This window comes from Enterobacter cloacae complex sp. IR5418 (assembly GCF_049238105.1).
GTDB classification, from domain to species: Bacteria; Pseudomonadota; Gammaproteobacteria; order Enterobacterales; family Enterobacteriaceae; genus Enterobacter; species Enterobacter hormaechei.
In genome coordinates this window covers 1-57,056 of the sequence record NZ_JBMKHS010000010.1, presented here as the reverse complement: position 1 = coordinate 57,056, position 57,056 = coordinate 1, and the positions used below count along the sequence as shown (strand labels likewise).

Sequence of the window (57,056 nt, the reverse complement as noted above, 5' to 3'; positions counted from 1 at the left end):
GCACGAAGCTATCGCTGCTAACAGGTGCGAGTGTCGCCACGCTTTTTTTGCTGTTCACTTTCCTGTTGAGCCATAACGCCAGCCAGCAGCTTGAAGATCTTGCGGTTGAAGACCTGCATAATCAGTCCACCGGCATGGTGGATATGGTGCAAATGTTCAACACCAGCCTGAGCGAAGAGGTTGAAAGCTATACCCGTCTGTTCACCACCTTTTTGCCACAGCCGCTGACCCGCGACAGCAGCCAGAGCCGGACCATAAACGGGCTTACCGTTCCTCTGCTGAAAGGCGGCGAAACGGTGTTGCATGAAAACAATACGCTTTCTGATGACTTCCTGAGCCGTACGGGGGCCATCTCGACGCTGTTTGTCCGTAGCGGTAACGATTTTATCCGCGTGGCTACATCACTGCGTAAAGAGAATGGCGACCGCGCCATCGGAACCGTTCTTGATACCACCAGCCCGGCATTTGCGGCTGTCACCAGAGGAGAGGTCTATCGTGGCCTCGCGCTGCTGTTCGGCAAGCGTTATATCACGCAGTACCAGCCTGTTAAGAATGCGGAAGGTCAGGTTATCGGGATTATCTTTGTCGGCGTGGACATCACCCATTCGTGGAACGTCATGCGCGAGAAAATCCTTAACCGTCGTCTGGGCGAGAGCGGCCACTTCTTCGTGCTGGACCGCAGCAACGGCAAAACGCGCGGACAGTATCTGTTCCATGCCAGCGAAGAGGGCAAACTGCCCAACTGGGACACGGCGACACAGCAGCAGCTACTGAGTGATACGGCTGGCACGCTGGAACGCGTGAGCGCGGATGGCCGTACGCTCAAGGTTGCCTACACGCCGCTGCCGGGCTGGAACTGGACCATCGTGGGTGAAGTGGATAAAGCCGTACTGCTTTCAAGCGTCACCACGCTGCGCGATCGCTTCCTGATGGCAGGCGTGGTGTTATCCGCGCTCTTCGCAGGCCTGTTCGTGATCCTCATTCGCCGGATGCTAACCCGTCCGCTGCGCGCGGTGATCGCACTTGCCCGGCAGTATGCCGCAGGCGATCTGCGCGCCAGCCTGCCGGTAACCCGCCTGGATGAAGTCGGCCAGCTGATTGACGCCATCAACGGGATCGGGGGCGGCCTGCAAAAAATTGTGTTGCAGGTCCGCGAGGCCGCAAGCGAGATCCATCTGGGAACTAACGCACTGGCTTCAGACACCGGGGAGATCTCTGAGCAGATCAACAAGCAGGCCAGCAGCGTTGAGGAGACCTCCGCCAGCATGGAGCAATTAGCCGCTACCGTGCAGCAAAATGCCGCCAACATGGAACAAACGCAGCAGCTGGTGGGTGAAACCTCGCGCGCGGTGCATCAGGGTGGAGAGACGGTGACTCACGCTGTCTCTACCATGGATGATATTCGCGACGCATCGAAACGCATTGAAGACATCACCCGCGTGATTGAGTCCATCGCCTTCCAGACCAACATTCTGGCGCTCAATGCGGCGGTTGAAGCGGCGCGAGCGGGCGAGCACGGCAAAGGCTTCGCAGTGGTGGCGCAAGAGGTGCGCGCCCTGGCGGCACGCAGCGCCAACGCGGTAAAAGAGATTGAACAGCTGATTGGCGACACGCTGAACAAGGTGAGCGAAGGCCATGCGCTGTCTGAGCAGACGCGTCTGGCGATGGATGCCATCATTGTTCATATCGATAACATCAGCCAGCTTGTCACCGGGATCAACCACGCCTCCCGCGAGCAGTCTGCGGGGATTGGCCAGGTGAATCTGGCGATGACGCACATCGGTGAGGCATCGCACATCAATGCCGATCGCATCTCACGCAGCGAGCAGACGGCACAGACGCTGCGCGAGAAGGGGTCACATCTCACCCGTCTGGTGAGCCTGTTCCAGCTGAAAGCTTAACCGACCCGGCCCATGGCGCGCAGCAGCAGGTCGTTTTGCACCTGCTCGCTCATCAGCGTACCGCCGCGGGTATCCAGCATCATGCGGCACCACGCCTGCGCCACGGGCGGCGATGCGTGCCGCAGCATCTGGCTTCCGGCCCCCAGTAAAAAGAGCTGCTGCGCAATCTCCCTGCCCTGTGCTTCCTGCGGTTTACGCAGCTTCTGCTGTAGCTGCCGCCAGCTGCGATCGAAGTGTCTGTCCTGGCCTTTTACCTGCGCAAAATCCTCGGTGAGCAGGTCGAGAATGCCCGACTGCTTCGCCAGCACGCGCAGAACATCCAGGCACATAATATTGCCGGAGCCTTCCCAGATGCTGTTGACGGGCATTTCACGGTACAACCGCGGAAGCTCACTCTCTTCGCAATAGCCTGCACCGCCCAGCACCTCCATCGCCTCTGCCACAAACGGTATGCCCGCTTTGCAGACGCTGTATTTTGCCGTCGGGGTGAACAGCCGCGCCCATGCAGCTTCCTGCGGATCGGTGCGGTTGTCCCACGCCCGGGCGAGTCGGAACAGCAGTGCCGTATGCCCCTCCAGCATCAGCGCCATACGGCTTAGTACCTCGCGCATTAACGGCTGGTCGATCAGATTTTTGCCGAAGGTCTGCCGCTGATGGGCATGATAAAGCGCCACCGAGAGCGCACGCCGCATCAGTCCGTGGCTGCCAAGCGCGCAGTCAAAGCGCGTCAGCCCGCCCATCTTCAGAATTTGCCGGACGCCTTCCCCCTCTTCGCCCAGCAGCCAGCCGGACGCATCAAGGAACTCCGCCTCACTGCTGGCATTTGAGCGGTTGCCGAGCTTGTCCTTCAGACGTTCAAGACGCACGGCGTTACGTTGCCCGTCGGGTAAGAAACGCGGGACAAAAAAGCAGGACAGCCCACCTTTCGCCTGCGCCAGCACCAGATGCGCATCGCTTTGCGGTACGGAGAAAAACCATTTGTGGCCCACCAGCCGGTAGTGGCCATCGCTGCATTTCTCTGCTTTGGTGGTATTGCTGAGCACGTCTGAACCGCCCTGCTTTTCCGTCATCCCCATGCCGATCAGCAGTCCGCGCTTTTGCGCCCCCGGCGCGAGATGGGGATCGTAGCGATCGCTCATCAGCGGCGTTAACCAGTCATGGAACGGTTTGGGCAGCGATTGTTGTAACAGCGGCGTGGCGGCGAAGGTCATGGTCACCGGGCAGAGCGTTCCCGCCTCTACCTGGGCATGAAGCACAAAACGTGCGGCCCTGGCGACGAACGCGCCTTTCCGCGCTTCCTCCTCCCACGCCAGGTTGTGTACCCGGTTAGCGCAAAGCCCCTGCATCAGAAGATGCCATGCCGGATGAAACCGGACGTCATCCAGCCGCTCTCCCGTGGCGTCATAACGCAGCAGTTCCGGCGGGTTAACGTTCGCCAGCCTGCCCAGCTCCAGCGACTCTGCCGTACCCAACTGTTGTCCGATACTGGCAAGAAGATCCATATCCCACTCAGCCCCTTCGCGCACCACCGCATCACGCAGGGCGCAATCCGAGAGAAAAAGGTTGCTGTTCGATAGCGGTGCAGGTTGATTAAAAACGGTATGTGTCTGCCAGTGCATGCTGTCTCCCTCCTTTCATTGGCAATAAAGGTAAGTATGGACAGAGGGCATGTACGCTGCATGGGAGGGGGGTCACACGATGACGATCGTGTTGATATCATTCGTGAAATAGCTCACAGAACATAAGAATAAACTATTTCATTACTTCACTAATGCTGAATAATTTATTCTTACCCCCGTTTTTGTGAGGATCGTTATGCAACAGGATGCGCACAAGCGTGCATTAATTGCAGGCTCCATCGGTAATTTTATCGAGTGGTATGAATTTGCGGTCTACGGTTTTCTGGCAACGGTAATTGCCAGAAATTTCTTCCAGCTTGAGGGGGAAGCGGAGCTTACCAGCCTGATCCTCACCTGGGCCTCGTTCGCCATCGCTTTCTTCTTCCGCCCGCTGGGTGCAGTGGTCTTTGGCCGCATTGGCGACAGGATTGGCCGCAAACCGACGCTGATTATTGTGCTGGTATTGATGACGCTCGCCACCGCTGCCATCGGCATTGTACCAGTCTACGCCAGTATCGGGATTGCCGCGCCGCTGATCGTGACGCTCCTGCGTATTCTGCAAGGACTGTTCGCAGGCGGTGAGTATGGCGGTGCGGTTTCGCTGATGACGGAGTTCGCCCCGCGCGGCAAGCGCGGTCTTTACGGGGCATGGCAGTCCTTCACCGTGGCGCTCGGGCTGTTAGCGGGCGCAGGCATTGTCGCGTTGCTCTCTGTTCTTCTTTCCCCTGAAGCCCTGCACGACTGGGGCTGGCGTATTCCGTTCTTTCTGGCGCTGCCGATGGGGGCGGTCGCGCTATGGCTGCGGGTAAGCATGGAAGAAACGCCGAGCTTTGTTAAGCAACAGGAAAAACCGGTTGTGACTCAGGCCAGCACCGCCGCCACGTTCAAAACCATCCTGATGGGCATTGGCCGCGTGATGGTCTGGTCTGCGGCGGGTTACACCTATCTGGTGATTATGCCGACCTATCTGCAATCTGCGCTGCATACCGGTTTTAACCAGGCGCTGCTGATTGCGGTGATTTCAAACATTGGATTTGCGCTCACGATCATTCCGTCGGGCATGCTGAGCGACAGGATCGGGCGGCGAACGGTGATGATTATCGCCACCGTGCTCCTGCTGATCCTCGCCCTGCCGCTGCTGAAAATTTTGCAGGCGGAGTCCAGCACGCTGGCGGTCAAAGCGATTGTGGTGCTGATTGCGGGCGGTCTGGTGGGAATGCTGGCAGGGCCGGGGCCAGCCATGCTGTCTGAGATGTTCCCGACGCGCGTGCGTTATACCGGGCTGGGGCTGGCCTATTCTCTGTCGAATGCGATCTTCTCCGGCTGTGCGGGGCTGATTATTACCGGGCTGATTAAAGAGACGGGCAACCTCGATATTCCGGCGTACTACGTGATGGCAACGGCGGTGGTGAGTATTTTCGCGCTGATGACGCTGAGGAAGGATGACCATTTGCGGTCACTGGAGGAGTGAAGTTAATGCCCGGTGGCGCTACGCTTACCGGGCCTACGGTACCGTGCCTTTGTAGGCCGGGTAAGGCGAAGCCGCCACCCGGCACCACAATCTACCCCCGCTGACGCACCGCTTCAAACAGGCAGATACCCGTCGCAACAGAAACGTTCAGGGACGATACGCTGCCCGCCATCGGGATGCTGATCAGCTCATCGCAGTGCTCGCGCGTCAGACGACGCATGCCTTCACCTTCCGCACCCATCACCAGCGCCATACGGCCGGTCATTTTGCTCTGGTACAGGGTGTGATCCGCTTCACCGGCTGTTCCCACGATCCAGATATTCTCTTCCTGCAACAGACGCATGGTGCGCGCCAGGTTGGTCACGCGGATCAAAGGAACGTTTTCCGCCGCGCCGCAGGCCACTTTTTTAGCGGTAGCGTTCAGCTGCGCGGAGCGATCTTTCGGCACAATCACCGCATGCACGCCTGCTGCATCGGCGCTACGCAGGCACGCGCCGAGGTTGTGCGGGTCGGTTACGCCATCGAGGATCAGGAAGAACGGGTTATCCAGCTCAGCGATCAGATCGGGCAGATCGTTCTCCTGATACTGACGGCCCGGCTTCACGCGCGCGATAATGCCCTGGTGTACAGCACCTTCGCTTTTCTCATCCAGATACTGGCGGTTCGCCAGCTGGATCACTACGCCCTGCGCTTCCAGCGCGTGGATCAGCGGCATCAGACGTTTGTCTTCACGCCCTTTCAGAATAAAAACTTCCTGAAAACGCTCCGGCGCGCGCTCCAGCAGGGCCTGCACCGCGTGGATGCCGTAAATCATTTCACTCATTGATGGTTCTCATAATAAATATTTTCCCTCTCCCGTTGGGGAGAGGGTCAGGGTGAGGGGAAATTACTCCGCCTGCTGTTTCTTCGCCGCACGCTTCGCTTTGGTCGCGGCCGCTATTTTTTGAGTCTTAGTCGACGGCTTTTTCGCTTTTCGGGCGTCTTTTTTCGCCGCCTTGGGCTTTTGCTTCTTCTCGCCACGGAAGGCGCTGTCTGGCTCAAAGTTTACTCTTTTACCTGCCTGACGTCGCTTGCCGCCCGCTTTAGCGTTGCCGCCTTTTTTCGCTTTCTCACGCTCGGTTTTCCCGACGTTACGCGGAGCACGCTCGCTTGAGATGAGGCTGAAGTCGATTTTACGGTCGTCCATATTCACGGCTTCAACCTTCACTTCCACCCGATCGCCCAGACGGTAGGTCTGGCCGCCGGATTCGCCGATCAGACGTTGTCCGACCTGGTCGAAGCGGTAGTAATCGTTATCGAGGCTGGAAACGTGCACCAGACCGTCGATAAACAGCTCATCCAGACGAACGAAGAAACCAAAGCCGGTGACGCTGGCAATCACGCCTTTAAAGACGTTACCTACCTGATCCAGCATAAAGTCACACTTCAGCCAGTCCGCCACGTCGCGCGTCGCTTCATCCGCACGACGCTCGGTCATGGAACAGTGCTGGCCCAGTTGCAGCATCTCTTCCATGGAGTAGTGATACCCCCCGGTTTCGGTCGTGTTGCCTTTGTGACCCTGCTCGTGCGCCAGCAGATACTTGATAGCACGGTGCAGGGACAGATCCGGATAACGGCGGATCGGCGAGGTAAAGTGCGCGTAAGACTGCAACGCCAGACCAAAGTGGCCCCGGTTTTCCGGATCGTAAATCGCCTGCTTCATGGAGCGCAGCAGCATGGTTTGCAGCATTTCCGCGTCAGGACGATCGCTGATCGATACCAGCAGCTCGGCGTAATCGCGTGGTTCAGGCTTATTACCGCCAGGCAGCTCCAGACCGAGTTCAGCCAGCACGGAGCGGAACGAGGTCACGGCTTCCGTGGTTGGCTTGTCGTGAATACGGAACAGCGCAGGCTCTTTGGCTTTCTCAACGAAACGTGCCGCCGAGATGTTCGCCAGGATCATACACTCTTCAATCAGCTTGTGCGCATCGTTACGCTGGGTCTGTTCAATGCGCTCGATACGACGCTCAGCGTTGAAGATGAACTTCGCCTCTTCACTCTCAAACGAGATCCCACCGCGCTCTTCGCGCGCCTGATCCAGCGTTTTATAGAGGTTGTGCAGTTCTTCGATGTGTTTGACCAGCGGCGCGTACTGTTCGCGCAGATCCTGGTCGCCCTGCAACATATGCCAGACCTTGGTGTAGGTCAGGCGCGCATGGGAACTCATTACCGCTTCGTAGAACTTATAACCCGTCAGACGTCCCTTGCTGGAGATGGTCATTTCGCAGACCATACACAGGCGGTCCACCTGTGGGTTGAGGGAACAGAGGCCGTTAGAGAGCACTTCTGGCAGCATCGGTACAACCTGCGACGGGAAGTAGACCGACGTACCGCGGCTGCGCGCTTCGTTATCCAGCGGCGTGTGCGGACGCACGTAATAGCTCACATCAGCGATGGCCACCCACAGACGCCAGCCGCCACCGCGTTTTTTCTCGCAGTACACGGCATCATCAAAGTCGCGGGCGTCTTCACCATCAATGGTAACCAGCGGCAAATCGCGCAGATCCACGCGTCCTGCTTTGGACTCTTCAGGCACTTCTTCGCGCAGGTTTTCAATCTGATCTTCCACCGCTTTCGGCCAGACGTATGGAATTTCATGAGTACGCAGCGCCATATCGACGGCCATACCGGTGCCCATGTTATCGCCCAGCACTTCGACGATTTTACCTACCGCTTTGGTGCGACGGGTTGGGCGCTGGGTGAGTTCGACCACCACCACAAAGCCCATGCGCGCGCCCATCACCTCTTCAGGCGGGATCAGGATATCGAAGCTCAGACGGCTGTCGTCCGGCACCACAAAGCCTACGCCCGCATCAGTAAAGTAACGGCCCACAATCTGGCTGGTTTTTGGCACCAGCACGCGGACCACGCGCGCTTCGCGGCGGCCTTTACGGTCTGCACCCAGCGGTTGCGCCAGGATCTGGTCGCCGTGGATACACATCTTCATCTGTTCGGATGAGAGGTACAGGTCGTCCTTACGGCCTTCCACGCGCAGGAAACCAAAACCATCACGGTGACCAATAACGGTACCTTTCAGCAGGTCGAGGCGTTCTGGCAGCGCGTAGCACTGGCGGCGGGTAAAGACCAGCTGCCCGTCGCGCTCCATGGCGCGCAGGCGGCGGCGAAGGGCTTCAATTTGCTCTTCACCTTCAATGTTTAATTCAACGGCAAGTTCTTCACGATTGGCGGGTTTTTCGCGTTTTGTTAAGTGTTCAATGATGAACTCGCGGCTGGGGATAGGATTCGCGTATTTTTCGGCTTCGCGTTCCTGGAAAGGATCGTGTGACATGTCGGTTCCTCCGTTGTCAGCTCCGGTGGAAATTTTCTTCATTCCACCAGCAATAATTTATAAAGCGGTTGATTCTCTTCAACCAAATCGGCCAGCGTGTAGTTATCCAGTTCCTTGAGAAAACTTTGCACGGCCGTTGAAAGCGCCTGTTTCAGGCGGCATGCGGGCGTAATGTGGCAGAACGCGCTGCTACAGTTCACCAGAGAGAGAGGCTCCAGTTCACGTACCACATCGCCAATACGGATACTCTGTGCCGGTTTACCGAGACGGATCCCTCCATTCTTCCCGCGGACGGCAGCAACGTATCCGGCACGACTAAGTTGATTGATTATTTTGACCATATGATTACGGGACACACCGTACACCTCTGTGACTTCAGAGATGCTGGTCATCTTCCCATCGGGTAACGACGCCATGTAAATCAGCGCGCGTAAGCCGTAATCGGTGAAACTTGTTAACTGCACATCAACCTCAGGAAAAAAGGGAAAACGCGGTCAAACCGCAGAGATATTCATTAATGATGATAAACCAGCCAGATAGTTAGCGGCTAATTTATTTGACAGACGGGGCGAAAAAGCGGAGATCCAGGAGCGGTCGCCGGATGGCGCTACGCTTATCCGGCCTACGGATCTCCCCGCAGGCCAGCAGTCACGAAGATTATGCGTCGAACGGGTCGCGCAGGATCATCGTTTCAGTACGATCCGGGCCGGTAGAAATAATATCGATCGGCACTTCGGTCAGTTCTTCAATGCGCTTGATGTAATCCAGCGCCGCCTGCGGCAGGCCACTACGCTCTTTCACACCGAAGGTGGTCTCAGACCAGCCCGGCATGGTTTCGTAGATTGGCTCAATGCCTTCCCAGTCGTCAGCTGCCAGCGGAGTGGTGGTCACTTCGCGGCCATCTGGCATACGGTAGCCTACGCAGATTTTCACTTCTTTCAGACCGTCCAGCACGTCCAGCTTGGTCAGGCAGAAACCAGACAGGGAGTTGATCTGTACTGCGCGACGCACGGCAACGGCGTCCAGCCAGCCGGTACGACGACGACGACCGGTGGTCGCGCCAAACTCGTTACCCTGCTTGCAAAGGAACTCGCCGGTTTCATCAAACAGCTCGGTCGGGAATGGGCCTGCACCCACGCGAGTGGAGTACGCTTTGATGATGCCCAGAACGTAATCGACATAACGCGGGCCCAGGCCGGAGCCGGTTGCCACGCCACCTGCGGTGGTGTTAGAAGAGGTTACGTACGGATAGGTACCGTGGTCGATGTCCAGCAACGTACCCTGCGCGCCTTCGAACATGACGAAATCGCCACGCTTGCGCGCCTGGTCCAGCAGATCGGACACATCAACAACCATACCGGTCAGAATGTCGGCAATCGCCATTACGTCATCCAGCACTTTCTGGTAGTCAACGGCTTCGGCTTTGTAGAAATTCACCAGCTGGAAGTTATGATATTCCATCACTTCCTTCAGTTTTTCAGCAAAGGTCGCTTTGTCGAAGAGATCGCCCACGCGCAGACCGCGACGTGCAACTTTATCTTCGTAAGCCGGGCCGATACCACGACCGGTGGTGCCGATCGCTTTCGCGCCACGCGCTTTTTCACGCGCCACGTCCAGCGCCACATGATAATCCAGGATCAGCGGGCAGGCTTCGGAGAGCAGCAGACGCTCACGAACAGGGATACCACGGTCTTCCAGACCTTTCATCTCTTTCATCAGCGCAGCAGGAGACAGCACAACGCCGTTACCGATGATGCTGGTGACGTTTTCGCGAAGAATGCCTGATGGAATAAGATGGAGGACGGTTTTTTCACCGTTGATTACGAGAGTATGGCCTGCGTTGTGACCGCCCTGGTAGCGTACAACATATTTAGCCCGTTCAGTCAGAAGATCAACAATCTTCCCTTTACCTTCGTCACCCCATTGGGTGCCCAGTACGACGACGTTGTTACCCATTTTTTTCAAAATCACCGTTTGCTTAAAAATGGATTCTACCATCGCTTTTTCAGATATACAGCACTTTTTGACCCTAAAATATGCCGATTGCGGTTAGTTTTTGATCAGCCAATCGTTTTCCTCAACATGTAGTAGATAACGATACCCGCAACCACAAGACCACCGCCAAAACGACGCAAAATATTATCCGGCAGTTGGCTCATCGTGGCGATCATTCGACGCCATGCGCGGGGATAGAGCATCGGGCCGAGGCCTTCCAGCACCAGAACGAGGGCCAGCGCAAGCCAGATCGTGGAATTCATTTTTCATCCTTATAAAAGAAAACCACCGCTCCGTGGGGAGCGGTGGTTTGAATACTCAAACGAGCCTGAGTTTATCGCGTTGCGTTAGTCGGCGTCTTCATATAACGGAAGAAATCGCTGTCCGGGCTGAGCACCATCACATCCTGGTTGCTCTGGAAGCTATTCTCGTAAGCGCGCAGGCTACGGATAAAGGCGTAGAAGTCTGGATCCTGGCTGAACGCATCGGCGAACAGCTTCGCGGCTTCCGCATCACCTTCACCGCGCAGGATACGGCCCTGACGCTCAGACTCTGCAAGCGTCTTGGTGACTTCGTAGTCCGCTGCGGCACGCAGTTTTTCCGCTTCTTCCTGACCCTGTGAACGGTGACGACGGGCTACCGCTTCACGCTCGGCGCGCATACGGTTGTAGATCGCCTCGGACACTTCCGCTGGCAGGTTGATCTGCTTGATACGCACGTCAACCACTTCGATACCCAGTGCCGCCATACTGTTCGGGTTGATCACCGGCACTTTACCGTTAGTTTCAGCCTGAACACGTTCAGCCGCTTTGGCAATCGCATCGTCTGCCGCCGGGGTTTCAACTTCATCCTCGGTGCCCGCAGAACCGGAGTTCAGCGCATCACGCACTTCCAGCGTCAAACGACCGCGGGAATCGGTCACGATGTCTTTCACATCCAGACGACCAATTTCAGAACGCAGACGGTCAGAGAACTTACGTTTCAGCAGCACTTCTGCCTGAGAAACGTCGCCACCCCCGGTTGCCAGGAAGTAGCGGCTGAAATCGCTGATGCGCCATTTGATGTAGGAATCAACGATCAGGTCTTTCTTCTCTTTGGTCACGAAACGATCGGCCTGGTTATCCATGGTCTGGATACGCGCATCAAGCGTTTTCACTGACTGAATGAACGGGATCTTGAAGTGCAGACCCGGCTCATAAATCACCGGACGCTTGTCGCCGTCACGCACGACGCTGCTGAACTGGAACTTGATCCCACGCTCGCCCTCTTTCACCACAAAGATGGAGGTGTAGAGCACGACCAGTGCGATGATGATGATCGCAATAACTGACTTACGCATCCTTATTCCCCCTGACGCTGGTAGTCGTTACGCTGCGCGTTAGCACGGCGTTGGTCCATAATGTCACCATCGTTCGAAGAAGGCGTTGTGTTCGCGCTGGCGCTGCCAGACGAGGCCGGTGGCAGACGCAGCAGGTTGTTCGCACCGCTGTTGTCTTTTGCTGCCGGTGCAGAACCGCCTTTCAGCATCTGATCCAGCGGCAGAACCATCAGGTTTCCGCCTTTGTTATCATTAACCAGCACTTTACGCGTATGGCTCAGCACTTTTTCCATGGTCTCGATATAGAGACGCTCACGGGTAATTTCCGGCGCGGCTTTATATTCCGGCAGGATCTTCGCGAAGCGAGCCACTTCACCCTGTGCTTCCAGGATGGTCTGGGTCTTATACGCACGCGCTTCTTCCAGAATACGTTGCGCCTGACCGTTAGCACGCGGCTGAACTTCGTTGGTGTACGCTTCCGCTTCACGGATGTACTGCTGTTCGTTTTCACGCGCGGCAATCGCATCGTCAAACGCGGCTTTCACCTCTTCCGGCGGACGTGCAGCCTGGAAGTTGACGTCCAGCAGGGTGATACCCATGTTGTACGGACGGATAGTCTCTTCCAGCTCACGCTGGGTATCGCTACGAATAACGGTACGACCTTCGGTCAGGATACGGTCCATGGTGTATTTGCCGATCACGCCACGCAGGGCGCTGTCGGTCGCCTGACGCAGGCTGTCATCGGCACTGGTCACGCTAAACAGATAACGCTCCGGATCGGTCACGCGGTACTGCACGTTCATCTCAACGCGCACCACGTTCTCGTCAGAGGTCAGCATTACGCCAGAGGCGGCCAGTTCACGGACGGACTCCACGTTAACCGCGGTCACGTCATCAATGAAGGTCGGCTTCCAGTTCAGGCCCGGCTCAACCAGATGGCTGAACTTACCGAAACGGGTGACCACGCCGCGTTCTGCTTCTTTAATGGTGTAGAACCCGCTGGCTGCCCAGATGATTACCACCGCAGCGGCGACAATGCCCACCACGCGGCCACCCATTGGCGGGCGCGGACTCTGAGTGGCGTTGCCACCCGAGCCAGAACCTTTTCCTCCGCCAAGGCCACCAAGCTTTTTGCTCAGTTTGCGGAAGATATCATCCAGATCCGGCGGCCCCTGCTCGCGACCACCTTTGTTGCCATTTCCCCCAGAGTTGCCGCCTTGATTATTGCTGCTTCCCCACGGGTCGCGGTCTTGTCCGTTATTACCGGGCTGATTCCACGCCATGTATATGCTCCATATTTGTTATGCAAGGGCGAATTTTTCAGGCTTCCCCTTTCTGATCAGACGATATAGTCCGCCAGCGCAGGTTCTTGTTTACAGAGGCGACGCCAGTCAACGATCGGCATACGCACCTGCATCCCCACGCTGCCGTCATCCTCCATCCACTCTTTTTCTATCGCCTGAAGCTGATAAAACCGGCTGCGCAGCCTGCCTTCCTGTGGCGGCAGTCGCAGCGTGTGCTGAGCTACCTCACCGGAAAGACGTTCTGTCAAAGCCTGGAAAAGCAGTGGCACACCAATCCCGGCCTGAGCAGACAGCCAGACCCGAATCGGTTTGTTCTCTTCATCTCGGTCGATACGCGGTTCGAAATCGTCCAGCATATCGATCTTGTTCATCACCAACAGCGTTGGGATTTCGTGGGCGTCGATCTCTTCGAGCACCACGTTCACCGCGTCGATGTTCTCCTGCACGCGTACGTCAGCCGCATCAATGACGTGCAGCAGGAGAGTCGCCTGCCGCGTCTCCTGCAACGTCGCTTTAAACGCTGCCACCAGATCGTGCGGCAGATGACGGATAAACCCGACGGTATCCGCCAGCACCGTTTCACCGACGTCTGCGACGTCAATACGGCGCAAGGTTGGGTCCAGGGTCGCAAACAGCTGGTCTGCGGCATACACCTGGGCCTCGGTTATCTGGTTAAACAGGGTGGATTTACCGGCGTTGGTATAGCCCACCAGCGACACCGTTGGGATGTCGGCTTTCGTTCGCGCCCGACGCCCCTGCTCGCGCTGTTTCTCAACACGTTCCAGACGTGAAAGGATCTGGGTTATACGACCACGCAGCAAACGGCGGTCGGTTTCGAGCTGGGTTTCACCCGGGCCGCGCAAACCAATCCCGCCTTTTTGTCTTTCAAGGTGTGTCCAGCCACGCACCAGACGCGTCGCCAGATGGCGCAACTGCGCCAGCTCAACCTGCAATTTACCCTCGTGGGTACGCGCACGCTGAGCAAAAATATCTAAGATCAACCCCGTGCGATCGATAACACGGCATTCGCAGAGAGCTTCCAGGTTACGTTCCTGAGCCGGAGACAGCGCATGATCAAACAGCACAACAGATGCGCCGGTTGCTTTTACGGCATCCGCAATTTCAACTGCTTTACCTTCACCAACAAAGTACTTCGGGTGCGGCGCTTTACGGCTACCGGTAATCACCTGCATTGCTTCGACACCGGCGGAAGAGACCAGAGATTCAAACTCCTGGAGGTCTTCCATATCTTTGTCTTGCGAAAAATAGATGTGTACCAGCACCGCCTGCTCACCGGCGTCATAACGGTCAAACAAGCGTAAACCTCTCTAAAAAGATCAGCGGGGAACGCAGGATCCCTGGCTCCCCGTGTGGATAACAGCCCAAAACCTTATTCGGTTTCTTCGCTGTCCTGCGCAGGTGCAGATGAACCCTGCGCGTTGCTGCCGTGATGGTAGTTACTGCCAGTGCCGCCGCCAGCGTTATTGCTGTGATGAGATACCGGACGGGACGGAACAACAGTAGAAATCGCGTGCTTATAGACCATCTGGCTGACCGTGTTTTTCAACAGGATCACGAACTGATCGAAAGACTCAATCTGACCTTGCAGCTTAATACCATTCACCAAATAAATAGAAACTGGAACACGCTCCCGACGCAATGCGTTCAGGAACGGATCTTGTAAAGATTGCCCCTTAGCCATTCTATCTTTTCCTTATATGCTTGTTTTGTACTTAGAACCTTGCGATTCTGAAAAATTGCGCACGATACGGCTTAATTGTACACATTCAGTCAGCGATATCACCAACAACCTCAATCACTTCGTTTAACGCCTGTTGTGGTTTTTCACTGTCTAACCAGTGAACCCCCTCCCAACCGCGCAACCAGGTGATCTGGCGCTTCGCTAACTGTCTCGTGGCGCAAACACCTCGATAAACCATTTCATCGTATGAAATCTCACCTTCAAGATACGACCACATCTGGCGGTATCCCACACAACGAATGGAAGGCATGTCCGTATGCAAATCTCCACGGGCAAAAAGCGCCCGCACTTCTGCTTCAAAATCTGAAGCCAACATCTGATGAAAACGCTGCTCAATTCGTTGATGGAGCAGTTCACGGCTCGCCGGGGCGATGGCGAACTGATGCACCTGATACGGCAGAGCGTCTCCTGACGTTTGCGTCAGTTCCGTTAAAGTTTTACCCGAAATGAAAAAAACTTCCAGTGCCCGGGAAAGCCTTTGCGGATCGTTTGGGTGGATCCGCGCTGCGGCAACCGGGTCAATCTCCTCCAGTTGCCTGTGCAAAACGTCCCACCCCTGCTCTGCCGCCTGCTGCTCAATCTTCGCTCTTACTTCCGGATCGGCCGATGGCAGAGGCGATAACCCCTCCAGCAGCGCCTTGAAGTAGAGCATGGTTCCGCCAACCAGTAGCGGTATGCGTCCCGCGGCGGTAATCTCGGCCATCTCGGCTAAGGCATCGCGGCGAAAATCTGCTGCGGAGTAAGCCTGTGCCGGGTCGAGAATATCCAGCAAACGGTGCGGCGCTGCACGCAGTTCGTCTGCGTTGGGCTTCGCCGTGCCGATGTCCATCCCTCGATAAATGAGGGCAGAATCTACGCTAATCAACTCTACTGGCAAAACTTTACGTAACTCAATGGCTAACGCTGTTTTGCCAGAGGCCGTTGGGCCCATTAAAAAAATTGCCTTTGGCAGGCTCGCCTTACTTACATCAGTCATGTTTCAGGGCGGTCATCGCCGTTTGTAAATCAACAGGTTGTAACAAGCCACCTGGTGGTGCTTTCACCAGCTGCGGACAGAGGCGTTCCACCTCCGCCAGCACGGTGATCGCCTGCGCCATACTCCACGGTGCATGTTCGCTGGCCAGATGGCGGGCGATCCACTGCGCGGTATCGGCGGCATCAAACGTCGTTTGCTGCGCCAGGTAGCCTATCAGTTCAGGAATCAAGTTTTGTAAATTTTGTTGGCGTAAGGGTAAAGGCACTGCGCGAATTGTCACATGCTGCGCGTCCAGTACGATTTCAATCCCCATTTCGGCCAGTTGCGTCTGCACCCGTCGCAAAACCCCTATTTCTTCAGGGGATATTTTCAGGCGAACGGGAATCAACAGCGGCTGCGCGCAGGCGGCATTCACCCCCGGGGTTAATTGCGCCTGTTTGAGCCAGCGCTCCGCTACGGAAAGGGCCAGCAACAGCAGTTTACCTTCGCGTTCGAGCAACGCCATGTCGGGAGCAACAATGGTCAGCACCCGACCAAAACTCTGGCTATGACCATCCAGAGAGGGGGTTGAAACCGTGATGTGCTCTTTATGCTCTACCGCCGGGGTATCCAGCAGTTTACGGTACAGCGCTCCCTGCTGTTTTTGATAGCCCGGCTGAGCGTTGGGATAGTTAGCGCCGGTTGGTCGCGGTGCGTTGCCCGCCGGGGATAAACGTGGGGCAGCTGGCTCGCGTGCTACCGCCGGTTCAGCAAAATGGTTACGCCCGGCCGCCACGCGGTTTTCCGGCAGTGGGCGCGGCGCCGGTTCTTCTTTTGCCAGCGGCAACTCTGGCTCTGCCTGCTGCTGCAATACAGCGGCAACGCCCTGATAGATAAAATCATGCACCAGGCGCGACTGGTGGAAGCGCACCTCATGCTTGGCGGGGTGAACGTTAACGTCAACCTGATGCGGGTCGATCTCCAGATAAAGAACAAAGGCGGGCTGTTGATCGGCGCCGAGCTTATCTTCGCAGGCCTGGCGAATGGCGTGATTAATCAGGCGGTCACGCATCATGCGGCCATTCACATAGCAGTACTGAATTTCAGCGAACGCGGCGCTGCTGGCGTTCGGATCGGCAACCCAGCCGCGCAGGGCCAGATCGCCATGCTGCCACTCAATGGCCAGCGCTTTTTCCAGAAACGGTGTGCCGCAGATGGCCCCCAGCCGACGCTCCTTTTGCCCGCCTTCCGCTACCGCACGGTACTGGCGCATCACCTTACCGTTATGGCTGAGGTTAAGGGTGACATCAAAACGCGCCAGCGCAATGCGGCGGATGATCTCGTCGATATGTCCGAATTCGGTCTTCTCGGTTCGCATAAACTTGCGGCGAGCGGGGGTGTTGTAGAACAGATCCAGCACTTCAAGGGTAGTGCCGACCGGGTGCGCCGCCGGTTTCACCGTGACGTCCATATCGCGCCCTTCAGCGTAGGCCTGCCAGGCTTCCTGCTGGTCGGCCGTGCGGGAGGTCAACGTTAAGCGGGAAACGGAGCTGATACTGGCCAGCGCTTCGCCGCGAAAACCCAGGCTGATAATCGCTTCCAGATCGTCGAGTGACGCAATTTTACTGGTGGCATGACGCGCCAGCGCCAGCGCCAGTTCGTCCTTTTTGATGCCACAGCCGTTGTCACGAATGCGGATGAGCTTTGCGCCTCCGCGTTCGATATCGATATCGATGCGGGTCGCCCCCGCATCGAGGCTGTTTTCCACCAGCTCTTTCACTACCGATGCAGGGCGTTCCACCACCTCACCGGCGGCGATTTGGTTCGCGAGCTGCGGCGGTAGAACCTGAATCGGCATGAACTCTCCTTAATTAGTCGCGGTCATTTCACCCGGCAGCGCGGCGCTTGCCGTCTGGGCTGCCCCGCCCTGCGGCGCAGACTGAAGCGGATGCGCGTCAAAGTATTTACGCAGACCGTTGTAAATCGCTTCGGCAATTTGCTGCTGATAGCTGTCGCTTCCCAGTAAACGCTCTTCGCCGTGATTACTGATAAAGCCCGTCTCCACCAGAATCGACGGAATATCCGGCGAACGCAGGACACCGAGGCTCGCATGCTCCGGACGACGCTTATGCAGCGATCCAATGCTTTGCAGCTGGTTCAGTACGTTAGTGGCGACATCATACCCGACACGCTGAGAATGACCGAATTGTAAATCCAGCACTGCCTGGCTGAGATACGGATCCGCCTGACTGTTTGCCAGCACATCCCCTGCCCCGCCTAACAGTTCAGACTGCTTCTCGTGCTCTTCAAGCCAGTTCGCCATTTCACTGTTGGCGCGACGGTTCGACAGCACCCATACCGACGCACCGGTGGCGTTACGGTTTGGCGCAGCATCCGCGTGAATCGACACCAGGAAGTTGGCGTTTTGCTTACGCGCTACATCCGAGCGACCCATCACCGAAATAAAATAATCTCCGTCGCGGGTCATGACCCCTTTAAACATCGGATCGTCATTCAGAAGCGTACGCAGCTTACGGGCAATGGCGATAGTGACGTTTTTCTCCCGCGTGCCGCCCGGGCCAATCGCGCCAGGATCTTGCCCGCCGTGTCCGGCGTCAATGGCGATAATCACCTTGTCGCCACTGACCGGCGTACGCCGCGCGCTGACCGCCGGACGCGTCACCGTGTTGCTGCTGGTCACGGCGGTAAGTCGGTCATTTTGTGATTTAAACGGATTACGGGCTGGCTCTGACGGACGCGGGGTATAAACCGGCGCTTCCACGCGTTTTGCCACAACCGGTGCAGGCGGTGGTGGTGGCGGCACATCAGCATTGATGGTGAAGACCACCGTATAGTTCGCGCCGTTTTGCTGCTTAACCGCCTTCGTTTTGCCTTTTTCGGTGAGATCGACCACCAGACGCAGAGACTGCGCATCCTTCGGCGTCCCCGAACGGATGCTTTTCACCAGATTATTACCGCTGAACTGGAGCGGCAGCCCCTGGATCACCCCGGTCTGTTTAATATCGAGCGCCACGCTACGGCTGTCGATTTGTGAGAAAGCATATTCAGGATCGCCCATAAAGCTGAACGTAATACGGGCCTGGCTATCGCCATTCGACACCTGAATATCCGAGAGGCTGGCCGCCCCGGCCTGCGCGCACAGCAGGACCGTGGCAGCCAACACCCAACCTTTAACGCGATTAATCATCCCGTTATCCCTACGCTCAACCGGCTAAACGCGCCAGTAAGGAACAGCCTGATGAGGAAACCGCACTGATGCGCGCCTCACGCCCTTGTGCCTGGTAATCTAAGTGAATTTCGACATCCGGGTCAGGCAGCACACCCGCACCTTGTTGCGGCCACTCTACCAGGCAGATGGCGTCGTTGGCAAAGTAATCGCGGATCCCCATAAATTCCAGCTCCTCAGGATCCGCAAGACGATATAAATCAAAGTGGTACACCATGATATTTTCAAATGTGTACGGTTCTACCAGCGTATAGGTCGGGCTTTTTACGTTCCCGTTATGGCCTAACGCCTGCAAAAAGCCACGGCTGAAGGTTGTTTTACCCGCGCCTAAATCGCCATACAGATAAATGACGGTCGCCCCCTGACAGGCCTGCGCCACGCGCTTGCCGAGATCTAAAGTGGCTTGTTCATCAGGTAAAGGAATCGCTCGATTAGTCATTTTCTACGTCAATCACATCCGGGTTAACAACACGCCGCAGCGTGCAAAAAAGATCGGTGGCCAGCATACCGCGCGTTCCATAGCGGGCAGCCAGCCTGTCAGCCGCCGCACCGTGGGCCACACAGCCAGCACAGGCTGCATCATAAAGGGGAAGTTTCTGTCCGAGCAATGCGCCGATAATGCCAGAGAGCACATCGCCCATACCGCCGCTCGCCATGCCTGCATTACCGGCATCAATAATGCCTGTCGCATCATCGCTGGCAATGACCGTCCCCGCCCCTTTCAAAACAGCAACACCTCCGTAACGTTTTACCAGACGTTGGGCAGAAAGTAAGCGATCGCTTTCAATTTCTGCCACGCTACAGTTAAGCAGCCGTGCGGCTTCGCCGGGGTGCGGCGTCAGAATGCGATTGTGACGCTTATCCGGGTTTATTGCCAGAAGGTTAAGCGCGTCGGCATCCCACAGCATCGGTTTACGAAAATTCTCGACCTTTTGCAGGGCCGCTTTACCCCAACTCTGCTGACCAAGCCCCGGACCGATCACCACCACATCGGCCCATTCAAGGCTCTCTTCGAGCGTCTCAGGGGTAAGTTCATGGACCATTAATTCCGGACGCGCGGTAATTATCGGCGGAATATTTTCACTGCGGGTCAGCACGCGTACCAACCCGGCGCCGCAACGCAACGCGGCCTCTCCTGTCATACGAATCGCACCTGCCGTTCCGTGATCGCCACCAATAATGACCAGCCGGCCATGGTCGCCCTTATGGGACGTTGGCCGACGCGGCGGCAGCCACTGCGTAAGCCGGGAGGCGTCAACGCGGGTGAGGTGAGTATCCTGTCCGGCCAGCCAGTTTTCCAGCCCCAGGGCGGTATGGTGTAACGTGCCCACGACATCCCGTGCCTTACCGGTAAGCAGGCCCGGTTTCAGGGCGATAAAGGTCACAGTGTGCGCAGCCTCGATTGCTTCGCCCGGCGTCGCGCCGGTTTGGGCCATCAGGCCGGAGGGAATATCCAGCGCCACCACCGGGGCGGGGTGCGCATTAGCGCGCGTAATCAGCGCGGCGACATTATCGCGAGGCGCACGCATCAGCCCCGTCCCCAGCAGACCATCAACAATCACGTCAACATCATCGGGGCAGACGATATCAGGCGCATGAATGATGCCCCCCGCATTCAGCCAGGCCTCTCTGGCCAGGCCCGCTTCTTCTGGTAGCGGCTTGTCGCTCTCCAGCGCCAGCAGGGTGACGCGTAGCCCCGCCGCCACGGCAAGACGAGCCACCACATAGCCATCACCACCGTTATTGCCGTGCCCGCACAGTATCAGGTAGTGCGAGGCATCCGGATAAGCCATGCGCGCCACGTTAAATGCCGCCTCGCCAGCACGCTGCATCAGTTCGTAAAGGGTAATGCCCAGGCTGTCTGCGGCCTCTTTCTCGGCCCGACGAAGGTCATCCGCATGCCAGATGGAATGTGGTATACTTGCGGGGTTTTTCTTCACAGTATGGTCCGTCATGTCACAGCCCCTCGATCTCAATGAATTAGCGCAAAAAATAAAACAGTGGGGTGCTGAACTGGGCTTCCAGAAGGTCGGTATTACTGACACCGATCTCTCTGCCAGTGAGCCTAAGCTACAGGCATGGCTGGATAAACAATACCACGGCGAGATGGAGTGGATGGCGCGTCACGGTATGATGCGTGCCCGCCCCCACGAACTGTTGCCGGGTACGTTGCGCGTCATTAGCGTACGCATGAACTATTTGCCCGCTAACGCGGCCTTTGCGCGCACGCTAAAAAATCCTTCACTGGGTTACGTCAGCCGATACGCTCTGGGCCGTGACTACCACAAACTTCTGCGCAACCGTCTAAAAAAGCTCGGGGAAACCATTCAGCAGCACTGTGTTTCGCTGAATTTTAGACCCTTTGTCGATTCTGCGCCTATTCTTGAGCGCCCGATCGCTGAAAAAGCGGGGCTTGGCTGGACAGGTAAGCACTCACTTATCTTAAGCCGCGATGCGGGTTCGTTCTTTTTCCTGGGTGAACTGCTGATTGATTTACCCCTGCCGATAGACGGTCCGGTGGAAGAAGGCTGTGGCCGTTGTGTGGCATGTATGACCATCTGCCCAACAGGCGCTATTGTTGAACCGTATACCGTTGATGCGCGCCGCTGTATTTCCTATCTCACCATCGAACTGGAAGGCGCCATTCCAGAGGAATTTCGCCCGCTAATCGGCAACCGCATCTACGGCTGTGATGACTGCCAGCTGATTTGCCCGTGGAACCGTTATTCACAGTTGACGGACGAAGAAGACTTCAGTCCGCGCAAGGCGTTACATGCCCCGCAGCTAATCGAACTGTTCGCCTGGAGCGAAGCCTGGTTCCTGAAGGTAACGGAAGGTTCCGCCATACGTCGCATCGGCCACGTGCGCTGGCTGCGTAATGTGGCCGTTGCGCTGGGGAATGCCCCATGGGATGAAGCAAATCTTCAGGCACTCGAAAGCCGGAGAGGTGAGCACCCACTTCTTGATGAGCACATAGAATGGGCGATTGCGCAGCAAATTGAAAAGCGAAATGCGGGCGTGGTAGAAGTGCAGTTACCGAAGAAACAGCGCCTGGTCAGGGTGATTGAAAAAGGGCTGCCACGCGATGTGTGATATATTCACAGGCTGTGAATAAAAATAAGAATGCAGGCGCCATCAGCGCTGGCAAACAGGTCAAGTGATCTCAATAACATTTTGAAATCAAAATTTCTTGATTAATTTCATCGAGTTACGAATATATTATTCACCCTGCTAACATTTTGTACAGGCTGGTTTTATCGCGTTTTCTGTGGATAACTCTGTTCACAAGAGTATTTCAAATACAATAGAAAACGTCCCCAACGAAGCATTTCGCTGTGGATAATTTTGAGAAGAAGAAGAATTTGGAGCGGGAAACGAGACTCGAACTCGCGACCCCGACCTTGGCAAGGTCGTGCTCTACCAACTGAGCTATTCCCGCTTGGGTGTTCTGGTGCTATGCGTATCTTGCGATACTTTCAAATTTTGGAGCGGGAAACGAGACTCGAACTCGCGACCCCGACCTTGGCAAGGTCGTGCTCTACCAACTGAGCTATTCCCGCTTGGGTGTTCTGGTGCTATGCGTATCTTGCGATACTTTCAAATTTTGGAGCGGGAAACGAGACTCGAACTCGCGACCCCGACCTTGGCAAGGTCGTGCTCTACCAACTGAGCTATTCCCGCTTGGGTGTTCTGGTGCTATGCGTATCTTGCGATACTTTCAAATTTTGGAGCGGGAAACGAGACTCGAACTCGCGACCCCGACCTTGGCAAGGTCGTGCTCTACCAACTGAGCTATTCCCGCAAATCTGTACTGCTTTTGTTGCTGTCGTAACGTGTAATTCTCTGTCGTTACGGGAGGCGCATTATACGAGAAATCCGTTTAGCTGCAACCCCCCTCAAAGCGATTTTTTTGAAATTCAGTTCAAGTGCTTATTTAATCGGCAAGCTGAACAATTTAACGTCAAAAACCAGGCTGCGCAACGCGCCGGATCGCAAAATCAGAGCTTAATAAAGTTTTCGCGATAGTACGCCAGCTCCGCAACAGACTCACGGATGTCGTCCATTGCCTGGTGCGTCCCCTGCTTCGTGAAGCCGTCGAGAATTTCCGGTTTCCAGCGACGGGCCAGCTCTTTCAGGGTGCTCACGTCCAGATAGCGGTAGTGGAAATAGGACTCCAGTTCCGGCATGTACTTAAACAGGAAACGACGATCCTGACCAATGCTGTTGCCACAGATAGGCGATTTTCCTGCTGGCACCCACTGCTTCAGAAATTCAAGCGTTGCCAGTTCCGCTTCGCGATCACCCAGGGTGCTGGCTTTCACGCGTTCCACCAGCCCGCTGCCGGTATGGGTCCGCACGTTCCACTCATCCATCAGCGCAAGCTGGTCATCGGACTGGTGCACGGCAATCGTTGGGCCTTCCGCCAGAATATTGAGATTGGCATCGGTGACCAGTGTGGCGATCTCAATAATGCGATCGCGCTCGGGATCCAGGCCGGTCATCTCCAGATCGATCCAAATCAGGTTGTTTTCGTCCGCGCTCATGTTATTTTCCACCCTTCTCGCATAACCGGCAGTAGCAGGTTAACTAGTATTAATTAGAGTGTATCATAGAGGTTTTGCCCGCTATGGGCGACCAGGAGCCAGCGCGATTGAGTAAAAATAAACTCTCCAAAGGGCAGCAGCGCCGTGTGAATGCCAATCACCAGCGCCGTCTTAAAACCACTACGGAGAAGCCCGATTACGACGACAACCTGTTTGGCGAAGCGACAGAAGGCGTTGTGATTAGCCGCTTCGGCATGCACGCCGATGTCGAATCTGCCGACGGGGATATCCACCGTTGCAATATCCGTCGCACCATCCGTTCACTGGTGACCGGTGACCGCGTGGTCTGGCGTCCAGGCAAAGAGGCGGCGGAAGGGGTAACGGTTAAAGGCATCGTTGAAGCCGTGCATGAACGCACGTCGGTACTTACCCGTCCTGATTTCTACGATGGCGTAAAACCCATTGCCGCCAACATTAACCAGATCGTCATCGTTTCGGCGATTTTACCTGAGCTTTCGCTCAATATTATTGACCGTTACCTGGTGGCCTGCGAAACGCTACAGGTTGAGCCGCTCATCGTACTGAACAAAATCGATCTGCTGGATGACGAGGCCATGGCCTTTGTGAATGAGCAGATGGACATCTACCGCAATATTGGTTATCGCGTTTTGATGGTATCCAGCCGCACCAAAGATGGCCTGAAGCCGTTAGAAGATGCGTTAACCGACCGCATCAGCATCTTTGCAGGGCAGTCCGGCGTGGGTAAATCGAGTCTGCTTAATAACCTGCTTGGCCTTCAGCAAGCGATCCTGACCAACGATGTATCAGACGTCTCCGGCCTAGGTCAGCACACCACCACCGCCTCACGTCTTTATCACTTCCCGCACGGCGGCGATGTGATTGATTCCCCGGGCGTGCGTGAATTTGGTCTCTGGCACCTCGAGCCGGAACAAATCTTTAACGGATTTGTCGAATTCCATGACTATTTAGGCGCTTGCAAATACCGCGACTGTAAACATGACAACGATCCGGGCTGCGCCATCCGCGAAGCGGTGGAGAACGGTGAAATTGCGGAAACCCGTTTCGAGAATTATCACCGTATTCTCGAAAGCATGGACCAGGTAAAAACGCGTAAAAACTTTTCTGATTCTGATAACTGACAACTAAGCTAAGCGTCGCTAAAATCGTCCCCTTTTTTCAGGTTCCGGCAGCGTAATGCCGGATCAGGAACGACAAAACAATGGCCTGGAGGCTACCTTGTTAAACTCATTTAAACTTTCGCTTCAATACATTCTGCCGAAACTGTGGCTCACTCGCCTGGCGGGCTGGGGCGCGAGCAAACGAGCGGGCTGGCTGACCAAACTGGTCATCGACCTGTTCGTGAAATACTACAAGGTCGACATGAAAGAAGCGCAGAAGCCGGATACGGCAAGCTACCGCACCTTCAACGAATTTTTTGTGCGTCCGCTGCGCGACGAAGTGCGCCCGCTGAATACCGACCCGAACGTGCTGGTGATGCCTGCTGACGGCGTGATCAGCCAGCTGGGTAAAATTGAAGACGACAAAATTTTGCAGGCGAAAGGCCATAACTACAGCCTGGAAGCGCTGCTGGCCGGTAACTACCTGATGGCCGATCTGTTCCGCAACGGGACTTTCGCGACCACCTATCTCTCCCCGCGCGACTACCACCGCGTGCATATGCCGTGTAACGGTATCCTGCGCGAGATGATCTACGTGCCGGGGGATCTGTTCTCCGTAAACCATCTGACTGCGCAAAACGTCCCTAACCTGTTTGCCCGTAACGAGCGCGTCATCTGCCTGTTTGATACTGAATTTGGCCCAATGGCGCAGATTCTGGTGGGTGCTACCATTGTAGGCAGCATCGAAACCGTCTGGGCGGGCACCATTACTCCGCCACGCGAAGGCGTGATCAAGCGCTGGACCTGGCCTGCCGGCGAAGAAGACGGTTCTGTGGCCCTGCTGAAAGGCCAGGAGATGGGCCGCTTCAAGCTCGGCTCAACGGTGATCAACCTGTTCGCACCGGGTAAAGTGAACCTGGTCGACGGGCTGGAAAGCCTGTCGGTGACCAAACTCGGCCAGCCTCTGGCTGTATCGACTGAAGTCTTTGCAACGCCAGACGTTGCACCTGCCCCGTGGCCGGAAGAAGAGCTCAAAGCCGAGCACGATGCCAGCCCGCTGGTTGACGACAAAAAAGACGAAGGCTAACAACAGAAGGATCGCTGACGTGCGCCCGATTATCGTATTACTGATGGCCTGGTGCCTCAGCATGGGGGCGTACGCAGCGACGGCCCCCGACGCCAAACAGATAACCCAGGAGCTGGAGCAGGCTAAAGCGGCGAAACCCGCTCAGCCGGAGACCGTTGAGTCGCTCCAGTCTGCACTGAACGCGCTTGAGGAACGAAAGGGTTCCCTTGAGCGCGCGCAGCAATATCAGCAGGTTATCGACAACTTCCCCAAACTCTCTCAGACCCTGCGCTCGCAGCTCAACAACCTGCGCGATGAACCACGCCAGGTCCCCGCGGGGATGACGTCCGAGGCGCTGAATCAGGAGATCCTGCAAGTCAGCAGCCAGCTACTGGAAAAAAGCCGTCTGGCGCAACAGGAGCAGGAACGGGCGCGTGAAATTGCCGATTCCCTCAGCCAGCTTCCACAGCAGCAAACCGATGCCCGCCGTCAGCTAAATGAGGTGGAACGCCGCATCGGGACGCAGACAGGCAACACACCGCAGAATCAGGCGCAAAATCTTGGTCTACAGGCGGAATCCGCCAGACTTAAAGCGCTGGTCGATGAACTGGAGCTGGCGCAGCTTTCCGCAAACAACCGCCAGGAACTGTCGCGGATGCGTTCCGAACTGGCACAGAAGCAGAGCCAGCAGCTGGATGCGTATCTCCAGGCGCTCAGAAATCAACTCAACAGCCAGCGTCAGCGTGAAGCTGAACGTGCGCTGGAAAGCACCGAATTACTGGCCGAAAACAGCGCTAACCTGCCCGACAGCATCGTCGCCCAGTTTAAGGTTAACCGCGAGCTTTCTGCCGCGCTGAATCAGCAGGCGCAGCGCATGGATTTGGTCGCGTCGCAGCAGCGTCAGGCCACCAATCAAACCCTTCAGGTTCGTCAGGCGCTCAATACGTTGCGCGAACAGTCCCAGTGGCTTGGCTCGTCTAACCTGTTGGGCGAAGCGTTACGCGCACAGGTCGCCCGTCTGCCAGAAATGCCAAAACCGCAGCAGCTTGATACTGAAATGGCGCAGTTGCGCGTTCAGCGTCTTCATTATGAAGACCTCCTCAACAAGCAGCCGCAAATCCGCCAGATCCGTCAGGCTGACGGCCAGCCGCTCACCGGCGAGCAAAGTCGTATTCTGGAAGCGCAGCTGCGCACCCAACGCGAACTGCTCAATTCCCTGTTACAGGGGGGCGATACGCTGATCCTGGAGCTGACCAAGCTGAAAGTGTCAAACAGCCAGCTGGAGGATGCGCTGAAAGAGGTCAACGAAGCCACGCACCGTTACCTTTTCTGGACGTCCGACGTGAGGCCGATGACCTTCGCCTGGCCGATTGAGATCGTTCAGGACCTGCGCCGCCTCATTTCGCTGGACACCTTCAGCCAGCTGGGTCTCGCCAGCGTAATGATGATAACCAGCAAGGAGACCATCTTCCCGCTGCTGGGGGCGCTGATTCTGGTGGGCTTCAGTATTTATTCCCGTCGTCACTTCACCCGTTTCCTTGAGCGCTCCAGCGCCCGTGTGGGTAAAGTGACCCAGGATCACTTCTGGCTGACGCTGCGTACGGTGTTCTGGTCAATTCTGGTCGCGTCTCCGCTGCCGGTGCTGTGGATGACGCTCGGATACGGCCTGCGTGAAGCCTGGCCCTATCCGCTTGCCGTCGCGATTGGCGATGGCGTGACCGCCACCGTTCCGCTGCTGTGGGTGGTGATGATTTGCGCCACGTTTGCGCGGCCAAATGGTCTGTTCATCGCTCACTTTGGCTGGCCGCGTAATCGCGTTGCGCGGGCGATGCGTTACTACCTGATGAGTATCGGGCTGATTGTGCCGCTGATTATGGCGTTGATCATGTTCGATAATCTTAATGATCGGGAGTTCTCCGGCTCGCTGGGACGGCTGTGCTTTATGCTTATCTGCGGGGCGTTAGCGGTGGTGACGCTCAGCCTGAAACGTGCCGGGATCCCGCTCTATCTCGACAAGACCGGCAGTGGCGATAACATGTTTAACCGCCTGCTGTGGAACCTGCTGCTCAGCGCACCGCTGGCGGCGATGCTGGCGGCAGCGGTCGGTTATCTCGCCACGTCGCAGGCGCTGCTCGCACGACTGGAAACGTCGGTCGCTATCTGGTTCCTGCTGCTGGTGGTCTACCATGTGATCCGCCGTGGCATGCTGATCCAGCGTCGTCGCCTGGCGTTTGACCGTGCCAAACATCGCCGCGCAGAAATTCTTGCCCAGCGTGCGCGGGGCGAGGAAGAGCCGAACCACGTCAACAGCACCGAAGGGACGACAGACGCCGATGACGTCGAACTGGATCTGGATGCGATCAGTACCCAGTCCCTGCGGCTGGTGCGCTCAATTCTGATGCTGGTAGCCCTGCTGTCGGTGATCTTCCTGTGGTCGGAAATCCACTCCGCGTTTGGCTTCCTGGAGAACATCTCGTTGTGGGATGTGACGTCCACGGTGCAGGGGGTCGAAAGCCTGGAGCCCATCACCCTGGGGGCGGTGCTGATTGCGATTCTGGTGCTGATCATCACCACGCAGCTGATACGTAACTTCCCTGCCCTGCTGGAGCTGGCGCTGTTGCAGCATCTGGATTTAACCCCCGGCACGGGCTATGCGATCACCACCATCACCAAGTATTTAATCATGCTGTTTGGTGGGCTGGTTGGCTTCTCGATGATTGGTATCGAATGGTCAAAACTTCAATGGCTGGTTGCCGCCCTGACCGTTGGCCTGGGCTTTGGTTTACAGGAGATCTTTGCCAACTTCGTTTCTGGTCTGATCATTCTGTTTGAAAAGCCGATCCGAATTGGCGATACGGTGACTATCCGCGATCTGACCGGCAGCGTCACCAGGATCAACACCCGCGCCACCACCATCAGCGACTGGGACCGTAAAGAGATCATCGTCCCGAACAAGGCGTTTATCACCGAGCAGTTTATCAACTGGTCGCTGTCCGATTCCGTCACGCGTGTGGTGCTGACCGTACCCGCCCCGTCGGATGCCAACAGCGAAGAGGTGACGCAGATCCTGTATACGGCTGCTGAACGGTGTTCGCTGGTAATCGACAACCCGCCGCCGGAAGTGTTCCTGGTTGATTTGCAGCAGGGGATTCAGATTTTCGAGCTGCGTATCTATGCCGCGGAGATGGGACACCGTATGCCGCTGCGCCATGAGATCCACCAGCTGATTCTGGCTGGCTTCCGCGAACACGGAATTGATATGCCGTTCCCACCGTTCCAGATGCGCCTGGAAACGCTGGACGGACGTAAGACCGGAAGAACGTTGACGTCAGCGGCGCGCACGCGCCCGGCGGGAAGTTTGTAATCCTATCCCCCTCCCCGTCGGGAGGGGGTCAATCCTTTACGCCACTTCTGCTACACAGGCCGTCGAACGACGACGGTAATGCTCATAAATGCCCATTGCCAGCAGCGAGAAGAAGATCGGTCCGCCAACCATCCACAGCGTGCTGTTCCAGTCATTTGCCTCAACCACAGGCTGAATGACGGTAAAGATGTTGGCGAACGCGACGACCAGCACCACAACAGTGGTCGCCAGCAGCGTCGCCGCGCGGGTTTTGAAGATCACAAACGGCCGCTCCAGATCCTGCTTCGCCTTAAAGAACGGGAACGCCAGCGTCAGGAACAGATACGGAAGCGTCATCGATACGTTCGCCATCAGGGTCAGCTTGTTATAAAACGCCGATGCGGTATCGCCGCCAAAGGACACCAGCAGAATAAACACGCATACCAGCAGGCACTGCATCCACATCGCGTTGGCAGGCATACCGGCAGCATTCAGCTGCGTCATACGTGCGGGCCACAGCGCCTTTGGTGTCCCCTGAATAATCGCTTTCAGCGGCGAGTAGATCAGCGTGAAGAACGCGCCCGTATAGGCGAGGAACATCGACAGGCCGGTAATCCGCGCAAACCAGACCCCTAGTGTGGCCGACGTTTCCGGCGCGAGATCCTTGGCGTTGCCCAGCGTCATCCCCAGGCTTTTCATCAGCACGTAGGTAATGTTGCCGAGGTTGGTGGTGTTATTGCTCAACACCTGTTGCCAGTTGGTGCTGACGCCCCAAAGGAAAATCGCCAGCGAGTAGCCAATGGAAATGACGATGGCGGCAAAAATAATGCCTTTGGCGAAGTTCTTTTCCGGGTTTTCGGTTTTGTCGACCAGCCCACCCACGGCTTCAATACCGCCGTAAGCAAAGATGGCAAACACCACGAAGGAGAGCATGGCCAGCCCGGACTGGTAACCGGGATTAGGCGATGAAACGAAGTTGACTTCCTGTGCGAAATGCCCGCCGTTCAGGCACAGAATGGCGATGCTGACCAGCAGCAGCACCAGGTTCAGGCACATTACGGAAATACCGCCAACCGCGGTGATACGGGCAATTTTGTTGATGCCTTTGGAGGCCACCAGCGTGACCACCACCATCCAGCACACCGCCAGAATACCGACCACCTGCGTGGAGCTTAGCCCCGCCAGGGACCAGACCTGCGTTTTATCCGCACCGAAGAGAAACGTTGAGAACGGCACCCAGACCTTGGCCGCCGTGCTGACCATCCAGACGACGTAGGATGAAAACCACATGAACGTACCGATAAACGCGTAACGCGGACCGACGCTGTTGTTCATCCACGAATAGATGCCGCCCTCTTCTTTCCGGTAAGCTGAACCCATCTCGGCCATCATCAGCGCAAACGGAATAAAGAAGAACAGAGCGGAAACGATATAAAACGGCGTCGCGCTGTAGCCCATCAAATAAAACGCGGACGGGCTATTGGCAAAGCCAAAGACGGACGTAAAAATCATCAGGATCAGCCCGGTAAGGGTCATTTTTTTGAGTGAGTGAGACATATAACCATCCGAAACGGAATTAAACTGCGCGGATGGTAGCAGATGACCAGACAAATATTGTGGCTATCCGAGTCAAATTAAGAATAAGACCCGTGTTTAGAGGAAATAGCAGTTTTTAATGTGGCAGGGTTAAATGACCGAGTAGGCCGGGTAAGCGACAGCGCCACCCGGCAATTCTTTAAGCGCGATCGACCGTAAAGGCAATCACATCGCCCAGCTGTTCCGCGCCCAACGCCAGCATGACCAGACGATCCACACCCAGCGCCACGCCGGAGCAGTCCGGCAGACCGGCTTTAAGCGCTTCCAGCAGATGAGTATCAATCGGCTGCTGCGGCAGGCCACGTGCGTTGCGCTTGCGGTTATCCTGCTCGAAACGCTGCTGCTGCTCGCGTGCGTCGGTCAGCTCGTGGAAACCGTTCGCCAGCTCGATGCCTTTGAAATAGACCTCAAAACGCTCCGCCACACGGTGATCTTCGGTACTGATCTGCGCCAGTGAGGCCTGGCTGGCCGGGAAGTGATAGACAAACGTCGGACGATCTTTGCCAATCTGCGGTTCAACGCCAAAGGTGAACAGCAGTTGCAGCAGCGTGTCGCGATCCTCTTCGGTATCGGCCACGTTGCTCAGATCCAGTTTTGCCGCCACTTCGCGCAGCTGGGTTTTATCAGCCGACAGCGGATCGATTTCCAGATGGCGCTGGAAGGCCTGCTGATAGGAGAGCGTTTCCGCTTCCGCGCAATCGAGCACCTGTTGCAGCAGATCGTCGACTTCGTTCATCAGACGATACATGTCGTAGTGCGGACGATACCACTCCAGCATGGTGAATTCCGGATTATGGTGGCGGCCCATCTCTTCATTACGGAAGCTACGGCACAGCTGATAGACCGGACCACATCCGGCCGCCAGCAGACGCTTCATATGGTATTCCGGGCTGGTCATCAGATACAGATTCATGCCCTGAGAGTGGCCTGGGCCAACAAAACGGGTTTCAAACGGGACCAGATGAATATCCGTGACCGTCGCCTGACTCATGCACGGCGTTTCCACCTCCAGGACGCCGCGATCCGCAAAGAAGCGGCGGATCTCCGCCATAATTGCTGCGCGCTTTAGCAGGTTTGGAATGGATGCGCTCGGCTGCCAGGTGGCCGTTTCGCTCATGAGTTATTTCTCCGTTTTCAGACAAGGGCACGAAGTCTACTCGTAAGCCGGGGCAGAGACAAATTTTGCACAGTAAAAGTCCCTTTTCATTGCACAGAGAAATACTGTGACGCCATTCATTAATCACGATGATAAATCACCGCACAGAACAGCAAAAAAATCGAACACGTCAAATTTCCCTCACGTCTACGCGGTTATACTGTTTTACCCATAAAGGAGCAGTGGAATCGCTTCCGCAATCGTCCATTCGGGCAGGTGAACGTCCTTTAGTTCATTCCGTTGCGGGAAAACAAAAATCTGGAGGAATGTCGTGCAAACTTTTCAAGCCGATCTTGCCGTAATAGGCGCTGGCGGGGCTGGATTACGCGCTGCAATTGCTGCGGCACAAGCCAATCCGAACGCTAAAATCGCATTGATTTCAAAAGTCTATCCGATGCGCAGCCACACGGTAGCCGCAGAAGGAGGATCCGCCGCCGTCGCGCAGGATCATGACAGCTTCGAATACCATTTCCACGACACGGTTGCAGGGGGCGACTGGCTTTGCGAACAGGATGTCGTTGATTACTTCGTTCACCATTGCCCAACGGAAATGACCCAGCTGGAACAGTGGGGATGCCCGTGGAGCCGCCGTCCGGACGGGAGCGTCAACGTCCGCCGCTTCGGTGGCATGAAAATCGAACGCACCTGGTTCGCCGCCGATAAGACCGGCTTCCACATGCTGCACACCCTGTTTCAGACCTCCCTCCAGTTCCCACAAATCCAGCGCTTTGACGAACATTTTGTTCTCGACATTCTGGTCGACGACGGTCATGCGCGCGGGCTGGTGGCGATGAACATGATGGAAGGCACGCTTGTCCAGATCCGCGCGAATGCGGTGGTGATGGCAACGGGCGGCGCGGGACGTGTATATCGCTATAACACCAACGGCGGGATCGTCACCGGTGACGGTATGGGCATGGCGCTCAGCCACGGCGTACCGCTGCGTGATATGGAATTTGTTCAGTATCACCCAACCGGCCTGCCCGGCTCCGGCATCCTGATGACGGAAGGCTGCCGCGGCGAAGGCGGTATTCTGGTCAACAAAAATGGTTACCGTTATCTACAGGATTACGGTATGGGCCCGGAAACCCCGCTTGGCGAGCCGAAAAACAAATACATGGAACTCGGCCCACGCGACAAAGTCTCTCAGGCTTTCTGGCACGAGTGGCGCAAAGGCAACACCATCTCAACGCCGCGCGGCGACGTGGTACATCTCGACCTGCGTCACCTGGGCGAGAAGAAACTGCTGGAGCGTCTGCCGTTCATCTGCGAACTGGCAAAAGCCTATGTGGGCGTCGACCCGGTGAAAGAGCCGATCCCGGTGCGTCCAACCGCGCACTACACCATGGGCGGTATCGAGACCGATCAGCAGTGCGAAACCCGCATCAAAGGGCTGTTTGCCGTGGGCGAGTGTTCCTCCGTGGGTCTGCACGGTGCAAACCGTCTGGGCTCGAACTCGCTGGCTGAGCTGGTGGTCTTTGGCCGCATGGCGGGCGAACGCGCGATGGAGCGTGCCGCAACGACAGGTGAAGCTAACAGCGCCGCGCTGGATGCACAGGTTGCAGACGTCGAAAAACGGCTGAAAGACCTGGTGAACCAGGAAGGTAACGAAAACTGGTCGAAGATCCGCGACGAAATGGGGCTGTCGATGGAAGAAGGCTGCGGGATCTATCGTACGCCTGAACTGATGCAGAAAACCGTCGACAAGCTGGCCGAGTTGCAGGAGCGCTTCAAACGCGTACGCATCACCGACACGTCCAGCGTCTTCAATACCGACCTGCTTTATACCATTGAGCTGGGCCACGGCCTGAACGTCGCAGAATGTATGGCTCACTCCGCGCTGGCGCGTAAGGAATCCCGCGGCGCGCATCAGCGTCTGGATGAGGGCTGCACCGAACGTGACGACGTCAATTTCCTTAAACACACTCTCGCCTGGCGCGATGCGGATGGCACCACCCGTCTGGACTACAGCGACGTGAAAATCACCACGCTGCCACCAGCGAAACGCGTGTACGGTGCAGAAGCAGAAGCCGCCGATAAGAAGGAGAAGGCGAATGGCTGAGATGCAAAAACTGAAAATTGAAGTGGTGCGCTACAATCCGGAAGTGGACGCCGCACCGCACAGCGCTTTCTATGAAGTCCCTTACGACGAGCAAACCTCCCTTCTGGATGCGCTCGGTTATATCAAAGATAACCTGGCGCCAGACCTGAGCTACCGCTGGTCCTGCCGCATGGCAATCTGCGGCTCCTGCGGCATGATGGTCAACAAGGTGCCGAAGCTGGCGTGCAAAACCTTCCTGCGTGATTACACCAAAGGCATCAAGGTTGAAGCGCTGGGCAACTTCCCGATTGAGCGCGATCTGGTGGTCGACATGACCCACTTTATCGAAAGCCTCGAAGCGATTAAGCCGTACATCATTGGCAACCCGCGCACGCCGGATCAGGGCCCAAACACTCAGACGCCCGCACAGATGGCGAAATACCACCAGTTCTCTGGCTGCATCAACTGTGGCCTGTGCTACGCCGCCTGTCCGCAGTTTGGCCTGAACCCGGAGTTCATCGGCCCGGCCGCCATTACTCTGGCGCACCGCTACAACGAAGACAGCCGCGATCACGGCAAAAAAGAACGTATGGCCCAGCTCAACAGCCAGAACGGGGTCTGGACCTGCACGTTTGTCGGTTACTGCTCCGAAGTTTGTCCGAAGCATGTCGACCCGGCCGCCGCCATTCAGCAGGGCAAAGTGGAAAGTTCGAAAGACTTTCTTATCGCTACCCTGAAACCACGCTAAGGAGTGCATGATGACGACTAAACGCAAAGCCTACGTGCGACCAATGCCGTCCACCTGGTGGAAAAAACTGCCGTTTTATCGCTTCTATATGCTGCGTGAAGGCACGGCAGTTCCCGCGGTCTGGTTCAGCCTCGAACTGATGTACGGGGTTTATTCTCTCAAGCACGGCCCGGAAGCCTGGGCCAGTTTTGTGAGCTTCCTGCAAAACCCAATCATTGTTGTGCTGAACCTGATTGTGCTCGCCGCCGCGCTGCTTCATACCAAAACCTGGTTTGAACTGGCGCCAAAAGCAGCGAACATCATTGTAAAAGGCGAGAAAATGGGGCCAGAGCCGGTCATTAAAGGGCTGTGGGCAGTGACGGCAGTTGTCTCTGTGGTCATTCTGTTTGTCGCACTGTTCTGGTAAGGAGACTACTGTGATCAATCCAAATCCAAAACGTTCAGACGAGCCGGTCTTCTGGGGACTGTTTGGCGCAGGCGGTATGTGGAGCGCCATTATTGCCCCGGTCATTATCCTGCTGGTCGGGATCATGCTGCCGCTGGGGCTGTTCCCGGGCGATGCGCTGAGCTATGAGCGCGTGCTGGCCTTTGCGAGCAGCTTTATTGGCCGCGTGTTCATCTTCCTGATGATTGTCCTGCCGCTGTGGTGCGGTCTGCACCGTATCCACCATGCAATGCACGATCTGAAAATCCATGTGCCAAGCGGTAAATGGGTCTTCTACGGTCTGGCGACCATTCTGACGGTCGTCACGCTGATTGCCGTGGTCACTATCTGACTGAACAGGCCCGCCATCCGGCGGGCTTTTTATTTTTTCATTTTCTCCACCAGCCACCGGGAAAATTCACGCATGGCGGGCGTTTCTGCCCGGGACTGCAATCGGGTCAGCCAGTAGCTGCCTAGCTCAATCTTCGTCGCAAAGGGCTGCACAATGCGTTCGCTGGCTAGCAGATGGGTAAACATATCGACAGGCGCAATGGCAATGCCCACTCCTGCCTGAGCGGCCTCCAGCATAGTCACGGACGAATCAAAGACCATCACGCGGTGCGTTGGCGAAGGGGGATGCTCACCGGCCGCCTGCATCCATGCGGTCCACTCGTCGCGTCGGTAGGAGCGCAGCAGCGTAAACCTGAGGATGTCGGTCGGGCTGTGCAGGCTGGCAGCGATATCGGGCGAACACAGCGGCGCGAGCGGCGCACGACAAAGAAATTCAGCCTCGGTGCCATGCCACGCCCCGCCACCGTAGCGGATTGTATAATCAAGCCCTTCGGCAGCCGGATCAACGCGGTTGTTATGGGTGGAAAGCTGAAGATCAATGTGCGGATAGCCACGACGAAAATCGTCCAGCTGTGAGAATAAAACCCCGGTCGCAAAGGTACCCACCACGCCGATTTTCAGCTTCTCCTGCGCCTGATGGTTAGCGAAGCGATCCAGCATTCCGGCAATTCGATCGAACGAATCGTTCAGCACCGGCAGTAAATTCTCGCCCTCGGTAGTCAACATCAGCCCGCGCGAAACGCGAACGAACAGCTGACAGTTCAGGTGCTGCTCCAGCGTTTTCACATGCTGGCTAATGGCCGAGTGCGTCACGTTCAGTTCAATGGCCGCATGCGTAAAGCTGAGATGTCTTGCGGCGGCTTCAAAGGCTCGAAGCGAATTAAGGGGGAGGTAGCTTCGCGTCACGGTCTCATCCGTTAGAAAAATTAACAGCTAATGCTAAATTTAACCGTTTGTCAGGCACAGTCAAATCCAACAGACTACGCCTGTCTGACGGGCCCGGACATCCCCTTGACTCGCTATTACGGAAGATGATTGATGATGAAAAAATCCTTTTGCTGCGCCCTGCTGCTCGCCATCTCTGGCGCTGCTCTCGCCGCGCCAGTGTCAGAAAAACAGCTGGCGGAGGTGGTCGCGAATACGGTTACCCCGCTGATGAAAGCCCAGTCTATTCCAGGCATGGCGGTGGCCGTTATCTATCAGGGAAAACCGCACTATTACACGTTTGGCGAAGCCGATATCGCGGCCAAAAAACCTGTTACGCCACAGACCCTGTTCGAGCTGGATTCTATAAGTAAAACCTTCACCGGCGTTTTAGGTGGGGATGCCATTGCTCGCGGTGAAATTTCGCTGGACGATCCGGTGACCAGATACTGGCCACAGCTGACGAGCAAGCAGTGGCAGGGTATTCGTATGCTGGATCTCGCCACCTACACCGCGGGCGGCCTGCCGCTACAGGTTCCGGAAGAGGTCATGGATAACGCCTCCCTGCTGCGCTTTTATCAACACTGGCAACCGCAGTGGAAGCCTGGCACAACGCGTCTTTACGCCAATGCCAGCATCGGACTTTTTGGCGCGCTGGCGGTCAAACCTTCCGGCATGCGCTATGAGCAGGCCATGACGAAGCGGGTCTTCAAGCCGCTCAGGCTGAACCATACCTGGATTAACGTTCCGAAAGCGGAAGCGGCGCATTACGCCTGGGGTTATCGTGACGGTAAAGCGGTCCACGTTTCACCGGGTATGCTGGACGCAGAGGCCTATGGCGTGAAAACTAACGTGCAGGATATGGCGAACTGGGTGATGGCGAACATGGCGCCGGAGAACGTTGCTGATGCCTCACTCAAGCAGGGCATCGCGCTGGCGCAGTCGCGCTACTGGCGTATCGGGTCAATGTATCAGGGCCTGGGCTGGGAAATGCTCAACTGGCCCGTGGAGGCCAAAACAGTGATCGAGGGCAGCGACAATAAGGTGGCACTGGCGCCGTTGCCCGTGGCAGAAGTGAATCCACCGGTTCCCCCGGTCAAAGCGTCCTGGGTCCATAAAACGGGCTCTACTGGCGGGTTTGGCAGCTACGTGGCATTTATTCCTGAAAAGCAGATCGGTATTGTGATGCTCGCGAATAAAAGCTATCCGAATCCGGCACGCGTTGAGGCGGCATACCATATCCTCGACGCACTACAGTAAAACATTGCCGGGTGGCGGCTTCGCCTTACCCGGCAAAACACCCTGCACAATCTCCCGCATTTTCCCTGCTGTCATCTACACTTAACAAAAAACAGTAAGGAAACTCCTATGCGCATTCTGCCTGTTATTGCCGCAGTAACAGCCGCGTTTTTAGTGGTTGCTTGCAGTTCCCCTACTCCTCCGCCTGGCGTCACGGTAGTCAGTAATTTCGACGCTCAGCGCTTCCTCGGCACCTGGTATGAAATCGCCCGAATGGACCATCAGTTCGAACGGGGCTTAGAGAAGGTCACGGCCAGCTACAGCGCGAGAGATGACGGCGGGATCCAGGTCATTAACCGCGGCTATAACCCGGATCGCCAGATGTGGCAGCAGTCGGTTGGTCAGGCCTATTTCACCGGCGCCTCTAACCGCGCAGCCATGAAAATTTCATTTATCGGCCCATTCTACGGTGGATACAACGTCATTGCGCTGGACAGAGAGTACCGCCACGCGCTGGTGTGTGGGCCGGATCGCAACTATCTTTGGCTCCTCTCCCGCACGCCAACGATCCCGGCGGAAATGAAACAGCAGATGCTGGACATAGCGACCCGGCAAGGGTTTGATGTGACGAAATTAATCTGGGTGCAACAGCCGCATTAGTGCGTACTGAGTTTTAACCCGATGATACCCGCAACAATCAACGCGAGGCTGGCGATGCGCGCCAGACTCGCAGATTCCCCCAGCAGCAGAATGCCGGTAATGGCAGCCCCTACCGCGCCAATGCCCGTCCAGACAGCGTAAGCCGTTCCAACTGGCAAGGTCCGCATCGCCCATGACAGCATGACGATACTGACAATCATCGCAGCGATGGTGATGACGCTGGGCGTCAGGCGGGTAAAACCGTGGGTGTATTTCAGACCAATTGCCCATACCACTTCGAGCAAACCGGCAATAACAAGAACGATCCAGGACATTTCAGGCTCCTTAACTTAAAGACAAGTTGGGGCCGTCCCCGATGAGTGAAGCGCTTACGGGTCGTCCCGCAAGGCAGAAGTAGCACTTCATATTTTGGTGAGGGCGGAATTTTTTTTCAAACTTTTTCTGCTGAACACGTTAAGGCAAGAAATAGCCTCAGTAAGGCACGTAGTTCAGGCATTTATGACTCATCCGACTTCTCTATGATGATAGGCTTTCTGATGGCAGGAAGCCAAACCACTAGCCGACTGCGAAAATTTTATGTTCAAAATTCTTTTGATTGACCGTTGTCACTTCACCCGCACGGGATTTGAAGCCTGGGTCAATCATTCAGACCTGCTTTCGGGTCATTTCGTCGTAACCGGGGTGAATAACCTTTTTCTCGCCAGAGAGCATATTCTGCAATGGAAACCTGCGCTGGTTATCGCTGATTTATCTGGCTTCCGGCAGGATTTACACCATTTTCAGCAGCTATCCTCCCTGCTGATTGCCAGCGAAACGCTGCCTTTTATTTTGCTGCAATCGGGGCAGGAGCAGGAGATGACAAATTATCTGGCACAGTACCCGATATGGTCTTCACTCTCCAAAAATACCGATCTGGAAGGACTGGCAGCGGTAATAAACGACGCGCTAACGTCATGCGCAAGCGCGGAGGTTCCGGAAATGGCGGCACCGTTACTGACGCGTCAGGAAGAGAGAGTTTTGACACTGTGGATGGATGGTGCGAGCAACCAGAAAATTGCCACCAATCTGCGCATTAACGGGAAAACGGTGTACACATACAAACGCAATATCCGCATGAAGCTTCATATGGATACGCGCTACTCCCCGTTTTTATCACTACAGGAAGTGGAGAATTGACGGTACGGTAAATAGCCTGCCGTACCGTCGCGTTGATTAGTTCTGAGCTTTAGTTGCTGCGCCAGAAATCGCGTTACCACCGTCGGAGATATCTTCCCCTACGCCACGGGTGGTGTTACATGCAGTCAGTACCGAAGAAAGCACCAGAACAGAAAAGATCGCTGCAATTGTTTTCTTAACCATAATATCTTCCTTTTATAGCCAAAGTTATTTTGTGTATAGCAACTTAAGAATAGACAAGATCTTGTCGTTTGACGGAAAAGGAAGAATTTTTAGGAAAATTAGACGGAATTAGCTGGCCGCATGGGAAATGATATGGCCGAGATCCTGGATATCTTCACCCACGCCACGCGCGGTGTTGCAACCGGAGAGAATTGCGCTGGAGAGCGCTAACAGAAGCAGAATTTTAACGGTACGTTTCATCTTCCCTGCCTGCAAAATCAGGCGCAGCGGGCGCTGCGCCTTTAATCATGACGTAAATTACTTCACGCGGGATACGTATTCGCCGGAGCGGGTATCCACTTTGATCACTTCACCGATCTGTACGAACAGTGGCACTTTCACCACTGCGCCGGTAGACAGGGTAGCAGGCTTGCCGCCAGTACCTGCGGTATCACCTTTCAGACCTGGATCGGTTTCAACGATTTCCAGCTCAACGAAGTTCGGCGGCGTAACGGCGATAGGCTGACCGTTCCACAGGGTCACGATGCACTCGGCCTGATCCAGCAGCCACTTAGCGTTGTCGCCAATGGCTTTCGCGTCAGCAGACAGCTGCTCGAAGGTTTCGTTGTTCATGAAGTGCCAGAACTCACCGTCGTTGTACAGGTAAGTCAGGTTCATATCGACAACATCAGCGCCTTCAGCGGAGTCTGTAGATTTGAAGGTTTTCTCAACACGGGTACCGGTCAGCAGGCGACGCAGCTTAACGCGCGCAAATGCCTGGCCTTTACCTGGTTTAACGAATTCGCTGGCTTCAACCGCGTACGGTTCGCCGTCCATCATGATTTTAAGACCAGCACGAAAATCGTTGCTATAGTACGTTGCCATAAGGCCCTCTAAATTTGTTAACTGGTAGCTAAGCCACAAAATGGCGCATATTGTAACCCTAAACACCCCGTCCAGAGAAGATTGGTTATCGCAACTTGCCGATGTAATCACCAGTCCTGATGAATTGCTGCGTCTTTTAGACCTCGAACAGCACGAAGCGTTGCGTGCAGGCCGTGAGGCGAAGCGCCTTTTCGCCCTGCGCGTTCCCCGCGCGTTTGTTGCCCGAATGGAAAAAGGCAACCCTGACGATCCGCTATTAAAACAAACGCTTACTTCTCAGGATGAGTTTATTACCGCCCCCGGATACAGCACCGATCCGCTGGAAGAACAAAACAGCGTGGTGCCGGGTTTACTGCACAAATACCGCAATCGTGCCCTGCTGCTGGTTAAGGGCGGCTGCGCGGTAAATTGCCGCTATTGCTTCCGTCGCCACTTCCCGTATGCCGAAAATCAGGGTAATAAGCGCAACTGGCAGGTGGCGCTGGACTACATCGCGGCGCATCCGGAACTGGATGAAATCATCTTCTCCGGGGGCGACCCGCTGATGGCAAAAGATCATGAACTGGACTGGCTGCTGACGCAGCTTGAGGCCATCCCGCATATTAAGCGTCTGCGCATTCACAGCCGTTTACCGATCGTCATCCCCGCGCGTATCACCGACGCGCTGGTCACGCGCCTGGAGCAGTCCCGTTTGCAGGTGCTGCTGGTGAACCATATCAACCACGCGAATGAAATTGACGCGGATTTTCGTGCGGCGATGGCGCGTTTGCGCAAAGCGGGCGTAACGCTGCTCAACCAGAGCGTATTGCTGCGCGGCGTGAATGACAGCGCCCGCGTGCTGGCCGATCTCAGCAATGCTTTATTTGATGCGGGCGTCATGCCCTATTACCTGCATGTTCTGGATCGCGTCCAGGGCGCAGCGCATTTCATGGTGACGGATGACGAAGCCCGGAAGATTATGCGCGAGCTGTTAACGCTGGTTTCAGGTTATATGGTGCCGAAGCTGGCACGTGAGATTGGCGGAGAGCCGAGTAAGACGCCGCTGGATTTGCAGCTGCGGCAGCAGTAATTTCCCCTCACCCTGGCCCTCTCCCCAAAGGGGCGAGGGGATTGTTCACTGCTCGCATTAATTTGTGGGCATTCCTCAGCCCACAGGGAGAGGGAAAAAGGCAATCAGTTCGGGCACTTATAGACCTGGCCGTTCATCTGGCTGGCCGTTGGCACGAAGCTGGACAGCATACCCTGCGTCGGACTGCTCACGCCGTAAATCACGTTGCCGCCCATTGCCGCAGCCTGATTACGCAGAGCATTGGCCGCACCGCGCATAGAGCCGCCCTCTTCGCCATGCTGCCCCGACATCCAGTTGCTTTGCTCGCCAGTGGCGGTGCCTAACAGCTGGCATTCGCTGCCCGGCTTATCTTCCACAAAGCGAACGCTCTGGCCCGCTGCCGTCAGCTCATTGCTGGTGCTACAACCCGCCAGCAGCAATGCTGCACCTACAATCCCTGCACAGACTTTTATGCGCATGTTATTCCTCGTTTTCAATAAGCTGGACAGTAGTTGTCCGTGTGTAAACCTTATACTAAAAAGATGACCAAAAGAAAAATGCTGAGCATTTCTGCGAGCCAGATTCCGCTGGCACTCCTCCGACATCTTAAATGAATTCTGATAATAACCTTTGGGATATCGTGTTTTAGCCCCCGATCGTTTTTAGTGGTGCGACGTACACCTTTTGTACGCGACTAAAACAGGGGGTTTCATGAGTGCATCATCCTCAGGAGAGGAAAAGGTAACATGGGTGGGCTATCTGGCGTTCGTGCTCACCATCGTATTTTTCTCAGGCTTTTTCGCCAAAAGTACCGAATGGTGGCGGGTGCTGGATTTTACCGTTTTAAACGGCAGCTTTGGCGCAGTGAACGGGGCGCTAACGTTTCGCGGCGAGGGCGGCACGGGCGCGAAAGATGGTTTTTTGTTTGCCCTTGAACTGGCGCCCTCGGTCATTTTATCGCTCGGGATCATTGCCGTCACCGAGGGGCTGGGCGGTCTGCGTGCCGCACAGCAACTCATGACGCCCATTCTGCGCCCGCTACTCGGCGTGCCGGGCATCTGCTCTCTGGCGCTTATCGCCAACCTGCAAAATACCGATGCAGCCGCAGGGATGACCAAAGAGTTGACTGACGAAGGGGCGATTACTGACCATGAACGCGCCATTTTCGCCACCTTCCAGACCAGCGGTAGCGCCATCATTACCAACTATTTTTCGTCCGGTGCTGCCCTCTTCACCTTCATTACCGTCCCGGTGATTACGCCGCTTGCCGTCATTCTGGTATTCAAATTTGTTGGCGCGAACTTCCTGCGACTGTGGATCGCCCATATGGAAGTTCGTCGCGTTCAGGAGGAAAAATGATCGCCCAGCCGCGTAAAAATATCATGGACTTGTTTATCGATGGCGCCCGCCGCGGCTTTACCATCGCCACCACCAGCCTGCTGCCGAATGTGGTGATGGCGTTTGTCATCATTCAGGCGCTCAAGGTCACCGGCCTGCTGGATATTGTCGGCAGGGTATGCGAGCCGATCATGGCGCTATGGGGGCTTCCGGGTGCGGCGGCAACGGTCCTTCTGGCTTCGGTGATGAGCATGGGCGGCGGTGTGGGGGTCTGCGCCAGTCTGGTCGCTGCCGGCACGCTCAACGGTCACGATGCCACCATCCTGCTGCCCGCCATCTATCTGATGGGTAATCCGGTGCAAAACACGGGCCGTTGCCTGGGTACCGCAGGCGTCAACCCGAAATATTATCCGCACATCATTACTGTGTGCGTCATTAACGCCCTGCTCTCAATGTGGGTGATGCAGCTACTCTTCTGAGGAGATAAAAATGGATTTTTCAGTGCTGGAACCGCATCTGTTCCGCAATGCGCATCTTTACGCGCCGGAGGATCTTGGGCGTTGCGATCTGCTGATTGCCGGGGGAAAGATCGTCGCAGTCGAAAAAACGGGCCACGCCACAACGAGGCCAGACTGTCCCGAAAGCAATCTCGCCGGAGCGGTGGTGTGTCCGGGGTTTATCGATCAGCATGTGCACCTGATTGGCGGCGGCGGTGAAGCCGGTCCCCACACCCGTACGCCAGAGGTGCGATTGTCTGCGCTGGTGGCGGCGGGCATCACCTCTGTTGTTGGCCTGCTGGGCACCGACGGCGTGACCCGCCATCCCGAGTCGCTGCTGGCGAAAACGCGGGCGCTTGAGCATGAAGGGATCAGCGCGTGGATGCTGACAGGCGCGTATGGTCTGCCTTCTCCGACGATTACCGGCAGTATCGAAAAGGATGTGGCGCTGATTGATAAAATCATTGGCGTGAAATGCGCGATTTCCGACCATCGCTCCTCCGCACCGGCAGATGACCAACTCGCGAATATGGCCGCGCAGTCGCGCGTCGGGGGGCTGCTGGGCGCCAAAGCGGGGATATCCGTGTTTCACCTCGGCAACAGCCCGAAACTGCTGGAGCCGCTGCTTAACATCCTCAATAACGCCGACGTGCCCCGCACGAAGCTGCTGCCAACCCACGTCAACCGTGCCCAGGCACTGTTCCACGCCGCACTGGACTATGCCCGCGAAGGGGGATACATCGACATCACCACCAGCATCAGCGAGCCTGTTGATGCCGCCACCGCCATCGCGACGGCCCGTGAAGCGCAGGTGCCGTTTAACCGTCTCACGCTCAGCTCGGATGGCAACGGCAGCCAGCCGAATTTTGATGCAAACGGTAATCTTGTTGGCATTGGCGTGGCGGGCTTCGAATCCCTGCTCGAAACCTTACAGCAGCTGGTCAGCCGGTATCACCTGCCGCTGGAGGAGGCGCTTCTGCCGTTTACGCGGAACGTGGCGGAGTTTCTCGGGCTGGAGCATAAGGGTCGAATCGCGCCCGGTTGCGATGCCGATTTCCTGGTGATGACGGATGATCTGAAGATCCGCGAGGTCTGGGCGAAAGGCCGCCAGATGGTGCGTGAAGGTGTTGTGTGCGTGAAAGGCACGTTTGAGTAGAAGACAATAAAAAACCCCGGGCATTGCTGCCCGGGGTTCGTTCTGAGAGGTTCAGAACAACATGATTACATCATGCCGCCCATGCCACCCATGCCGCCCATACCACCAGCAGCACCTAAGTCAGGCGCGTCGCCTTTAGGCATGTCGGTCACCATGCACTCGGTCGTGATCATCAGACCAGCTACAGATGCCGCGTATTGCAGAGCAGAACGGGTCACTTTAGTTGGATCCAGGATACCGAAGTCGATCATGTTGCCGTATTCTTCAGTTGCCGCGTTGTAACCGTAGTTACCTTCACCCGCTTTCACGTTGTTCGCAACCACAGACGGCTCTTCACCGGCGTTGGACACGATCTGACGCAGAGGAGCTTCCATCGCGCGCAGCGCAACTTTGATACCCACGTTCTGATCTTCGTTCTGAGCAGTCAGGCCAGCCAGTTTAGCGGCTACACGCACCAGCGCGACACCACCACCAGCAACCACGCCTTCTTCTACCGCAGCACGGGTCGCGTGCAGGGCGTCGTCAACGCGTGCTTTCTTCTCTTTCATTTCAACTTCGGTAGCCGCACCGACTTTGATTACCGCTACGCCGCCTGCCAGTTTCGCTACGCGCTCCTGGAGTTTTTCACGGTCGTAATCGGAAGTGGCTTCTTCGATCTGCTTACGGATCTGACCAACACGGCCCTGAATAGCGGCTTCTTCACCCACACCGTCGATGATGGTGGTGGTGTCTTTGTTGATCACAACGCGTTTCGCCTGGCCCAGGTCTTCCAGGGTCGCTTTTTCCAGTTCCATACCGATCTCTTCAGAGATCACGGTACCGCCGGTCAGGGTAGCGATATCCTGGAGCATCGCCTTACGACGATCGCCAAAGCCAGGTGCTTTAACCGCAGCCACTTTCACGATGCCACGCATGGTGTTAACCACCAGGGTCGCCAGCGCTTCGCCTTCAACGTCTTCAGCAATGATAACCAGCGGCTTGCCTGCTTTCGCAACGGCTTCCAGTACTGGCAGCATTTCACGGATGTTGGAGATTTTCTTGTCAGCCAGCAGGATGAACGGGCTTTCCAGCTCAACAGCACCAGTTTCTGGCTTGTTGATGAAGTATGGGGACAGGTAACCGCGGTCGAACTGCATACCTTCAACCACGTCCAGTTCGTCTTCCAGACCAGTACCGTCTTCTACGGTGATCACGCCTTCTTTACCGACTTTGTCCATCGCTTCAGCGATCAGTTTACCTACGGTTTCGTCGGAGTTAGCGGAGATAGTACCAACCTGAGCAATGGCTTTAGAGTCAGAGCACGGTACGGACAGCGCTTTCAGTTCTTCAACAGCAGAGGCGACAGCTTTGTCGATACCACGTTTCAGATCCATTGGGTTCATGCCCGCAGCAACGGCTTTCAGACCTTCGGTGATGATTGCCTGCGCCAGTACGGTCGCGGTGGTGGTACCGTCACCGGCAGCGTCGTTCGCTTTGGAGGCAACTTCTTTCACCATCTGTGCGCCCATGTTTTCGAACTTGTCTTCCAGCTCGATTTCACGTGCAACAGAAACACCATCTTTGGTGATGGTTGGCGCGCCGAAGGATTTGTCCAGCACTACGTTACGGCCTTTCGGGCCCAGAGTGACTTTCACTGCGTCTGCCAGTACGTTTACGCCGCGGAGCATTTTTACACGAGCGTCGTTACCGAATTTTACGTCTTTAGCTGCCATGTTCTTATTTCCTCAAATTCGTACAGTTTCGTGCGTTAATTACGCTTCAACAATTGCCAGAATGTCGCTCTCGGACATGATCAACACTTCTTCATTGTCGATCTTCTCGGATTTCACGCCGTAGCCATCGTTGAAAATGACGATGTCACCAACTTTAACGTCCAGTGGCTGCACAGTTCCGTTTTCCAGGATGCGGCCCTTACCGACAGCGATGATTTCGCCACGCGTTGATTTTGCTGCTGCTGAACCGGTCAGAACGATACCGCCAGCAGACTTGGTTTCAACTTCTTTACGTTTGACGATCACACGATCATGTAACGGACGAATACTCATTGATAGCTCTCCTTTGAGAAAGTCATTATCAGTTATGGATGACGCCGGTCCGCATGCGGTTTTCCGGCTAGTGCCCTGAGAGATGGGGATAGCTTTTTACCCCTTCAAGGGGTAATCGAAAAAAAATTTGCGAAAGTGTTACCATCCACTCTCTTTTGATGGGGGCAGGACGAGGTAAATGAGTGGACTCAGGCAGGAGTTGGGGCTGGCGCAGGGCATTGGCTTACTCTCAACGTCTTTGTTAGGCACGGGGGTATTTGCAGTTCCCGCACTGGCGGCGTTGGTTGCCGGCAATAACAGTCTTTGGGCATGGCCTGTGCTGATTGTGCTGGTGTTCCCGGTGGCGATTGTGTTTGCCATCCTCGGGCGGCACTTCCCGAGCGCAGGCGGCGTGGCGCATTTTGTCGGCATGGCGTTTGGGCCGCGGATGGAACGCGTCACCGGCTGGCTATTTTTGTCGGTGATTCCTGTTGGCCTTCCGGCAGCGCTGCATATCGCGACCGGTTTCGGACAGGCGCTGTTTGGCTGGCACGATGAACAGCTGCTGCTGGCGGAACTCGGTACGCTGGCCATTGTGTGGTGGGTTGGCTCACGCGGGGCCAGTTCCAGCGCCAATCTGCAAACGCTGGTCGCGGTGTTAATTGTCGCGCTGATCGTCGCCATCTGGTTTGCGGGTGACATTACCGTGGCGGATATTCCTTTCCCCGCGATGAAAGACATCGACCATACACAGCTTTTCGCTGCGCTATCCGTCATGTTCTGGTGTTTCGTCGGTCTGGAGGCGTTCGCTCATCTGGCATCCGAATTTAAACAGCCCGAGCGTGATTTCCCCCGTGCCCTGATGATTGGCCTGCTGCTGGCGGGCACCGTGTATTGGGCCTGTACCGTACTGGTGCTTCACTTCAACGCGTTCGGTGAAGAGAAAGCCGCCGCTGCGTCACTGCCGGGTATCGTGGTGCAGCTGTTTGGCGTGAAAGCCCTGTGGGTGGCCTGCGTGATTGGCTACCTCGCCTGCTTTGCCAGCCTCAACATCTATATCCAGAGCTTCGCCCGGCTGGTGTGGTCTCAGGCACTTTATAAACCGGACAGCCGCCTCTCACGCCTGTCAAAACGTCAGCTTCCGGTGAATGCGCTGAATACCGTACTGGGCTGCTGCGTGGTGAGTTCCCTGGGCATTTATCTCCTCGACATCAACCTTGACGCGCTGATTGTCTACGCCAACGGCATTTTCATTATGATCTACCTGCTGTGTATGCTGGCGGGCTGTCGTTTGCTGAAAGGACGCTTTAAGGCGCTGGCGGCTGTCGGGTGTGTTCTGTGCCTGCTGCTGCTGGCGATGGTGGGGTGGAAGAGTGTCTACGCCATCGTCATGCTGGCGGGGCTGTGGGTGTTTTTACCGAAGCGGAAAAATCCGCAGGCCCGGTGAGCGAGCGCCACCGGGCCAGAAACTCACCGATCGTCTTTATGATCTAACCGGTCGCGCTGGTCATCCTTACGCTGGTACTCCCCTTCGAAGGTATCCCCCGGGCCGGTGCTGAAACCACCGCCCGGCATACGGCTAAAGCGCAGATGCGGCAGCAGCTTCATGGTCAGGTGCTTCTGCACCGGCGGCAACAGCAAGAGCAGGCCGAGGAAGTCGGTAAAGAAGCCCGGCAGGATGAGCAGCAAACCAGCAATAATCAGCGACACGCTTTTGATCATCTCGGCTGCCGGGCTTTCACCTGCGGCCATCTTCTGCTGCATTAACAGGAAATTTTTGAAACCCTGATTACGCACCAGCGACATGCCGATGACGGAGGTGAAGATCACCAGAATCAGCGTCAGCAGGACGCCCAGCACATGGGCAACCTGGATGAAAATCGAAATCTCAATGTAAACATAAAGAAAGAAAGCAATAAACGGTATCCAGCGCACTGGCATCTCCTGTGTGGCAGGTGCCTTCTGGCCCCTGACTGAATGTGTTCGCGAAGCGCGTAGGTAAGAGATGGTGACGGTTAGCCAAAATTCAATCGGTTTGCACGGATATTTTTTCTGGAAATATTAAAGCGGTGACATATTTCACAGATTAATAATTATCATGAAATCGGGTCGATAATAAGTGATCCAGCTTACGGCAATTCGCTATCATCAGCATATGATCTCGAACATCTGGCCGATTGAGGGAATAATCGTCGGTCATAAAATATTCAAAACCACATATATACTGTGTGTTTAGTACAATCCATCGGCAGCTTGAAAAGAAGGTTCACATGTTAAACAACATTCGTATCGAAGAAGATTTGTTGGGTACCAGGGAAGTTCCAGCGGATGCCTACTATGGTGTTCACACTCTGAGAGCGATTGAAAACTTCTACATCAGCAACAGCAAAATCAGCGACATCCCTGAATTTGTGCGTGGCATGGTGATGGTAAAAAAAGCCGCGGCTCTGGCGAACAAAGAGCTGCAAACCATTCCTAAAAGCGCTGCAAATGCGATTATCGCCGCGTGCGATGAAGTGCTGAACAACGGCAAATGCATGGATCAGTTCCCGGTTGACGTCTATCAGGGCGGCGCGGGCACCTCCGTTAACATGAACACCAACGAAGTACTGGCAAACATCGGCCTGGAGCTGATGGGACATCAGAAAGGTGAATACCAGTACCTGAACCCGAACGACCACGTTAACAAATGTCAGTCCACCAACGACGCCTACCCAACCGGCTTCCGCATCGCGGTGTATGCCTCTGTCGTGAAACTGGTCGACGCGATTAATCAGCTGGGCGATGGCTTCCAGCGTAAAGCCGTTGAGTTCCAGGACATCCTGAAAATGGGTCGTACCCAGTTGCAGGACGCGGTGCCAATGACCCTCGGACAAGAATTCCACGCGTTTAACGTGCTGCTGAATGAAGAGACGAAAAACCTGCTGCGCACATCCGAACTGCTGCTGGAAGTGAACCTGGGCGCAACCGCCATCGGTACACGCCTGAACACGCCAGATGGCTATCAGCAGCTGGCGGTACAGAAGCTGGCTGAAGTGTCCAACCTGCCGGTTGTGCCTGCGGAAGACCTGATTGAAGCCACCTCGGACTGCGGCGCTTACGTGATGGTGCACAGCGCATTGAAACGTCTGGCGGTGAAACTGTCCAAAATCTGTAACGACCTGCGTCTGCTCTCCTCCGGCCCGCGCGCTGGCCTGAACGAAATCAACCTGCCAGAGTTGCAGGCGGGTTCGTCCATCATGCCAGCGAAAGTGAACCCGGTGGTGCCGGAAGTGGTTAACCAGGTTTGCTTCAAGGTGATTGGTAACGATACGACCGTCACCATGGCCTCCGAAGCCGGTCAGCTCCAGCTGAACGTGATGGAGCCGGTGATTGGCCAGGCGATGTTCGAATCCATCCATATTCTGACCAACGCCTGCTACAACCTGCTGGAGAAATGCATCAACGGCATCACCGCCAACAAAGAGGTGTGTGAAGGCTACGTCTATAACTCAATCGGCATCGTCACCTACCTCAACCCGTTCATCGGCCACCACAACGGCGACATCGTCGGGAAGATTTGTGCCGAAACCGGTAAGAGCGTGCGTGAGGTCGTTCTCGAGCGAGGATTGTTGACCGAGGCCGAACTGGACGATATCTTCTCCGCCCAGAACCTGATGCACCCGGCATATAAAGCGAAACGATATACCGATGAAAGCGAACAGTAACCGTTCAGGCTAAGCTTCCGAAAGGCACGTCACTTGTGACGTGCCTTTTTTCTTTATGGACGTTACCAAAACACAACAATTCAATATCAACTTGTTAATGAGCAAGGCAGGTCTTTATGTTTGGAGCAGAACTCGTCATCGTCCTGTTGGCGATTTATTTGGGCGCACGACTCGGGGGTATCGGCATCGGTTTTGCTGGTGGTCTCGGGGTGCTTGTACTTACCCTGATCTTTCAGATTAAACCCGGCGCAATCCCTTTTGACGTTATCGAAATCATCATGGCGGTTATTGCTGCTATTGCGGCCATGCAGGTCGCAGGCGGTATGGACTACCTGGTCAGTCTGGCGGAGCGAATGCTGCGTCGCCATCCGAAATACATCACCTTCCTTGCCCCGCTGGTGACCTGGTTTATGACCATTCTCGCCGGTACTGGCCATACCGCGTTCTCCACGCTGCCGGTAATCACTGAAGTGGCGAAAGAACAGGGTATTCGTCCGTCTCGCCCTCTTTCTATTGCCGTGGTCGCCTCCCAGATTGCGATTACCGCCTCGCCTATTTCCGCAGCCGTGGTCTTCTTCGCGGGTATCCTTGAGCCGATGGGCGTAAGTTACCTGACGCTGCTGGCAATCTGTATTCCGGTCACGCTGATTGCGGTAATGATCACTGCCGTGCTGTGTAACTTCCTCGGTGCCGAGCTGAAAGACGATCCGGTTTATCAGGAACGTCTGGCAAAAGGTGAAGTGAGCCTGCGCGGTAGCCAGGTCTTCGAGCTAAAGCCGCATGCAAAACGCTCCGTACTGCTGTTCCTGATTGGTATTGTCGCCGTGATGTTCTACGCGACCGCCATCAGCGATACGGTAGGTCTGATCCAGAACCCGGTGCTGCCGCGTAACGAAGCCATTGTTGTGTTTATGCTGACCATCGCGACGCTGATTAGCATCACCTGTAAAATCGACACCAGCGAAGTGCTGAATGCCAGCACCTTCAAATCCGGTATGAGTGCCTGCGTGTGCGTGCTGGGTGTGGCGTGGCTCGGTGATACCTTCGTGAAAGCACACATCAGCGATATCCAGACCGTTGCAGGCGACCTGCTGCACAACTATCCGTGGCTGCTGGCGGTGGTGCTGTTCTTTGCCGCGACGCTGCTGTACTCCCAGGCCGCGACCACCAAAGCGCTAATGCCTGCGGCACTGATGCTGGGCGTAACGCCGCTGACGGCGATTGCCTCTTTCGCGGCGGTTTCCGCCCTGTTCGTTCTGCCAACTTACCCAACCCTGCTGGCCGCGGTTGAGATGGATGACACCGGCTCCACCCGCATCGGTAAATACGTGTTTAACCACGCGTTCCTCATCCCGGGCGTGGTGGCGATTACGCTCTGCGTGATCCTCGGCTTTATCATCGGCGGCATTGTGCTGTAAACGATTAGCCGTTGTAAAAATAGTTAAAATCGGGCCGCTCTGCGGCCCGTTTCATTAATGACCAACCGCCTTGCGTGATATAGTGAAGACTTTCGTGATGAGGAGGTCGACTTGTGAACACGCCTGATGCTGTTGTTGTACTGTGTACCGCCCCTGATGAAGCTTCTGCCCAGGATCTCGCCGCCAAAGTGTTGGCCGAAAAACTGGCTGCCTGTGTCACACTTCTTCCCGGCGCTACCTCCCTTTATTACTGGGAAGGCAAGCTGGAGCAAGAGTACGAAGTCCAGATGTTGCTCAAAACCAATCTGACAAACCAGCAGGCGCTCCTCGACTGCCTTAAGTCTCATCATCCATACCAAACCCCGGAGCTTCTGGTTCTGCCAGTGGTCCACGGCGATAACGATTATCTCTCATGGCTCAACGCTTCTTTACGCTGATCCTGCTGCTGTGCAGCACGTCAGTTTTTGCCGGGTTGTTTGACGCACCCGGCCGTTCGAATTTTATTCCTGCCGACCAGGCGTTCGTTTTTGACTTTCAGCAAAACCAGCACGATCTCAGTCTCACCTGGCAGGTGAAAGAGGGTTACTACCTCTATCGCAAGCAGGTCAGCATCACACCGGCAAAGGCGAACGTCGGCGCATTGCAGATGCCCGCTGGCGAGTGGCACGAGGACGAGTTCTACGGCAAGAGTGAAATCTATCGCCAGCGCTTAAGCGTGCCCGTCACGGTGAATCAGGCGGATAAAGGCGCCACATTAACGGTCACCTATCAGGGCTGCGCCGACGCGGGCTTCTGTTACCCACCTGAAACAAAGGACGTTCCGCTTAGCGAAGTGAAAGCGGTTGCCTCCCCTCTCCCCTCAGGGGAGAGGGCCAGGGTGAGGGGTGAAGGTGAAGGAGAAGCCGCTTCAGACCTTCCGTTCTCAGCGCTTTGGGCGTTACTGATTGGTATCGGCATCGCCTTTACGCCCTGCGTGCTGCCCATGTACCCGCTTATCTCTGGCATCGTGCTGGGCGGTAAGCAACGTCTTTCTACCGCCCGCGCGCTGTTGCTGGCCTTTATCTACGTGCAGGGCATGGCGTTAACCTATACGGCACTCGGCCTCGTGGTGGCCGCTGCCGGGTTGCAGTTCCAGGCTGCCCTTCAGCACCCTTATGTGCTTATCGGGCTGTCAGCGGTGTTTATTCTGCTGGCGCTGTCGATGTTTGGCCTGTTCACCCTGCAACTGCCTTCATCCCTCCAAACCCGTCTGACGCTGATAAGCAACCGTCAGCAGGGTGGCTCTGCGGGCGGCGTGTTCGCCATGGGTGCCATCGCCGGGCTGATTTGCTCTCCCTGCACCACTGCGCCGCTGAGCGCCATCCTGTTATACATTGCCCAGAGCGGCAACCTGTGGCTCGGCGGCGGCACGCTGTACCTCTACGCGCTCGGCATGGGCCTGCCGCTAATCCTGGTGACGGTGTTTGGCAATCGTCTGCTGCCGAAGAGCGGCCCGTGGATGGAGACGGTAAAAACCGCGTTTGGGTTTGTCATTCTGGCGCTACCGGTATTTCTGCTGGAACGCATTGTGGGTGACGTATGGGGCATTCGCTTGTGGGCAATGCTCGGCGTGGCTTTCTTCGGCTGGGCATTTATCGTCAGCCTGGGGGCCAAAAAAGCGTGGATGCGTCTGGTGCAAATTCTCCTGCTCGCTGGCGCGCTGGTGAGCGCGCGTCCGCTTCAGGACTGGGCGTTCGGCTCGCCGGTAGCTCAGACCCAGGCGCATTTGAATTTCACGCAAATTAAAAACGTGGATGAACTCAACAGCGCGCTGGCTCAGGCAAAAGGCAAACCGGTCATGCTCGATCTCTATGCCGACTGGTGCGTAGCCTGCAAAGAATTTGAAAAATACACCTTCAGCGATCCGCAGGTACAACGCGCGCTGAGCGATACCGTTCTGCTCCAGGCGAACGTTACCGCCAACAACGCGCAGGATAAGGCCCTGCTGAAACAACTTAACGTGCTCGGCCTGCCTACCATCCTGTTCTTCAATGAACAGGGGGAAGAGCAGCCGACGCAGCGTGTAACCGGGTTTATGGACGCAACGGCATTCAACGCGCATTTGCGCAATCGCCAACCGTAAACAACACTTTAGACGGGATAAACCGTTGGGAATAGCGGAGGAGATAACCGTGCAACGCGAAGACGTACTGGGACAAGCCCTGCAATTGCTTGAGATTCAAGGGATCGCCAGCACCACGCTTGAGATGGTCGCCGACCGTATCGATTACCCTCTGGATGAACTTAAGCGCTTCTGGCCGGATAAAGAGGCGCTGCTGTATGATGCCCTGCGCTATCTCAGCCAGCAGGTGGATATCTGGCGCAGGCAGCTGATGCTGAATGATGAACTGACCACTGAGCAAAAACTGCTGGCACGCTATACCGCACTGACGGAGTGTGTAACCAACAACCGTTATCCTGGCTGTCTGTTTATCGCCGCCTGCACCTACTATCCGGATCCCGGGCACCCCATCCATCAGCTGGCAGATCAGCAAAAACGTGCTGCACACGAATTCACACACGAACTGCTGACCACACTTGAGGTGGATGACCCGGCGATGGTCGCGAAGCAGATGGAGCTGGTGCTGGAAGGTTGCCTGAGCCGCATGCTGGTGAACCGTAGCCAGGCTGATGTGGATACGGCGCACCGTCTGGCGGAGGATATTTTGCGCTTTGCGCAGTGTCGTATGGGCGGCGCACTGACCTAAGCCAGCATTCCCGTCCAGGCGGAAATAAACAAACACAGCGCCATCACGCGCTGAAATCGCACCATCGCCACGGTGGTGCGGAAAATCCTGTTCACCGCCTTCCCCAGCCACGCCCAGCACAGCAAACAGACCACGGAGATCGCCAGAAACCATAGCGCCATCAGCGCAATATCCCGTAATGCATGGTCGCTTGCTGGCGCAAACAGGCTGACGACTGCCAGCGCCATCATCCAGGTTTTTGGGTTTACAACCTGTAATAGCGCCGCAGCCCGGGCGGTAAATCGGACATGGCGGCTGGAGGAGAGATTCGCGGCCGGGGCGCTAAACAGCTGCCAGCTCATCCAGGAAAGCCACAGCACGCCCGCCCAGCTCATCACCTGACGTATCAGCGGATACTGGCGCAACACTTCTCCTGCCCCTGCACCTGAAATCAGAACAATAGCGCTGGCGGCAATACACCCGCCCAGGATCGCAGGAACCGTATTTTTTACGCCAAAGTGCTGACTGTTAGCCAGCACCAGAATATTGGTTGGCCCCGGCGTAATGGAGGCAACAAATGCAAACAGCAGGAAGGGGATTACATTCACAGGTGGCTCCTTTTTTATTAGAGCCACGAATGTGCCGTTATTTTCTGGAAACGTCTGGAAGGTTTGTGCACAACCGACGGTAGTGTGCCGGAGAAATACGGTATGCCCGCTGGAACCAGCGACCAAGATGGCTTTGATCGGCAAAACCCACTGCCGTCGCAACATCAACAGGAAGTTCCCCACACGCCAGCATCTGTCGGGCTTTTGCCAGGCGTAGCTGGATAAGCCAGGCGTGCGGTGCCAGGTGAAATTCGCGTTTAAAACAGCGGGTGAGCGTAAAGCGATCCGTACCCGTCTCACGGGCAAGGTCTGACAGCCCGACGTTCTCGCCGATATGCGCATAGAGATAGTCGCGGGCACGATGCGCCACGGCGGAGCTTTGTAACTGAGACGGGAGTTTCTTACGCCAGTGGCAGTGAGCAGTGATCTGAGAGAGCAGGTTATCCATTGTGCTTTGTTGAACGATCTTCATCTCATCGTTATGCAACGAGGCAAACGTATCCCCGATAGCGCGCACCAGCTGAGGCTCTCGCGTCAGCGTTTGGGCAAAGTGGAGGGTATAGCTCCCGGGAGTAGCGTCGTACAGCCCTTGAAGCGTATGGGTGAGCCAGCGTTCATCCAGATAAAAGGTCAGATAGGTAAAGCCACCCTCTACCGGTGCATCACCGTCATGGATTTCACCGGGCTCAAGCAAAAAAGCATCGCCCGGCTGGCTACGGTGGCGTTCACGGCGACAGTGGAACTGCTGCGTGCCGGAAAGGGTTATTCCGACCAGATAGCTATCATGCCAGTGGGGATCAAAGGCGTGTCCTTCGAAATGCGCCTTAATTGTCTCAATACCTGTTTCTGCATGCTGACGCAGCTCAAGCCAGTCGTTTGCCATACTGCCCTCCTCTTACCGTCAGCATTGTCACACCTTGCCTGAACTGTCTGGAAGATTTGTGCAGATTCAGCGCATAACGGACAGATTGCCGCAAACTTAAGCAGTTGAACAGCTTTTCCCGAAATAATGTTGACGATCGCGCGCGATTGCGGTTTAATGCGCTCCGTTGCCCGGATAGCTCAGTCGGTAGAGCAGGGGATTGAAAATCCCCGTGTCCTTGGTTCGATTCCGAGTCCGGGCACCAATATTCATAAGGCCTCGCTGCAAAGCGGGGCTTTTTCCTTTCTTGGCTACGGTAGATTTCTGGTCGTTGCAACACGTTATTTGTTTGCTGGATTTCTCCCCATTTTCGCAGATGTTCGTTACTTTTAGACACCTCAACACCCTCTGATGTGCCTCTTACTTACCCCACTGCTACGGTCTTTCTACGGTCAGTTAAGGTTTCTCTCATTTCTAGTTGATCATGATGATGCAAAAGCGGGGGGGAAGCGGGGGAATTGGCATTTTGCCTTATTCTTCAGGTCCTAAAGGGGTTCTGACTCGGGGAAAATGCTGGGGAAACTCCCTTCTTTCGGTGGGAAAAACCTGGCAATATGCATCCTCCACTAGTAACATGGGGGTCTTCACCTGCCCGTCCACCTGCAACATACCCTTCTTTCCCTTTCACTTCTTACCATTACCAGAATTCCCCTTCTTCCACGCCATCATAAAAAATAGTTATATAATATTGAGCATATTGCACCGTTGAACTCACTGTGAGAAGCGAACATTAATTCTTTACCGTACAGGAATGCCCCAGAACGTCTGTTAGTATTCAATGCTTAATTTGCGCCCATGCTTATAAAATACTTGTTCTGTCATCCTGCTTAACGTACGCTATAAAAATTGTCATCCGTTCAGGTTGTTGAAATGCATATCAAAAAAGTTGGTGATTCAATTCCAGATATAAACCTTCAGCAAATCAGCCTAACTGAGGCTCTGAATATGAATGTTTTTATCGAAAAGATGGAAGTAGATTCATCGCTCTACAACAAAATCCTCAATCACATTTTCGATAGTGATTCATTTATAAAGCAAAATTTTACCGGACCTATAGATACAAATAACCGCGTAGTTTCAACCCATAAATACCGATTATGGGACTGTGGTAATGGTCCTGCCATGGAACATAGTTATTTTTTTACTTCAAATCGTATAAATATAGTGAACAATCGCAGAATCGCTTTCGAGGGTTTCTTAAGGGCTTTGTTGAATAAATCAGATTTCGGGTAAGTCTCCCCCGTAGCGGGTTGTGTTT

General features: G+C 55.7%; 53 protein-coding genes and 5 tRNA genes (1 of these 58 running past the window's edge). 25 read left to right on the top strand and 33 right to left on the bottom strand.

All coding sequences use genetic code 11. From position 1 onward, the window contains the following. Positions 1–1,901, top strand: the 3' portion of a protein-coding gene (locus tag ACOTX7_RS10340; RefSeq protein WP_221813432.1) for a methyl-accepting chemotaxis protein. It extends 31 nt beyond the left edge of the window; the window shows 1,901 of its 1,932 coding nt (coding positions 32–1,932); the start codon falls outside the window, past its left edge; its stop codon occupies positions 1,899–1,901. On the opposite strand, the gene ACOTX7_RS10335 is transcribed toward ACOTX7_RS10340, so the two are convergent. Continuing rightward, positions 1,898–3,520, bottom strand: coding sequence for an isovaleryl-CoA dehydrogenase (locus ACOTX7_RS10335; RefSeq protein ID WP_221256811.1), 1,623 nt, complete (start codon positions 3,518–3,520; stop codon positions 1,898–1,900). The two genes, ACOTX7_RS10340 and ACOTX7_RS10335, sit on opposite strands and share 4 nt — an antisense overlap. A gap of 196 nt (positions 3,521–3,716) precedes the next feature. Here ACOTX7_RS10335 and ACOTX7_RS10330 point away from each other — a divergent pair, with 196 nt between their 5' ends. Further along, positions 3,717–4,991: an MFS transporter gene (locus tag ACOTX7_RS10330; protein ID WP_205922740.1), complete on the top strand. Its 1,275-nt coding sequence runs from the start codon at positions 3,717–3,719 to the stop codon at positions 4,989–4,991. A gap of 91 nt (positions 4,992–5,082) precedes the next feature. Here the strand turns inward: ACOTX7_RS10330 and rlmB are convergent, their stop codons facing one another. The 14 genes from rlmB to nnr form a co-directional block, all read right to left on the bottom strand. Next, entirely contained in the window at positions 5,083–5,814 is a 732-nt protein-coding gene (gene rlmB / locus ACOTX7_RS10325) for a 23S rRNA (guanosine(2251)-2'-O)-methyltransferase RlmB (protein WP_006810385.1), read from the bottom strand. A 63-nt stretch (positions 5,815–5,877) separates the two neighbouring features. Beyond that, positions 5,878–8,319, bottom strand: a complete 2,442-nt coding sequence (gene rnr / locus ACOTX7_RS10320) for a ribonuclease R (RefSeq protein ID WP_421626076.1) — start codon at positions 8,317–8,319, stop codon at positions 5,878–5,880. A 38-nt stretch (positions 8,320–8,357) separates the two neighbouring features. Further along, positions 8,358–8,783: a nitric oxide-sensing transcriptional repressor NsrR gene (gene nsrR, locus ACOTX7_RS10315; RefSeq protein ID WP_006810387.1), complete on the bottom strand. Its 426-nt coding sequence runs from the start codon at positions 8,781–8,783 to the stop codon at positions 8,358–8,360. A 193-nt stretch (positions 8,784–8,976) separates the two neighbouring features. After that, a complete protein-coding gene (locus ACOTX7_RS10310; protein WP_032673800.1) occupies positions 8,977–10,275 on the bottom strand; it encodes an adenylosuccinate synthase in 1,299 nt (432 codons plus the stop codon). Positions 10,276–10,379: 104 nt separating this feature from the next. Continuing rightward, on the bottom strand, positions 10,380–10,577 hold the full coding sequence (locus ACOTX7_RS10305) for a DUF2065 domain-containing protein (RefSeq protein WP_003855996.1): 198 nt from the start codon (positions 10,575–10,577) through the stop codon (positions 10,380–10,382). Positions 10,578–10,648: 71 nt separating this feature from the next. Beyond that, the gene (hflC, locus tag ACOTX7_RS10300; protein WP_006810389.1) at positions 10,649–11,653 is read right to left on the bottom strand and encodes a protease modulator HflC; all 1,005 of its coding nucleotides are present in this window, start codon (positions 11,651–11,653) and stop codon (positions 10,649–10,651) included. A 2-nt stretch (positions 11,654–11,655) separates the two neighbouring features. Continuing rightward, positions 11,656–12,915 carry an FtsH protease activity modulator HflK gene (gene hflK / locus ACOTX7_RS10295; protein WP_006810390.1) on the bottom strand — a complete coding sequence of 420 codons (1,260 nt, stop codon included), beginning with the start codon at positions 12,913–12,915 and terminating at the stop codon, positions 11,656–11,658. A 56-nt stretch (positions 12,916–12,971) separates the two neighbouring features. Beyond that, positions 12,972–14,252, bottom strand: coding sequence for a ribosome rescue GTPase HflX (gene hflX / locus ACOTX7_RS10290; protein WP_003855991.1), 1,281 nt, complete (start codon positions 14,250–14,252; stop codon positions 12,972–12,974). A 74-nt stretch (positions 14,253–14,326) separates the two neighbouring features. Beyond that, a complete protein-coding gene (gene hfq, locus ACOTX7_RS10285; protein ID WP_006810391.1) occupies positions 14,327–14,638 on the bottom strand; it encodes an RNA chaperone Hfq in 312 nt (103 codons plus the stop codon). A gap of 85 nt (positions 14,639–14,723) precedes the next feature. Then, a complete protein-coding gene (miaA, locus tag ACOTX7_RS10280; RefSeq protein ID WP_205924689.1) occupies positions 14,724–15,674 on the bottom strand; it encodes a tRNA (adenosine(37)-N6)-dimethylallyltransferase MiaA in 951 nt (316 codons plus the stop codon). After that, positions 15,667–17,511 carry a DNA mismatch repair endonuclease MutL gene (mutL, locus tag ACOTX7_RS10275; RefSeq protein WP_221256810.1) on the bottom strand — a complete coding sequence of 615 codons (1,845 nt, stop codon included), beginning with the start codon at positions 17,509–17,511 and terminating at the stop codon, positions 15,667–15,669. The genes miaA and mutL overlap by 8 nt, the downstream gene beginning before the upstream one ends. A gap of 9 nt (positions 17,512–17,520) precedes the next feature. Further along, complete coding sequence (amiB, locus tag ACOTX7_RS10270; RefSeq protein WP_213826010.1) at positions 17,521–18,861, bottom strand: N-acetylmuramoyl-L-alanine amidase AmiB; 1,341 nt, start codon at positions 18,859–18,861, stop codon at positions 17,521–17,523. Positions 18,862–18,877: 16 nt separating this feature from the next. Further along, positions 18,878–19,339 (bottom strand): tRNA (adenosine(37)-N6)-threonylcarbamoyltransferase complex ATPase subunit type 1 TsaE, encoded by a 462-nt coding sequence (gene tsaE, locus ACOTX7_RS10265; RefSeq protein ID WP_421626075.1) that lies wholly within the window; start codon positions 19,337–19,339, stop codon positions 18,878–18,880. After that, complete coding sequence (gene nnr, locus ACOTX7_RS10260) at positions 19,332–20,855, bottom strand: bifunctional ADP-dependent NAD(P)H-hydrate dehydratase/NAD(P)H-hydrate epimerase (protein ID WP_221813434.1); 1,524 nt, start codon at positions 20,853–20,855, stop codon at positions 19,332–19,334. Before nnr ends, tsaE begins: the two co-directional genes overlap by 8 nt. On the opposite strand from nnr, the gene queG reads away from it, so the two are divergent. Next, complete coding sequence (gene queG / locus ACOTX7_RS10255) at positions 20,854–21,993, top strand: tRNA epoxyqueuosine(34) reductase QueG (RefSeq protein WP_221256807.1); 1,140 nt, start codon at positions 20,854–20,856, stop codon at positions 21,991–21,993. The genes nnr and queG overlap by 2 nt on opposite strands. Positions 21,994–22,263: 270 nt before the next feature. Here queG and ACOTX7_RS10250 read toward each other — a convergent pair. The 5 genes from ACOTX7_RS10250 to orn form a co-directional block, all read right to left on the bottom strand. Beyond that, positions 22,264–22,339: transfer RNA gene (locus tag ACOTX7_RS10250), tRNA-Gly, on the bottom strand. Positions 22,340–22,384: 45 nt separating this feature from the next. Further along, positions 22,385–22,460: transfer RNA gene (locus ACOTX7_RS10245), tRNA-Gly, on the bottom strand. Between the two features lie 45 nt (positions 22,461–22,505). Further along, a tRNA-Gly gene (locus tag ACOTX7_RS10240) sits at positions 22,506–22,581 on the bottom strand. Positions 22,582–22,626: 45 nt separating this feature from the next. Beyond that, a tRNA-Gly gene (locus tag ACOTX7_RS10235) sits at positions 22,627–22,702 on the bottom strand. A gap of 196 nt (positions 22,703–22,898) precedes the next feature. Continuing rightward, positions 22,899–23,444: an oligoribonuclease gene (orn, locus tag ACOTX7_RS10230; protein WP_003855965.1), complete on the bottom strand. Its 546-nt coding sequence runs from the start codon at positions 23,442–23,444 to the stop codon at positions 22,899–22,901. Positions 23,445–23,551: 107 nt separating this feature from the next. Here orn and rsgA point away from each other — a divergent pair, with 107 nt between their 5' ends. The 3 genes from rsgA to mscM all read left to right on the top strand — a co-directional run bounded on the left by rsgA (position 23,552) and on the right by mscM (position 29,013). Continuing rightward, the gene (rsgA, locus tag ACOTX7_RS10225) at positions 23,552–24,604 is read left to right on the top strand and encodes a small ribosomal subunit biogenesis GTPase RsgA (RefSeq protein ID WP_169313201.1); all 1,053 of its coding nucleotides are present in this window, start codon (positions 23,552–23,554) and stop codon (positions 24,602–24,604) included. Positions 24,605–24,701: 97 nt separating this feature from the next. Then, on the top strand, positions 24,702–25,670 hold the full coding sequence (gene asd / locus ACOTX7_RS10220; RefSeq protein ID WP_221256806.1) for an archaetidylserine decarboxylase: 969 nt from the start codon (positions 24,702–24,704) through the stop codon (positions 25,668–25,670). Between the two features lie 19 nt (positions 25,671–25,689). Then, a complete protein-coding gene (mscM, locus tag ACOTX7_RS10215) occupies positions 25,690–29,013 on the top strand; it encodes a miniconductance mechanosensitive channel MscM (protein ID WP_032673694.1) in 3,324 nt (1,107 codons plus the stop codon). 36 nt (positions 29,014–29,049) lie between these two features. On the opposite strand, the gene yjeM is transcribed toward mscM, so the two are convergent. Together yjeM and epmA are read right to left on the bottom strand one after the other, a co-directional pair. After that, positions 29,050–30,549, bottom strand: a complete 1,500-nt coding sequence (yjeM, locus tag ACOTX7_RS10210; RefSeq protein WP_221256805.1) for a glutamate/gamma-aminobutyrate family transporter YjeM — start codon at positions 30,547–30,549, stop codon at positions 29,050–29,052. Between the two features lie 178 nt (positions 30,550–30,727). Beyond that, positions 30,728–31,705, bottom strand: coding sequence for an elongation factor P--(R)-beta-lysine ligase (gene epmA, locus ACOTX7_RS10205; protein WP_006810401.1), 978 nt, complete (start codon positions 31,703–31,705; stop codon positions 30,728–30,730). A gap of 310 nt (positions 31,706–32,015) precedes the next feature. Here epmA and frdA point away from each other — a divergent pair, with 310 nt between their 5' ends. From frdA to frdD, 4 genes are read left to right on the top strand one after another with little or no spacing between them, the layout of a single operon-like run. Next, a complete protein-coding gene (gene frdA, locus ACOTX7_RS10200) occupies positions 32,016–33,806 on the top strand; it encodes a fumarate reductase (quinol) flavoprotein subunit (RefSeq protein ID WP_047716189.1) in 1,791 nt (596 codons plus the stop codon). Further along, positions 33,799–34,533, top strand: coding sequence for a fumarate reductase iron-sulfur protein (frdB, locus tag ACOTX7_RS10195; protein WP_006810403.1), 735 nt, complete (start codon positions 33,799–33,801; stop codon positions 34,531–34,533). The genes frdA and frdB overlap by 8 nt, the downstream gene beginning before the upstream one ends. Positions 34,534–34,543: 10 nt before the next feature. Continuing rightward, positions 34,544–34,939, top strand: a complete 396-nt coding sequence (gene frdC, locus ACOTX7_RS10190; RefSeq protein WP_221257199.1) for a fumarate reductase subunit FrdC — start codon at positions 34,544–34,546, stop codon at positions 34,937–34,939. Positions 34,940–34,949: 10 nt separating this feature from the next. Continuing rightward, positions 34,950–35,309, top strand: a complete 360-nt coding sequence (gene frdD, locus ACOTX7_RS10185) for a fumarate reductase subunit FrdD (RefSeq protein ID WP_000609653.1) — start codon at positions 34,950–34,952, stop codon at positions 35,307–35,309. Positions 35,310–35,338: 29 nt separating this feature from the next. Here frdD and ampR read toward each other — a convergent pair whose 3' ends face one another. After that, positions 35,339–36,214 carry a LysR family transcriptional regulator gene (ampR, locus tag ACOTX7_RS10180; RefSeq protein WP_221256804.1) on the bottom strand — a complete coding sequence of 292 codons (876 nt, stop codon included), beginning with the start codon at positions 36,212–36,214 and terminating at the stop codon, positions 35,339–35,341. Positions 36,215–36,346: 132 nt separating this feature from the next. Here ampR and blaACT point away from each other — a divergent pair, with 132 nt between their 5' ends. Beyond that, positions 36,347–37,492 carry an ACT family cephalosporin-hydrolyzing class C beta-lactamase gene (blaACT, locus tag ACOTX7_RS10175; protein WP_221256803.1) on the top strand — a complete coding sequence of 382 codons (1,146 nt, stop codon included), beginning with the start codon at positions 36,347–36,349 and terminating at the stop codon, positions 37,490–37,492. A 108-nt stretch (positions 37,493–37,600) separates the two neighbouring features. Beyond that, positions 37,601–38,131 carry a lipocalin family protein gene (locus ACOTX7_RS10170; protein WP_001221665.1) on the top strand — a complete coding sequence of 177 codons (531 nt, stop codon included), beginning with the start codon at positions 37,601–37,603 and terminating at the stop codon, positions 38,129–38,131. Here the strand turns inward: ACOTX7_RS10170 and sugE are convergent. Further along, entirely contained in the window at positions 38,128–38,445 is a 318-nt protein-coding gene (sugE, locus tag ACOTX7_RS10165; protein ID WP_015572453.1) for a quaternary ammonium compound efflux SMR transporter SugE, read from the bottom strand. The genes ACOTX7_RS10170 and sugE overlap by 4 nt on opposite strands. A 262-nt stretch (positions 38,446–38,707) precedes the next feature. Between sugE and ACOTX7_RS10160 the strand changes: the two genes are divergently transcribed. After that, the gene (locus ACOTX7_RS10160; protein ID WP_221256802.1) at positions 38,708–39,307 is read left to right on the top strand and encodes a helix-turn-helix transcriptional regulator; all 600 of its coding nucleotides are present in this window, start codon (positions 38,708–38,710) and stop codon (positions 39,305–39,307) included. Between the two features lie 36 nt (positions 39,308–39,343). On the opposite strand, the gene ecnB is transcribed toward ACOTX7_RS10160, so the two are convergent. The 3 genes from ecnB to efp all read right to left on the bottom strand — a co-directional run bounded on the left by ecnB (position 39,344) and on the right by efp (position 40,354). Next, positions 39,344–39,490: a lipoprotein toxin entericidin B gene (gene ecnB, locus ACOTX7_RS10155; protein ID WP_003855942.1), complete on the bottom strand. Its 147-nt coding sequence runs from the start codon at positions 39,488–39,490 to the stop codon at positions 39,344–39,346. Positions 39,491–39,598: 108 nt separating this feature from the next. After that, entirely contained in the window at positions 39,599–39,730 is a 132-nt protein-coding gene (locus tag ACOTX7_RS10150; RefSeq protein WP_006810410.1) for an entericidin A/B family lipoprotein, read from the bottom strand. A gap of 57 nt (positions 39,731–39,787) precedes the next feature. Then, a complete protein-coding gene (gene efp / locus ACOTX7_RS10145) occupies positions 39,788–40,354 on the bottom strand; it encodes an elongation factor P (protein ID WP_003855940.1) in 567 nt (188 codons plus the stop codon). A gap of 40 nt (positions 40,355–40,394) precedes the next feature. On the opposite strand from efp, the gene epmB reads away from it, so the two are divergent. Beyond that, a complete protein-coding gene (gene epmB, locus ACOTX7_RS10140; RefSeq protein ID WP_047354534.1) occupies positions 40,395–41,423 on the top strand; it encodes an EF-P beta-lysylation protein EpmB in 1,029 nt (342 codons plus the stop codon). Positions 41,424–41,527: 104 nt separating this feature from the next. Here the strand turns inward: epmB and ACOTX7_RS10135 are convergent, their stop codons facing one another. Next, on the bottom strand, positions 41,528–41,881 hold the full coding sequence (locus tag ACOTX7_RS10135; RefSeq protein WP_003855938.1) for a DUF4156 domain-containing protein: 354 nt from the start codon (positions 41,879–41,881) through the stop codon (positions 41,528–41,530). A 232-nt stretch (positions 41,882–42,113) separates the two neighbouring features. On the opposite strand from ACOTX7_RS10135, the gene ACOTX7_RS10130 reads away from it, so the two are divergent. Genes ACOTX7_RS10130 through iadA form a run of 3 tightly spaced genes read left to right on the top strand, consistent with a single transcriptional unit; the run spans position 42,114 to position 44,393 of the window. Continuing rightward, positions 42,114–42,761, top strand: a complete 648-nt coding sequence (locus ACOTX7_RS10130; protein ID WP_006810413.1) for a nucleoside recognition domain-containing protein — start codon at positions 42,114–42,116, stop codon at positions 42,759–42,761. Next, positions 42,758–43,219, top strand: a complete 462-nt coding sequence (locus ACOTX7_RS10125; RefSeq protein ID WP_006810414.1) for a YjiG family protein — start codon at positions 42,758–42,760, stop codon at positions 43,217–43,219. The genes ACOTX7_RS10130 and ACOTX7_RS10125 overlap by 4 nt, the downstream gene beginning before the upstream one ends. A 10-nt stretch (positions 43,220–43,229) precedes the next feature. Further along, on the top strand, positions 43,230–44,393 hold the full coding sequence (gene iadA, locus ACOTX7_RS10120; protein ID WP_221256801.1) for a beta-aspartyl-peptidase: 1,164 nt from the start codon (positions 43,230–43,232) through the stop codon (positions 44,391–44,393). A 65-nt stretch (positions 44,394–44,458) separates the two neighbouring features. On the opposite strand, the gene groL is transcribed toward iadA, so the two are convergent. Together groL and ACOTX7_RS10110 are read right to left on the bottom strand one after the other, a co-directional pair. Next, on the bottom strand, positions 44,459–46,105 hold the full coding sequence (gene groL / locus ACOTX7_RS10115; protein WP_006810416.1) for a chaperonin GroEL: 1,647 nt from the start codon (positions 46,103–46,105) through the stop codon (positions 44,459–44,461). A gap of 39 nt (positions 46,106–46,144) precedes the next feature. Beyond that, entirely contained in the window at positions 46,145–46,438 is a 294-nt protein-coding gene (locus ACOTX7_RS10110; protein WP_003855929.1) for a co-chaperone GroES, read from the bottom strand. A gap of 178 nt (positions 46,439–46,616) precedes the next feature. Between ACOTX7_RS10110 and yjeH the strand changes: the two genes are divergently transcribed. Continuing rightward, the gene (gene yjeH / locus ACOTX7_RS10105) at positions 46,617–47,864 is read left to right on the top strand and encodes an L-methionine/branched-chain amino acid transporter (protein WP_125358769.1); all 1,248 of its coding nucleotides are present in this window, start codon (positions 46,617–46,619) and stop codon (positions 47,862–47,864) included. Positions 47,865–47,887: 23 nt separating this feature from the next. Here the strand turns inward: yjeH and ACOTX7_RS10100 are convergent, their stop codons facing one another. Beyond that, on the bottom strand, positions 47,888–48,352 hold the full coding sequence (locus ACOTX7_RS10100) for an FxsA family protein (RefSeq protein WP_010427775.1): 465 nt from the start codon (positions 48,350–48,352) through the stop codon (positions 47,888–47,890). A 335-nt stretch (positions 48,353–48,687) separates the two neighbouring features. On the opposite strand from ACOTX7_RS10100, the gene aspA reads away from it, so the two are divergent. The 5 genes from aspA (at position 48,688) to ACOTX7_RS10075 (ending at position 54,289) form a co-directional block, all read left to right on the top strand. After that, positions 48,688–50,124: an aspartate ammonia-lyase gene (gene aspA / locus ACOTX7_RS10095; protein WP_003855923.1), complete on the top strand. Its 1,437-nt coding sequence runs from the start codon at positions 48,688–48,690 to the stop codon at positions 50,122–50,124. Positions 50,125–50,240: 116 nt separating this feature from the next. After that, positions 50,241–51,542 carry an anaerobic C4-dicarboxylate transporter gene (locus ACOTX7_RS10090; protein ID WP_003855921.1) on the top strand — a complete coding sequence of 434 codons (1,302 nt, stop codon included), beginning with the start codon at positions 50,241–50,243 and terminating at the stop codon, positions 51,540–51,542. A gap of 113 nt (positions 51,543–51,655) precedes the next feature. Next, entirely contained in the window at positions 51,656–51,979 is a 324-nt protein-coding gene (gene cutA, locus ACOTX7_RS10085) for a divalent cation tolerance protein CutA (protein ID WP_003855908.1), read from the top strand. Then, complete coding sequence (locus ACOTX7_RS10080; RefSeq protein ID WP_221813663.1) at positions 51,955–53,664, top strand: protein-disulfide reductase DsbD; 1,710 nt, start codon at positions 51,955–51,957, stop codon at positions 53,662–53,664. The genes cutA and ACOTX7_RS10080 overlap by 25 nt, the downstream gene beginning before the upstream one ends. Before the next feature lie 49 nt (positions 53,665–53,713). Then, positions 53,714–54,289 (top strand): transcriptional regulator, encoded by a 576-nt coding sequence (locus ACOTX7_RS10075; protein WP_032673698.1) that lies wholly within the window; start codon positions 53,714–53,716, stop codon positions 54,287–54,289. Here ACOTX7_RS10075 and ACOTX7_RS10070 read toward each other — a convergent pair. Further along, the gene (locus ACOTX7_RS10070; RefSeq protein ID WP_032673700.1) at positions 54,286–54,876 is read right to left on the bottom strand and encodes a LysE family translocator; all 591 of its coding nucleotides are present in this window, start codon (positions 54,874–54,876) and stop codon (positions 54,286–54,288) included. The two genes, ACOTX7_RS10075 and ACOTX7_RS10070, sit on opposite strands and share 4 nt — an antisense overlap. Positions 54,877–54,913: 37 nt before the next feature. Next, positions 54,914–55,759, bottom strand: coding sequence for an AraC family transcriptional regulator (locus tag ACOTX7_RS10065; RefSeq protein WP_205922723.1), 846 nt, complete (start codon positions 55,757–55,759; stop codon positions 54,914–54,916). A 168-nt stretch (positions 55,760–55,927) separates the two neighbouring features. Between ACOTX7_RS10065 and ACOTX7_RS10060 the strand changes: the two genes are divergently transcribed. Both ACOTX7_RS10060 and ACOTX7_RS10055 read left to right on the top strand, forming a co-directional pair. After that, a tRNA-Phe gene (locus ACOTX7_RS10060) sits at positions 55,928–56,003 on the top strand. 665 nt (positions 56,004–56,668) lie between these two features. After that, positions 56,669–57,031 (top strand): hypothetical protein, encoded by a 363-nt coding sequence (locus tag ACOTX7_RS10055; protein WP_221813664.1) that lies wholly within the window; start codon positions 56,669–56,671, stop codon positions 57,029–57,031. Positions 57,032–57,056 lie beyond the last annotated feature (25 nt).

Bases quoted from the DNA above. Each gene is read 5' to 3' on its own strand.
- amiB (WP_213826010.1), bottom strand. From the start codon at position 18,861: ATGATTAATCGCGTTAAAGGTTGGGTGTTGGCTGCCACGGTCCTGCTG.
- orn (WP_003855965.1), bottom strand. From the start codon at position 23,444: ATGAGCGCGGACGAAAACAACCTGATTTGGATCGATCTGGAGATGACC.
- hfq (WP_006810391.1), bottom strand. From the start codon at position 14,638: ATGGCTAAGGGGCAATCTTTACAAGATCCGTTCCTGAACGCATTGCGT.
- queG (WP_221256807.1), top strand. From the start codon at position 20,854: ATGTCACAGCCCCTCGATCTCAATGAATTAGCGCAAAAAATAAAACAG.
- ACOTX7_RS10130 (WP_006810413.1), top strand. From the start codon at position 42,114: ATGAGTGCATCATCCTCAGGAGAGGAAAAGGTAACATGGGTGGGCTAT.
- mutL (WP_221256810.1), bottom strand. From the start codon at position 17,511: ATGCCGATTCAGGTTCTACCGCCGCAGCTCGCGAACCAAATCGCCGCC.
- rnr (WP_421626076.1), bottom strand. From the start codon at position 8,319: ATGTCACACGATCCTTTCCAGGAACGCGAAGCCGAAAAATACGCGAAT.
- ACOTX7_RS10080 (WP_221813663.1), top strand. From the start codon at position 51,955: ATGGCTCAACGCTTCTTTACGCTGATCCTGCTGCTGTGCAGCACGTCA.
- ACOTX7_RS10055 (WP_221813664.1), top strand. From the start codon at position 56,669: ATGCATATCAAAAAAGTTGGTGATTCAATTCCAGATATAAACCTTCAG.
- nnr (WP_221813434.1), bottom strand. From the start codon at position 20,855: ATGACGGACCATACTGTGAAGAAAAACCCCGCAAGTATACCACATTCC.
- yjeM (WP_221256805.1), bottom strand. From the start codon at position 30,549: ATGTCTCACTCACTCAAAAAAATGACCCTTACCGGGCTGATCCTGATG.
- efp (WP_003855940.1), bottom strand. From the start codon at position 40,354: ATGGCAACGTACTATAGCAACGATTTTCGTGCTGGTCTTAAAATCATG.
- iadA (WP_221256801.1), top strand. From the start codon at position 43,230: ATGGATTTTTCAGTGCTGGAACCGCATCTGTTCCGCAATGCGCATCTT.
- miaA (WP_205924689.1), bottom strand. From the start codon at position 15,674: ATGACTGATGTAAGTAAGGCGAGCCTGCCAAAGGCAATTTTTTTAATG.
- ACOTX7_RS10170 (WP_001221665.1), top strand. From the start codon at position 37,601: ATGCGCATTCTGCCTGTTATTGCCGCAGTAACAGCCGCGTTTTTAGTG.
- groL (WP_006810416.1), bottom strand. From the start codon at position 46,105: ATGGCAGCTAAAGACGTAAAATTCGGTAACGACGCTCGTGTAAAAATG.
- ACOTX7_RS10125 (WP_006810414.1), top strand. From the start codon at position 42,758: ATGATCGCCCAGCCGCGTAAAAATATCATGGACTTGTTTATCGATGGC.
- ACOTX7_RS10110 (WP_003855929.1), bottom strand. From the start codon at position 46,438: ATGAGTATTCGTCCGTTACATGATCGTGTGATCGTCAAACGTAAAGAA.
- hflK (WP_006810390.1), bottom strand. From the start codon at position 12,915: ATGGCGTGGAATCAGCCCGGTAATAACGGACAAGACCGCGACCCGTGG.
- yjeH (WP_125358769.1), top strand. From the start codon at position 46,617: ATGAGTGGACTCAGGCAGGAGTTGGGGCTGGCGCAGGGCATTGGCTTA.
- aspA (WP_003855923.1), top strand. From the start codon at position 48,688: ATGTTAAACAACATTCGTATCGAAGAAGATTTGTTGGGTACCAGGGAA.
- ACOTX7_RS10135 (WP_003855938.1), bottom strand. From the start codon at position 41,881: ATGCGCATAAAAGTCTGTGCAGGGATTGTAGGTGCAGCATTGCTGCTG.
- tsaE (WP_421626075.1), bottom strand. From the start codon at position 19,339: ATGACTAATCGAGCGATTCCTTTACCTGATGAACAAGCCACTTTAGAT.
- ACOTX7_RS10150 (WP_006810410.1), bottom strand. From the start codon at position 39,730: ATGAAACGTACCGTTAAAATTCTGCTTCTGTTAGCGCTCTCCAGCGCA.
- hflC (WP_006810389.1), bottom strand. From the start codon at position 11,653: ATGCGTAAGTCAGTTATTGCGATCATCATCATCGCACTGGTCGTGCTC.
- sugE (WP_015572453.1), bottom strand. From the start codon at position 38,445: ATGTCCTGGATCGTTCTTGTTATTGCCGGTTTGCTCGAAGTGGTATGG.
- ACOTX7_RS10065 (WP_205922723.1), bottom strand. From the start codon at position 55,759: ATGGCAAACGACTGGCTTGAGCTGCGTCAGCATGCAGAAACAGGTATT.
- ACOTX7_RS10335 (WP_221256811.1), bottom strand. From the start codon at position 3,520: ATGCACTGGCAGACACATACCGTTTTTAATCAACCTGCACCGCTATCG.
- ACOTX7_RS10310 (WP_032673800.1), bottom strand. From the start codon at position 10,275: ATGGGTAACAACGTCGTCGTACTGGGCACCCAATGGGGTGACGAAGGT.
- blaACT (WP_221256803.1), top strand. From the start codon at position 36,347: ATGATGAAAAAATCCTTTTGCTGCGCCCTGCTGCTCGCCATCTCTGGC.
- frdB (WP_006810403.1), top strand. From the start codon at position 33,799: ATGGCTGAGATGCAAAAACTGAAAATTGAAGTGGTGCGCTACAATCCG.
- ecnB (WP_003855942.1), bottom strand. From the start codon at position 39,490: ATGGTTAAGAAAACAATTGCAGCGATCTTTTCTGTTCTGGTGCTTTCT.
- epmB (WP_047354534.1), top strand. From the start codon at position 40,395: ATGGCGCATATTGTAACCCTAAACACCCCGTCCAGAGAAGATTGGTTA.
- frdC (WP_221257199.1), top strand. From the start codon at position 34,544: ATGACGACTAAACGCAAAGCCTACGTGCGACCAATGCCGTCCACCTGG.
- ACOTX7_RS10160 (WP_221256802.1), top strand. From the start codon at position 38,708: ATGTTCAAAATTCTTTTGATTGACCGTTGTCACTTCACCCGCACGGGA.
- ACOTX7_RS10305 (WP_003855996.1), bottom strand. From the start codon at position 10,577: ATGAATTCCACGATCTGGCTTGCGCTGGCCCTCGTTCTGGTGCTGGAA.
- epmA (WP_006810401.1), bottom strand. From the start codon at position 31,705: ATGAGCGAAACGGCCACCTGGCAGCCGAGCGCATCCATTCCAAACCTG.
- ACOTX7_RS10090 (WP_003855921.1), top strand. From the start codon at position 50,241: ATGTTTGGAGCAGAACTCGTCATCGTCCTGTTGGCGATTTATTTGGGC.
- rlmB (WP_006810385.1), bottom strand. From the start codon at position 5,814: ATGAGTGAAATGATTTACGGCATCCACGCGGTGCAGGCCCTGCTGGAG.
- ACOTX7_RS10330 (WP_205922740.1), top strand. From the start codon at position 3,717: ATGCAACAGGATGCGCACAAGCGTGCATTAATTGCAGGCTCCATCGGT.